Consider the following 57,671-nt stretch of genomic DNA (forward strand, 5'->3'; position numbering starts at 1 on the left):
CCGAAAGGTTGCGAAGGTCATGCGGGTAACGCACCCGGTCCAGATGCGCAAAACGGCCCAGCGTCGGGATCGAGCCCCAGGACTCCGCGTCGGGGGAGGCCGACGGGGAAGTGGCTTCGTGCGTTGGTGCTGCCTTCGGCTGGTCCATGATGGTTGCGTCCATAATTATGTTCTGTCGGGATCCGTCCCGGGAAAACGGGCCAGACCCTGAGCCGGTTTCTTGGTCGGCCGCCTCGATGCCCGGCGTCCGGGCCGCGCCCGGAACACGCTGGGGCGAAGGCCGCGGCATCGGATATCCAGCGACATGGTCATGGTCATTCATGACGACCGCAAGGTGTTCGCCCCTTGTGGTCATCATGGCAAGGGTGGATACTACTAAAACCCCGTGTGTTGTGATTTCGCCACACCCTGCACGATAGCAATTGAATACAGGATGTTTTTTGTCCTATACAGCCGCGAAAGTGTTCATGTGTCGTAACAACTCCGCAACTGCGCCATGTTCCTGATGCACGGCTGTTGAATGTCGGGGTTGTGTTCTTGCGATCGGACGTGTCCATAGTCCGGACTACATGATTTGGAATCAAGACCGGCGTTACACCGCCGGTGCAGGAGCAGAGGTTTCATGGCCGTTCCTATTATGCAGGCCGTCCGGGTGGGCGCCTACGTCGTCAAGCAGCACCTGACGCGCCGCAAACGCTATCCGCTTGTGCTGATGCTCGAACCGCTGTTCAGGTGCAACCTGGCATGCGCGGGATGCGGCAAGATCGATTACCCGGCGCAGATCCTGAACCAGCGCATGACCGTGCAGGAATGCCTCGACGCGGATACCGAGGCGGGCGCGCCCGTCATCGCCGTGGCAGGGGGCGAGCCGCTGCTGCACAAGGAAATGCCGGAAATCATCCGGCAGCTGATCGCGCGCAAGAAGTACGTCTATCTGTGCACGAACGCGCTGCTTCTTGAAAAGAAACTCGACGATTACGAGCCGAGCCCCTTCTTCTCGTGGGACGTGCATCTTGATGGCGATCCGGCGATGCACGACGCCTCCGTCTGCCAGGAAGGCGTGTACGAACGCGCCGTCGCGGCCATCAAGAAGGCAAAGGCCCGCGGTTTCCGCGTGTCCATCAACTGCACCCTGTTCGATGGCGCGGACCCCAGGCGCGTCGCCGCCTTCTTCGACGAAGTGATGGCGATGGGCGTCGATGGCATCATGACCGCGCCGGGCTATGCCTATGAACGCGCGCCGGACCAGGAACACTTCCTGAACCGCCAGAAGACGAAGCAGCTGTTCCGCGACATTTTCCGCCTGGGCAAGGGCAAGAAGTGGCGCTTTACGCAGTCGCCGCTGTTCCTGAACTTCCTTGCCGGGAACGAGCAGTATCACTGCACCCCGTGGGGCAAGCCGCTGCGCAACGTCTTTGGCTGGCAGCGTCCGTGCTACCTGCTGGGCGAAGGTTACGCCAAGAGCTTTGAAGAGCTGATGGCCGATACCGACTGGGATGCCTATGGCACCGGCAACTATGAAAAGTGCGCCGACTGCATGGTCCATTCCGGATACGAATCCACGGCGGTGATGGATGCCGTGCGCCGTCCGTGGCATATCGCCAAGGTCGCGCTGTTCGGGCCGGAAACCGAAAAGCCGATGGTGCCGGAAATCTCGCTGGCGAACCAGCGGCCCGCGGAATACGTCTTCACGCAGCATGTCGATGCGAAGATGGAAGAGCTGGCGGCCCGCAAGAAGCCGGCGACTCCGCCGCGCGTCAACAAGGTTTCGGCACAGCCCGAAACGGCGGCTGCCGCCGACTGAGGGATGCGTCCCCGACAGGAATGGCATTGAGCAGATGGCGGGGCATGTCCCCGCCATTTCCATATCTGGCGATGTGATCCGGCGATGTGATCGGAATGCCGCGAATCGGGACCTGCGGAGTCCTGATTCGCGGTGTCGTTCGCCATGTCGCAAGATTCAGGATTTCAGGTGTCCCAGCTTCGCGCGATATGCTCTACGATCGCGGAATCATGCTTGTCTCCCTGATTATCATATTCTGCCTCGTTCTCCTTAACGGCGTCTTCGCGATGGGGGAACTGGCCCTGATTTCCGCGCGCCGGGCGCGTCTGGCGGTCATGTCTAAGGCCGGGGTCAAGGGGGCCGACAGGGCCCTGAAACTGGCGAATGACCCGCAGGGATTCCTTCCGACGGTGCAGGTCGGCATGACCCTCGTCTCGATTCTGGAGGGCACGTTCGGCGGCACCAGCATCGAGGCGCGGATGACGCACTGGCTGCTGCATTTTCCCCGCCTTGCCCCCTTTGCCAGCGAGATTTCGATGACGGTCGTGGTCAGCGCCATCACGGGCATCATGCTGGTGGGCGGCGAACTGGTGCCCAAGCAGATCGCCCTGCGCCAGCCCGAACAGATCGCGGCCCGCCTTGCCCTGCCGCTGGAGGGGCTGGCCTGGGTTTCGCGTCCGGTGGTCTGGCTGCTGGGGCGGGCGTCGGAACTCGTGCTGCGCCTGATGCGGGTCAGTGCCAATGCCAGCACGGCCCTGACGGAAGAGGAGCTTCGCGCCTACATCGCCGAAGGCGCGCAGGCCGGGGTGCTGGAGCAGGAAGAGCGCGACATGATCGAACGCCTCCTGCGGCTGGCGGACCGTCCCGTGCGCGCCATCATGACGCCGCGCACGGAACTGTGCTGGATCGAACGGCATGTCCCGCGCGCGGAATTGCTGCGGATCCTGCGCTCCACCACCTATTCGCGCATTGTCGTGTGCGATGGCGGGGTAGACAACCCGGTGGGCGTCATCCTGGCGAAGGACATGCTGGACCGTTTCCTTGACGGCAAAAGCCCCTCGGTCGAGGCGGGGCTGCGCCGTCCCATCTCCGTGCCGGACACATTATCGGCATTCGACATGCTGGACCGCATGCGTGCCTCCCCGCTGGGCATGGCGCTGGTGCTGGATGAATATGGCTCGTTCGAGGGGATCGTGACCTCCTCCGACCTGTTCGGGGCCATCGTGGGCGAACAGCACGAACCCGGCAGCACCCCACCGCAGCGGCTGGCCCATGATGACGTGCTGGTGCTTGACGGTTCCATGCCGGCCGATGAGGTCAAGCACAGGCTGGACCTGTCGGACCTGCCGGCGGAAGGAAGCTACCATACCCTTGGCGGGCTGATCCTCGCGCTGTTGCGGCGCGTGCCGGCCAATGGCGACAAGGTGGTCTTTTCAGGCTGGCTGTTCGAGGTGCTGGAGATGGAGGGACGGCGCGTGGTGCGCGTGCGGGCCAGCCGTCAGGTGCTGGCGGAAAACTGACGCCTTCCCGGTCCGGGAAGCGCCCGGATAATCATGGGAAAGTTTTTGGTGAAGCTTTTTTCAAAAAGCTTCGCAAGAACGCCGCCTTTTTGAAAAAAGGCGGCACCCAAAAACTTTTATTACCTTATTATCAGTGTGTTGCCTGAAACAGCCCCGGTATCCGGGGAGGGGATCAGTGAATGGTGCGTGACGTGCGGGCCGCCAGGGTCTGTTCAGCGCCAAAGGCGGGCCATTCATTGCGGGCCAGCGTTTCCAGCGATGGCGAGGGCAGGCCCAGCCGGTCGGCATAGATCCAGAGATAGGTAAAGGCGCGACGCACGTAATCGCGTGTCTCGTTATTGGGCAGCTGCTCGATATACAGCAGTGGGTCATCGACCTCGTCCGTGCCGTTGGCGGCGCGGCGGGCGATGGCTGACGGCCCGGCGTTATAGCTGGCGAGCATGCGGATCAGGTCGCCCCCCGCCGGGGCATGCGGTCCCGGATGCTGGCTCGAAAGCTGCGCGAGGTAGAGGACATACAGCTGTCCGATTTCCAGGTTATGGCCCGGATTGTGCAGTGCCGTGGGATGCGCGGCGTAATCGCCACCATTATGGGTGACAAAGCCCGCCGTCACCGGCATCACCTGCATCAGCCCGTGCGCGCCGGAGCCGGAGACCGCGTTGGCGTCAAAATTGGATTCCAGCCGCGTCAGCGCATAGACCAGCGCCGGGTCCATGCGGAACCCGTGATCCGGGCGCAGCGGCGGCAGGGGGAAACGGGTCTGGTGGGCGGACTGCTCCCCGTCCTGCGACTGGATCAGCAACGCCATCTGCGACGCCAGCTCCTTCATGCCCATCGCGTCCGCGACCAGCTGGAGGGAGTGGCAGAGTGCTGCGTCGTTCTGCACATCGGGCCACAGGCGGCGCAGCGTCGCCTCCGCCCGCGCGTTCTCGCCCACCTGCGCCAGGGCAAAGGCCCTGCGTCCGGCAGGCGTCGCGGCGACGGCCTCCACGTCGATTTCACCCAGGACGGGCGTGCCTTCATGCAGGGGCTGGCGGTCATCGGCCAGCGACAGGGACGGCGCATCGCCGAACGTCCCGCCATGACGGGCGGGGGCGGGATGACGCAGGCCCAGCGCCTGGCTGGCGAGCATGCCGTAGAAGGTATGCGGCGCGGCGGCGGCGCGATGCAGCCACGGCTCGTACGCCGCGACGTCGCCCACCGCGCGATGCGAACGCGCGGCCCAGAAGGCGGCGCCCGCGCGGATGCTGCCGGGGGTAAGGGGGGCGCGCGACGCGGCCTCGAACAGGGGTTCGGCCTCGTCGGGGCGTCCCTGCTTCCATGCTGCAAGCCCGGCGACATAGCCCGCAAGCCCCAGCCGTCCGGAGGACGTGGTGAAGGCGTCGCGCGCGATGCTCAGCGCCAGGCGGTTCTCGCCCGCGCTGAACAGGCTCATCGCGACCTCGGTCCGCAGGTGGGCGGCATACAGGTCGTTCAGGCCCGGCGTGATCTGGATCAGGTGCAGGGCGCTGCGCGCGCCCTTGACGCCCTGTGACGCGCGTTCGCGCACCGTGTGGTCCAGCAGGCTGTTGCGCGTGAACACCCGCAGGGAGGGATCGTCCTCTTCCGGCAGGCGGACATGCGCGGGGGCATGCGTGCTGCCCAGCGCGATGTTCGGCGGCGCGGGGGGCAGCGTGGCCCCACGCGGGGTCTGCGCCACCAGCAGGCCATAGATGGCCGGGGAATCCGCCAGGGTGGAAAAGGTCCGCAGCCACATGCGCAGCTGTCCGGCGGTGGGGTGATAGGCTGGGTTCAGGTAACGCGCCGCCAGCAGATCGCCCAGCAGCACGTCATCGCGGATGCTGGCGGTCTGGCTGATGGCGGCGTCGAAGCGTCCCTCGCGCTGGAGGGCGAAGACCTTGCGGATGCGCGCGGCGTCGTCGGGGGTAAGCACCCGCGGCAGGCTTACACTGCCACCGCCCCTGGTCGGGAAGCGGGGAAGCGCGAGCGCTGTTTCCTCGTTGTGGCCGCTATGGGCTGATCCATCCGGATCAGGCCTGGGGTCCACCGATTGGGCACGAAGCGGCGCGAAGGCCGCTCCTGCCAGGAATGCGGCGCCCGCCAGAAATGCGGTCACCGCGGTGGGGGGGGTATGGTTTATCCCTCGCATGGCTCGCGGGGTTTAGGGCCTTGCGCACAAGAAAGCAACCCGATTGCGCGCAACCCTAATCAATAAGATTTCACAACAGATGTGGAAACCGAAATATATCCTTGAAAACACGTTCTGAAACACATGTTGATATGCCTTCTGTTCATAGGTTGCATTCCGTTAATATATCATGATTACGCGTCATGATTGTGCGCGTCCGCTTCAAGGGTTTTGCGTAACTCCAGCATATCTTTCCATGCATCGCGACGGGCTGTCGGGCTGGCGCGCAACTGCTGCGCGTGGCGCATGGGAAGTGCCGGGATAACGCGCGGGGCGGGCGAAGCGTTGCCTTCGTCCGCGCCGTGCGGGGGGATGGAAATGTCGCGCCATTTCCCGCGTGCCCGCGCCGCCGTGATGCGTTCGCCCGTCAGCAGCGCCACGGGGATGTTGCCCATCAGGATCAGGCGCCGTGGCCGCGCCAGCACGATCAGGCGCTGGATGAACGGCAGGCAGCATTTCAGCTCCATGGCAGAGGGGGGACGCCCCCCCGGCGGACGCCACGCAATGACGGGGGCAAGGAACAGGTCGTCGCGCGACAGCCCGATGGAGCCGAACATCCGGTCCACCAGGCGTCCCGTTTCGCCGCAGAACGCGACGCCGCCGCGGTCCTCGTCCGCGTCGGGGGCCTCGCCCACCACCATCACGGGCGCGCCGACGCGTCCCTGTGGCGCGACGGTATGGGTCGCGGTATCGCGCAGGCCGCACTGCCGGAAGGCGGCCATGGCGGCCTGAAGCTCTTCGGGCGTGGTGGCGCGCGCGGCGCAGGCCCGTGCCGCGTCCGTGGCCTGCTCGACGCCTGTCGTGACGGGCGACGGGGACGGCGGATGGCCCCGCGACGGCACTGCGGGCGATGGCGCGGCGGGCGTGGCGGGGACGGCAGGGCGGGACGGCGCGCGTGAAAAGTGATGTCCCTCGTCCCCCTCACGCTGTATGGGGGGGGATGGCTGGGCCGGTGGGGACAGCCGGTCCATGGGAAAGGGGGACAGTGCTTCGTCCGCGCCCCATTCCACATACAGTTGCAACAGGGACAGGGAATCGGTCATCGGATGGATACATCCCGGACAGGCAGGGCGCTTCTTTGCCCCGGCACCGAACGTGCCGACGCCGCAGGCGTGGACGCGGCGGGCGGGGGCGGGGTTTGGCATCGCGTCGCGCACACGCTAGATTCTGGTTTCATGCTGTCCTTCCGTTTCTGGCGCGTGGCCGTCGCCGCCGCTGTTGTACCGCTGCTTGGCGTTATTCCCAACCGGGAAACGCATGCCGCCGCCCCCGCGACCGCCGTGCGGACCCCCGCCGCCACGCGCACCGTGGCGCAGAGCCTTGCGACGAACGTGCTGGTTGCCACCGTCGCGGCGAGCGAGGGCGACAATGCGGAGGCCGCGCGCACCTTCGCCCGCGCGGCGCAGCTTGCCCCCTCCTACAAGCCGTTCGTCCTGCGGGCGTTCCTTTACGCCATCCTCGCCGGCAGTCCGGAGGCCGCCCGCCTTGCGCGCCAGCAGCCCCCCGGTGTGGTGCCCGAACTGGTGATGGGCAACGCGGCCGCCATCGCCGGGAACTGGGCCGATGCGCTGGCCCATTATGACAAGGCCCCCGACGACCCGATCATGACCATCGTCCGTCCCCTGCTGCGGGCATGGGCGCTGCAGGGGCTGGGCCGCACGGACGACGCGCTGTCCGCGCTGACGGCGGCGCAGGCGGATCGCATGCTGGGGGGATATTACACGCTCCACGCCGCCCTGATCGCGGAACTGGGGGGGCAGTCGATGCGGGCGGACACGCTGTACCGCCACGCGATGGGCATGTCGGGCGGCGACCTGTTCACCACGCGCGTGCTGGCCCACTGGCTGTACCGGCAGGGCAAGGCGCGTGAGGCGCGTGACATGGTCGCGTCCAAGATCACCGCCATGGCGGCGCTGGAACCGGCGCGTTCCGCCCTGATCGCGGCACTGGACCGCCCGGTCCTGACCACGCCCCGGCAGGGAATGGCGCAGGCGTACGGCCTGCTGGCGCTGCTGATGGATGAACAGACCAGCGCCGAGACGCCACAGCGGAAGCCGGGTGACGAACGCACCGCCCACGAACATGACATCACCACCCTGCGCAGCACGGAACAGATGATGCTGCGCCTGTCGCTGATGCTTGATCCCGACAATACGGAGGCACGGATCCTGCTGTCCTCGCTGTTCCATATGGAGGACGAGAACCAGCAGGCCATCGATGTCCTGTCGGAGGTCCCGTCCACCGATCCGATGGCCGTCGTGGTCCGCGCGGAGGAAGGCGAGCTGGACATGGCGCTGGGCCACCGGATGGAGGCGGAGCGGATCATCCGTGGCCTTCTGCATGACGTGCCTGATGACCGGACCCTGTGGTGCGACATGGGGGACATCATGCTGGGGCAGGGCAAATGGCGGCAGGCGCTGTCGGCCTATACCCGCGCGCTGGCGCTGTCCGGCACGCTGGAGGGGGACGACTGGCGCATCCTGTTCGGGCAGTCGATCGCCTATGACCGCCTTGGCGACTGGAAACATGCGAAGGCGGGGCTGCTGCAGGCGCTGCGCATGGCCCCGAACGAGGCGGAGCTGCTCAACGATCTCGGCTATTCCATGGTGGAACATGGCGATGATCCCGCGGCGGCGGAAAATTACCTGCGCCGGGCGCTGGCGCTTTCCCCCGATGATGGGCAGATCCGCGACAGCGTCGGCTGGGTGATGCTGCGCCTGGGTCATGTGGGCGAGGGGCTGCCGCTGCTGGAGCGCGCGGCGGAACAGCTGCCGCAGGATCCGGCGATCAATTACCACCTTGGCGTCGCGTACTGGGTGTCGGGCCGCCAGCTTGAGGCGGTGAATTCCTGGCAGGAAGCATCCCAGCTCCATCCCGACCCGTCGGACCAGCGCAAGATTTCGGCGGCGCTGGCCTATGCCGCGTCCCGGACGGCGGTGCATCCGCCTGTCCACGCGACGGTGCCGATGGACCTGCGGATCGTGCCCGCGGCCGATGCGCCCGCGTCCGCGTCGGCCACGCCTGATGGTGCCGGGAAAACCGGCGGCACGCCGGATGCGAATGCGGGTGCCGGCCCACAGGTGCCGGACGCGCCCGGTGCATCCGCCGCGCCCGCCGCGCCATCGCCCGCCGTGCCGGGGAACGGGGCGGCGCACGCCACGCCGGATGCGCCAGTGACCGGCAAACCAGTGACCGGCAAACCAGCAACCAACAAGAAGGACGGAGCAAGTCAGTGACGGCAACCCAGCGCGAATCGGCGCATGCGAAAATCAACCTTTACCTGCATGTGACCGGACGCCGTGCGGATGGGTACCATCTGCTCGACAGTGTGGCGGTGTTCGCCGGGGCGGCGGATGTGCTGGAGGTCGAAATCGCGGCGCGGCAGGGCGCGGCCATGGATCTGCGGATTGACGGGATGTTCGGCGCGGGGCTGGTGGGGGATGACGCCACCAACCTTGTCGTGCGCGCGGCCTCGGCGCTGCGGGCATGGGTCGGGGCGGACGCGACGGCGCTGCCGTCACTGGATGCCGTCCTGCACAAGGAACTGCCGGTGGCGTCGGGCATCGGCGGCGGATCCGCCGATGCCGCTGCCGCCCTGCGCACGGTGATGAAGGCATGGAACCTGGACGTGCCGCGCGCCGAACTGGTGGATATCGCGACCGGGCTGGGGGCGGATGTCCCGGTCTGTCTGGATCAGGTTCCCGCCCGGATGAGCGGCATTGGCGAAATCCTGCGTCCCGCGCCGGTGATGCCGCAATGCGGGATGATGCTGGTCAATTGCGGCATGAGCGTTTCCACCCCGGCCATATTCCGCGCGCGCAAGGGTGGTTTCAGCCCCGCCCCGGACCTGCCGGCGCGGTGGGATACGCTGTCGGACATGGTGGGGACCCTGTCGGGGCTGAACAACGATCTGGAGGAAGCGGCCTGCGAGGTCTGCCCCACGATTCGCGAGGTGCTGTCGGCCCTGCGCGCCGCCCCCGGCTGCCGCTTTGCCCGGATGAGCGGGTCTGGCGCGACGTGCTTTGCCCTGTTCGACACGCCGGAGGCGGCGGACCTTGCGCAGGACGCGGTGGCGCGGCCCGGATGGTGGGTGTGGTCGGGGGATCTTTACCGCAAGGGATGCACGGCCTGAAACTGCCAGCATCTGCCCGTCCGATACTGCATATCGGACAATGGATACTGTCTGGATACTTTCCGATGACATGTCTTTCAGGAATCTATGGTCCCTGAAAGACTGTCGCAAAATGACCTGCTGATGAAAATGACAGAAGTTTTTGGTGAAGCTTTTTATAAAAAGCTTCGAAAGACGTCACCTTTTTGAAAAAAGGCGACACCCAAAAACGTCTATTAATTTTATCGAGGAGCTGTTTTCAAACGGTCCCTGACCTGATGCCGCAAAGGCAGGCTTTTGAAACAGCTTTTCCGGCCCGGTCTTTTCGGCGGGGATGATACCGTCCCCGCCGGTTCCCCTGAAAAGGCGTCCTCAGCCGCGACGGCGGCAGCGGATCGCAAGCGTCAGCGCAAGGCCCGCTGCCGCGATGGCCGTGCCGACCTGCGCATGGCGGGAGGTCAGCAGCGGCGGCACCGCCTTTCGCGTGATCATGTCGAAACGGCCATGCGCGGCATAGGCCCCGGCCACCGTGCCGAACAGGTCATCAGGCTCGTTCCCCTCCACCGGCGTCTTTTCCATCTGCCGGGCATAGCCGCCTTTCGACAGCCAGCGGTCCGACAGGCCGGGCAGGAAGGTGGAAATCAGCCATGATTTGATCCCCGACGTGCCCACCCAGATGTCGCGGTATTTCCCGAACGCCGCGCGGCAGATCGCCTCCGCCGCGATTTCGGGTTCATAGACGGGGCCCATCGGCTTCAGCCGCTTGCCCGTATGGTTGCGCGTCCATGAAAAATGCGGGGTGTTGATGGATGGCAGGTGCACCAGCGCGATGTGGATGCGGTCCCCATCATGCAGCAGTTCGGGGCGCAGGCTTTCGGAAAAGGCGCGAATCGCCGCCCGCGCGCCATTTTCGATGGATTGCAGCGGCGGCGGGCGCAGCCCCGACAGCGCGACAAGGTTGACGACCGTGCCGTATGAACGCCGGCGCATGCGCAACAGGGCGGAACGCGTGCCATTGACGGTGCCCAGATATGTGACCTCCGTCGCGCGGCGGATTTCATCGGGCGTAATGGCGGCAAGCTGCCCGCGCACGCCCGCCCCGGCGCAGTTGGCCCAGATGGTGATGGGGCCGAGTTCCTTCTCGATTTCCTCGGCCGCCATGTCCAGCGCCGCCGCGTCCGCCACGTCGGCGCAGGCGACATGGGTGCGGACATTCAGCGCGCGCAGTTCCGCCGCCGCGTCGTTCAGCCGGTCCCGGTTGCGCCCGATCAGGGCGATATCGCATCCGGCCCGTGCAAGGGTGCGGGCGGTGGCGCGACCGATGCCCGCCCCTGCTCCGGTAATGACAGCAACCTGTTGCGGCATGAAGATTGGCTCCGTGTTTGACAGGGACGGCCCCCGGCGCGACGCGGGAGGGTCCATGGAAAATGATGCGTTGACGCCATGTTATCACGCGTTCGCGCCCGAAGCATACCGGCCCGGAGCATACCGGCCCAAAGCACGGCGGCACGCCGTGGCGTTTGCCGCGCGATCCGGGGCGGGGTGGCCGCGATATCGCCGTCTGCTGCGCGTCAGATATATTTCAGCGCGACGAATCCCGCCACGATCGCCGCCGCGAACGCCCCGGCCACCAGCGGCAGGCGGCGTTCGATGAAGGCCTGCACCGGCGCGCCGAAACGCCGCAGCAGGGCGGCGACCAGGAAAAACCGCACCCCGCGCGTGATGGCGCATGCCACGAGGAATGGCGCCAGCGACAGGTGCGCCGCCCCGCTGGCGATGGTCACGAATTTGAAGGGAATGGGGGTCAGGCCCTTGATGAGGATGATCCACACCCCCCATTCGCGGAATCGCGCCTGCAGCCCCGCCAGCGTCGCCTGCGCATGATAGAAGCGCACGATCGGCATGGCCGCGTATTCCAGCACGAATGCCCCGACATACCATCCCGCCACCGCGCCGCAGACGCTGGCGGCGGTGCAGATCATGGCCAGCCGCCACGCCCGGTCGCGTTGCGCCAGCACCATCGGGATCAGCAGCAGGTCGGGTGGCAGGGGAAAAAAGCTGGCCTCGGCAAAGGCGACCAGCGCCAGCCATAACGGCGCGTGGCGACTGGCGGACAGGCGCAGGGTGCGTGCGTAAAGACGGTCAAGCATGGATCAGGGGCTCATGGCTCCGGCGGGGGAAGAAGGGCAGGGCGTATCGTGGCACATGTCGGGGGACGGTCCTGCATCAATGCGACGGGCCACGTTTCCTTGTGAAAAAGCGGGGGTAATTCCCCGCGTGGTCGGAAGGGACACGGTCCTGTCGTGGCGTAGTGGGAAAGGATAACCGGACGTTCCATTTACCTGAACACATTTTGCCGCCCCGGGATCCCGGGGATGTGTCCGCACGCATGACTGAAGGGTTTTGTGGCACGGCTTTTTGCCAAAAAGCGTCGAAGAACAGCGCATCTTTGAAAGAATCCGACACCCGGAAACCTTTATTGCCTTTCATCCGTGGGCTGCTTTCAGGTTCCCTTCAGCAGACCAGGGTCACGCTGGCACGCAGGCCATGCGGCGTGCGGTTGCCCAGCTTGATGTCCCCGCCCAGTCCCCAGATGATGTTGCGCGAAATCGACAGGCCCAGCCCCGTTCCGCCGGTTTCACGATTGCGGCTGTCCTCGGCCCGGACAAAGGGATCGAACATCCGTTCCAGATCCTCCGGCGGCAGGCCGGGACCGTCATCCTCGATCCACAGGCGGGTGACCATCTCGTCCGGGTCGTTGCGGCCGCCCGGTTCGGGGGGGAACAGGGTGACGCGCGCGCCGCCGCCATATTTGACGGCGTTCATCACAAGGTTGTTGAGCGCGCGTTTCAGCGCGACCGGGCGGGCATGGATCGTGACGTCGGGCGGATCCTCGGTAAAGCCGATCGCGTCCGCAAGGTCGGGCCGCGTCTCCGTCGCCTCGTCCAGGATGGTCTGCAGCAGGATGGTCAGGTTCAGCGAACTCATCGGTTCGCGCTGTTCGGCATCGCGGCCAAAGGACAGGGTCGCGGCGACCATCGATTCCAGCTCGTCCAGGTCGGCCAGGAAACGTTGCTGCATCTCCTCGTCCTCTATGAACTCGGCACGCAGTTTCAGGCGCGTGATGGGCGTGCGCAGGTCATGGCCGATGGCCGTCAGCATCAGCGTGCGGTCCGACAGGAACCGCCGGATGCGCCGGGCCATGGTGTTGAACGCGATGGCGGCGCGCGCGACCTCCTGCGGGCCGTCCTCGGGCATCGGGGGGGCGTTGACGTCGCGGCCCAGCGCCTCCGCCGCGGCGGCAAGGGTGCCGACGGGCGCGATCAGGCGGCGCACGCCCCACAGGATCAGCACACCACCGGCCACCGTCATCAGGATGAAGGCGATGGGAAAGGTGGGGGAGCGGAAGATGCTGGGCCGGGGGACGACATAATGGATCGTCAGCCAGCGATGCTCGTCAGGCAGAAGGAAGGCGATGGCGTGCCTGCGTCCCCGGGTGGTGGGGGAAACCATGACCTGCAGCGGGCGCAGGTTGGGCGGCAGGGGCGGCATGCCCCCCATCCTTGGCGGCCGGTTTTCCCCGAACGGTCCGCCACCGAACCCGTGGGGCTGCCCGCGCGGCGGGCCGGGCGGCCTGTCATCCGGGCCGTCGGGGCGATGGTCGGCGCGCGCGCGGTCGTCGCGATCGCCATCGCGGTCGCCAATCCGGCGCCCCGGACCGCCGTTCGGGCCGCCGCCGGGACCGCCACCCCACCAGTCCATGTGTCCCCCGCCCATGCGGCCGCCGCGCGGTGCGGCCATCAGGCTGTCGATCATGTCGGGTTCGGGACCGGGCGTCAGTTCCGCGTGAAAGGTGGCGGGCATGTGCAGGGTGGTCAGTTCGGCGTCGCGATGGTCGGGGGCGGTTTCCACGATCCCGCGATACAGGGTCGCCACCTCGGTATGGTATTTTTCCTCCATCATGCGGCGGTCGAAATCCAGCCGGTCCAGCGCATGGATGGTCAGGCCGCCCGCCTGGATCACCCCCAGCCCGCAGATCAGCAGCAGGCTGGTCCGCGCGGCGAGCGAGGGCGGACGCAGCCGCAGCAGCAGCGCGCGCAGCCGCCCAAGGCGTCCCGGCGGCTCTTCGGCCACGGGCAGGATGTCGTCAGGGTGGATCAGGGGCCGGGCATCATCGTGCAACGGATCAGACCCGTTCGATTTCTGCCGCCAGGACATATCCGCCGCCCCGCACCGTCTTTATCAGCTGTGCGTTGCGGCCGTTATCCTCCAGCTTGCGGCGCAGGCGGCTGATGGCGACATCGATGGCCCGGTCGAACGGCCCGGCCTGCCGCCCGCGCAGCATGTCGAACAGCATGTCGCGCGTCAGGACCCGGTTGGCGCGTTCCAGCAGCGCCATCAGCAGGTCGTATTCCCCGCCCGTCAGCGGAACCTCCGTCCCGGCGGGGTTGAGCAGGCGGCGGCGCACGGTGTCGAGTTCCCATCCCGCGAAACGCAGCAGCCTGCGCGAAGGCACGCTGCGCGGGTCGGGATTGTCGTTGACGCGGCGCAGCACCGCGCGGATGCGCGCCAGCAGTTCACGCGGGTTGAAGGGTTTGGGCACGTAATCGTCCGCGCCCAGTTCCAGGCCGATGATCCGGTCGGTATCGTCGCCCATGGCCGTCAGCATGATGATCGGCACGTCCGCCTGCGTGCGCAGCCACCGCGCGACGTCAAGGCCGCTTTCGCCCGGCAGCATGAGGTCGAGGATCACCAGCTGGTAATGTCCGCCGGTCCATTTGCGGCGCGTGTCCTGCCCGTCGCGCGCGGTGGTGACCCGCAGTTCATTGCGTTCGAGAAAGCGGGCAAGCAGTTCCCGGATTTCACGGTCGTCATCAACGATGAGGATATGCGGCATCAGGTCCATGGCACGGCATCCTAGACGAATGGAGAAGGCTTCACACCTGCTGTTTCACTCCGTTTCAATGTCGGGGAAGGGCCGCGCCGCCATCCCCCGGGCCATTGACCGGTCCCTTGTCCCGCCCCGTTTCCGGGGCCGGGGGCCATTGCCTATTTATCCAGCCATGACGGCACCGGCAGGTGCTTCGAACGCAGGAATGTCGGGTTGAACAGCTTGGACTGGTACCGCGCGCCGCCATCGCACAGGATGGTGGCGATGCGGTGGCCCGGACCCATCGCGCGCGCCACGCGGATCGCGGCGGCGACGTTGATGCCCGCCGATCCGCCGACCGACAGCCCCTCATGGATCAGCAGTTCATAGATCTGCTCCAGCGCCTCCGCGTCGGGGATGCGTTCGGCATCGTCGAAATGCAGCCCCTCGAGGTTGCCGGTCACGCGCGACTGCCCGATGCCCTCGGTGATGGAGGAGCCGGAGATCGAAAGGTCCCCCGACTTGACCCACCCGTACAGGCCCGAACCCTCGGGATCGGCAAGGACGACGCGCGGGCGGGCGACGCCGGCGGCGCGGGCGCGGTCCTCCAGCCCCAGCGTGACGCCCGCCAGCGTGCCGCCCGTCCCGCACGAGCAGGTGAAGGCGTCGATGCGCCCGCCCATCTGGTCCCAGATTTCAGGCGCGGTGGTGCGGCGGTGTCCCTCGCGGTTGGCAAGGTTGTCGAACTGGTTGGCCCAGACCGCGCCGGTCTCTTCCGCCAGGCGGCGCGAGACATGGACATAGTTGCCCGGATCGCGGAACGGCTTGGCCGGGACAAGGCGCAGGTCCGCGCCGATCATGCGCAGGAAGTCGATCTTCTCCTGGCTCTGCGTCTCGGGCATCACGATGATGGAGCGGTAGCCGCGCGCGTTGGCCACCAGCGTCAGGCCGATGCCGGTATTGCCCGCCGTGCCCTCGACCACCGTGCCGCCGGGTTTCAGCACGCCGCGCCGCTCCGCGTCGTCAATGATCGCCAGCGCCGCGCGGTCCTTGACCGATCCGCCCGGGTTCATGAACTCGGCCTTGCCAAAGATGTCGCATCCCGTGACCTCGGACGCGCGATGCAGGCGGATCAGCGGCGTATGACCGATCGCGTCGGTCATGCCCGCGCTGGTGGTGGGCTGGAAGGGGGCAGGGCTTTCGGCCATCAGGATGGAACCTTCGGATCTGTAATTGACGTGTCATGGGGCGGCGGTCCCGCCATGTCGGCGCGGGACGGTGCTGCCTGTCATGCCCGTCCCGGACGGGACAGGGCGGCAGGGGCAATGTGCCCCAATGCCCGCGCGAAACCAAGACATCGCGCGCATGTCCGCGCCATCGGGGACGTGATCAGGCCCGCGTGCCTGCATATGGGGTGGGAAGGTCGCGAAGGAAAGCGGCCAGCTTCGACTGGCTGTTCACATCGAGCTTTTCATATACATGGCGCAGGATGGACCGGGCGTAATGGTCGGAAATCCCCAGTTCCCGCGCGGCCTCTTTCAGGGAAAGGCCATTGCCGACCTGCCGGGCCAGCCGCGCCTCGCTTTGGTTCAGTCCCAGCAGGTGCAGCGCGTCGCTTACGTCCGGGGTGGGGGCGCCGGGGCGGTGGAACATCACCAGCGCCATGCCGCGCGCGGGACGCCCGCCCGTGTCCGTGGCGTCCATTCCGGGAAAAAGCGGCATGGCGCGCGCGACGACGGGCTGGCCTGACGGGCATTGCAGCGTGATGAAGCGTTCCGGGGCCACCTGTGTTGCCGCGTCGGGATACAGGGCCCCGCGCAGCAGGTCGTCAAGCCGCCGCTGGCTTTCGCGGTGCGAACAGACGATGCGGTGATCGACGCAGGCGATCCCGTCGCCCAGCAGGCCGGACATGGCGTCGTTCATGAACACCGTCCGTCCGTCGTGATCCACCAGCGCGGCGGCGGTTGACAGGCGCATGCAGATTTCATGGAACCCGTGCGCGAGGACGCGGCTGCGGCGTTCGGCCGCCGACATCGCCACCGCGCGGCACACATGCTGTCCCAGCATCACGCGCAGCCTGCGTTCGCCCTCCGTTTCATGGGGATGTCTCCATGGGCGCTGGATCGACAGGCTGAAGGGCGGGCAGGCGGGATCGGCGAAATAGAAGCGGTTGGTCCGGCCCACGTCGAATTTGCGCAGGAAATCCTGGTAATAGGGGTGGCGGTCCAGTTCCGCGTCCGTGACAAGGGCGGTATCCGATATTTCGCCCTGCGGGTGTGGATGGGCGTGCAGATGCATCCGGTACGGGTCATGCCGCCACATGTGGTCGTAATACATCTGGTCGGATTCCATGATGCGCGACGAACTGAAGCGCAGTTCGGGGCAGTCGCGCCCGTTGGGCACGATCGCGGCCCCGATCCCGCCCACCATCCGCGACACCTCCAGCAGCGTCGGCTGCCAGTGGCTGCCATCGAACGCGCAGCGGTAGATGTCGCCTATGACGGCATTGACGGCATCGGAGAGCATCCGGGACAGACCTCGGCCCATGGAACATGAAGCGGACAGATAAAACGAATCGATGATACAGCTTTTGCCGCACATATCCAGTCCCATATGGGGACTATTGTGACGGTCCGCGTATCCCCATGATGCGCGGCGCGGGTCGGGCGCGCCAGCGGACAGCCGGCGAGGATTCCCGGCGCGGATCTGGGGAAATTCATGACAGTTACAGGACCGGAAATGGAAAACACGCCCCCGCGTGGGGGCCGGGATGTTCCGCGTCATCGTTCCGGCCGTCCCGACGCGGCGGCCGCGCGCGGCGACCGGAACGATGACGCGTCACCCGGTGGCGCAGCATCCGGCGGCGCGGCCGGGAGGGTGGCGCACGCGGTGTTTCCCGCCCCGATCATCCGCAGGGCGACGGGATTCATGCCCGGCACCATGCTGCGCACGCCCGGCGGCGACATGCCGGTCGAAACCCTTGCCCCCGGTGATTTCGTATTGACGGCGCAGGGGCGGATGCGGCGCATCTGCTGGATCGGCCCCATCCCGTCCCATGGCGCGGCGGTGGCGCGCGATGGCGCCTATCTGGTCCATATCGCCGCCCATGCCTGCGCCCCGGGACAGCCGGCGCGCGACATGCTGGTGCTGCCGGACCTGCCGATCGGGCAGTCGGGGCATGACGAGGTACTGGTCCCGGCAAAGCTGCTGACGAATGGCGCGACCCTGGCGACCCTGCCGACCACCCTGTCGGGCGGGTTCATCGAATGCTGGGGGATCGTGCTGGACCGTCCGTCCGTCCTGCTGGCCAACGCCCTGCCGGTCGGGGTGGGCGTCGCGCGGGCGGAGGTGGGCGGCCTGCCGCCGATCGTGACGCACGCCCCGGTGGTGTCGGTCCGGCGCGCCCACCTTGCCACCCGGGCGCAGACGCTGGGCTGGCGTGTCAGCACCTGCATGGACCTGCATGCGATGGTCGACGGATACCGGGTCGAGGCGACGCGACATCGCGACGGTGTCGCGCGCTTTGCCTTTCCCGCGCGGGCGCGGCATGTGCGCCTTGTCTCGCGCACGTTCGTCCCGGCCGACTGGTGCGCTTCGGCCGACAGGCGCGCGCTGGGGATCGCGGTGCGGCGCATCGCCCTGGGGGAGACGCGCCAGACGATGCGCCTCCTCGACCTGGACGACCCGTGCCTCGCCCCCTTTTTCTGGCCGGACGAGGGCACGGAAAAAGGGACATGGCGGTGGAGCAGGGGCATCCTGACCCTGCCGCGCGGGCTGTGGGGGGATGATCGCGCCGAAGCGTCCGTTACGCTGCTTGTCGAATATGACGCGACCGCCAGCCAGTGCTGGGTCATTCCCCCGGCGCCGGCGCGGATCTTCATGCCAGACCATCATGGCGTGTCCCCCCGTCCGTGCCGGCAGGACCGCGCCCCGGCGCCCGGCGCCCCCGGTCCGGCGGCGTAACGGGGTGGGTTATTCGCGTTTCGCCGGGTCGCCGGGGTCGTCGTACAGCACCTGAAGCACCACGCACCATGGATAGCGCGGGTCAACGCTGCCGCCGCGCCGTGTCGCCAGCCGCCCGTGCCGGTCCACCGGCACATGGGTCAGGCTGACCGCGTCATCCACGTTGCCGCCGATGATGCTGATCTGATGGCCAAAGGGCGGGGCGTTGTCATCCATCGCGACCACAAGGCCGCAATGCGCGGGAAAGGGCTGCGCCGTGGGCAGGTTGGCAAAGCGCACGGCCCTGCTGGCCCCGCGTCCCACGCAGATCAGGTCCCCCATGCGCGGCGCGTAGGAGACGGGATTGCGCGCCCGCACCCCCTTTTCCGTCCGCGCGGCGGCGGCGTTGATATAGGTGGCGTGGTTGGGGGAATAGGCAAAGCGGTCATTCGCCCCCGCGACCCGCATGACATAGGAAATGAACGCCGCCGACCAGGCATAGGTGCCGTCATGCACGAAATCGGTGACATGCCCGTTTTCATCATGCTTGCCGGTCCATGCGCTTTCGCGTTCGCCGGGGTCCTGGCCGATCCACCAGTACTCGCCCACCCGCTGCCACAGTCCGGCGGTCCGTTCCGGCTTGACCGCCGCGATGGTGGGTTCGGGACGCTGTTCGGGGTCGTCATCGCTGACGGGCTGTCCGAACATGCGCCATTCCCGCAGCGCGATGGCCACGGTGTTCTGGCGCGTGAAGGGTTCAAAATTCCGTGTGGCGAAATCCGGCACATGCGCATCGACCGCCAGCGGCCCCGCGCCCTGCGCATACTGCGTGACCGGCGTGCCGGCCGGGTGGGAACGTGGGGTGTGGGCGCATGCCGCAAGGCTTGCGAGAGGCAGCAGGAAAGCGATCTTGCGCAGCACGCGGGGTTTCTCCTCGGTCGGGACGGTGCGGGACAGGGCAGGCGCGGGGCATTGCCCGTCCGCCTTCATCCATACGGCGCGACGCCCGACGCGAAAAGGGGGTGGGGCAGCCATGCGGGCCGGGCCCCCGCCTTGCGATCATGGGCGAAAGGCCCAATTCTGTCATGAACGGCGCGGCCATCCCCGCCCGTGACGCCATCATGGCGCGCGGGAGGGTGGTGGCGCGCCCACTGTCAGGAAGGAGCGACGCATGACAGCCGCAACAACGGGCACATCGACAACGTCGGACACCATCACCATCGCGGGGCTGAAGCGGCCGGTGGCGCGCATCGCGCTGGGCACGTGGGCCATTGGCGGATGGATGTGGGGCGGTCCCGACGACCGGCAGGCCATCGCCACGATCCACGAGGCGCTGGAGGTTGGCATCGACCTGATCGACACGGCCCCCGTCTATGGCTTCGGCCATTCGGAGGAAGTGGTGGGCGAGGCCCTGTCGGGCGGCCGCCGCGACAAGGTGGCGATCGCAACGAAGGTCGGCCTTGACTGGCATGAGGACCACAAGCCGTTCCGCAACACGTCCGCCGCGCGGATCAACAAGGAAATCGAGGATTCGCTGCGCCGGCTGCGCACCGACCATATCGACCTGTACCAGGTCCACTGGCCCGATACGGCCGTCCCGATGGAAGAGACGGCGCGCGCGCTGGAAAAACTGGTGACGCAGGGCAAGGTACTTGCGCTGGGCGTCAGTAACTTCAGCATTCCGCAGATCGAGGAATTCCGGAAATTCGCGCCGCTTTCTGCCATCCAGCCGCCGTACAACCTGTTCGAGCGTGAAATCGAGCGCGACATCCTGCCTTATGCCATCAAGAACCGCCTGGCGGTGCTGGCCTATGGTCCGCTGTGTCGCGGGCTGCTGTCGGGACGCATGACGCCGGAGACGAAGTTCGGCAGTGACGACCTGCGTGCCAGCGACCCGAAATTCCAGCCGCCGCGCTTTGCGCAGTATCTGGCCGCCGTCGATGCGCTGCGTGATTTCGCGCGGGAACGGTACGGCAAATCCCTGCTGGCGCTGGCGATCCGCTGGGTTCTGGACCAGGGACCGACGATCGCGCTGTGGGGCGCGCGCAAGCCGCAGCAGATCGAGGGCGTGCGCGACGCGCTGGGCTGGAGCCTGACGGAACAGGACCGCAAGGATATCGACGCGATCCTGACGCGCACGGTGCGCGATCCGGTGGGGCCGGAATTCATGGCCCCTCCCGGACGGTAGGAGTTGAATGAACGGGTCCGCCAAAGACCTGAAATCATGAAAGTTTTTGGTGAAGCTTTTTGCAAAAAGCTTCACGGAACGTCGCCCTTTTAAATAAAAGGCGACACCCAAAAACTTTCATCTTTTATCAACAGTCTGTTTCCAGACAGCCACCGGACATGAGGCCCGGGGGGATCAGCGGAAGCTGTCATCCCCGCCCATGTCCCGCCCGCTGGTCTGCGAGGACGAGCGCCATGCCCCGTGCGAGACCATGCACTGGGCATAGAAACGGCTGTGGTCGTTGCGGTTCATGGACATCCGGTTGCTGTTGGCGGTGGAATACATCCCCATGGCGGAGGTCGTCTCGCACACCTGGGCGACCTTGATGTATTCCGGGCTTTTCCTGTCCATCGCCACCTGGTAGCCCGAAACGTTGCCATAGGGCGATGGCGCGTGGGACCGGCGCGGGATGTGGAAACTGTGATCCTTCGCATGGGCCGTGACCGGCGCCATGACCGGTGCCGCGACCGGCAGCAGCCCGGCGGCCAGCATCGCGGGCGCAAGGGCGCGGCGCAAGGACAGGGGCAGGAGTTTCATCGGACGGGTCTCCTTCATGGTCGGCGCGACGGGCGCATCGTGGCAGGCCCGGCGCTGTCCGCGTGCATTACGATGCGATGATGGCGCGGCGCTAGTGCGTGGCAACGGCGGGCGAATGGTTTTCGGCCTGCTGGCGTGGCAGGGAATGAGCCTCGATCTGGAGTTCCTGTTCGATGAAATCAAGCTCCTGGTTGATGGTGGCCTCCGTCTCGTCATTGATGCGGCGCTGCATCACGCGCAGGTGCAGGCGTTCGCGCATGTGGCGGATGACGTGGAAGCGCAGCGCCAGCTCGGCGCGTTTTTCGCGGATGGCCGTGGCGCGGATGCCGTTCTGCGCTGCGGCGGAATTGTCCAGCCGCTTCAGGGTGTCCTGATATTCATGCAGAAGGCGCGAAATCGCCTCCTGCTTCAGGTCGATCGTCTCCTCGTCCGCGTCGTGGTCGATTTCATGATGCGCCAGCGCCGCCTGTTCGGCATGCAGCGTCTGCACCGCCGTCTGGGCCAGTTCGATGCGCATGGCGTCGAGTTCACGCAGGCTGGGGTCGTCCTCGTCAGCCTGCATCCCCGCCATCAGCGGCGGCATCGCAAGGCTGGCGAGCACGAGGGAGCAGATGATGACCCCCGCCGCCAGCGTCACCAGCAGGTCGCGGCCGGGAAACCCCGGCGATGTCGCGGTCGCGATCGGCAGCGACAGGATCGCCGCCAGCGTGATGGCCCCGCGCGTGCCCGCCACCGTCATGATCAGTACCGTGCGGGCCGAAGGGATGACCGTCTCGCGGTGGCGGACATGCGCGAACAGACGCCGCGCGGTGATGGAAATCCAGATCCAGATAAAGCGCATCGTGCTCATCGCAAGCTGGATGGCGATGATCGCAAGGATCAGGAACCATGGCGAAACCCCGCCGGCGCGCGCGATATGCGCGCCTTCGGTCACGAGGTCGGGCAACTGCAGCCCCAGCAGGAGGAAGATGACCGCGTTGAAGGTGAAATTGACCATGTCCCATACGGTCGTGGCCTTCAGGCGGGTTTCGGTGCGTGCCTCGTTCATCACGCCGGTGAACTTCACCGTCATGCCCCCCGCCACGGCGGCAAGGATGCCCGAACAGTCCGCCGCGTCCGCGATCAGGTAGATCGCGAACGGCAGCATCATCGCCAGCGTGATGTGCGTCGGCGGGTCGTCATAGCCGCGCACCAGCAGCACATGTTCCGCCCGGCATGCCGCCCATGCGATCAGCACCCCCATGATGATGCCGCCCGCCGACATGAACATGAAGCTGCCGAGTGCCTGCTGGAAGGAGAAGATGCCCGTCATCGCGGCGGCCACCGCGAATTTGAAGCACACCAGCCCCGATGCGTCGTTGAGCAGCGCCTCCCCATGCAGGATGTGGACCACGCGGGCGGGGGCGCGCCCGCCCTCGATCATGCTGCCGACGGACACGGCGTCGGTGGGCGACATCACGGCCGCCAGCGCGAACGCGGCCGGCAGCGCGATGGGCGGGATCATCCAGTGGATGAAATACCCGCACCCCAGCGTCGTGAACACCACCAGCCCCAGCGCCAGCATGATGATGACGTTGCGCAGTTCCCCGAATTCGCGCATCGGCATGCGATAGGCGTCGGCATACAGCAACGGCGGGATGAACAGCAGCAGGAACATGTCGGGGTCGAACCCGATTTTCAGCCCCGCAAGCGCCGCGATGGCCCCGATCGCGATCTGGATCAGTGGAAGCGGGACAGGAATGCGTCCAATACGTGAAATCAGGCTGCTGATGCCACTAACCGTCAGTAACGCCAGCGTAAGGAAGACAACATGCATATCGGAGGCATATCTTTTATATTGCTATTTTTCGCCCGAAAATAAAATAATACCGGCGCGAAGTAAAACCACAAAAGATTTATTTTCATCCGGAGGTGGAATGTTATTTTCATCTACCTGATATGCACCCGTCAGTATCCTGCGCCGGTCGCGCGCGGTTTTGCCCGCGTCCTTCATTGACCGGGGGGCATGGGCTTCCCATTATCAGATAATGAATGACCGTCTGGCAGGCACGGCGGGGTCCGCCTGTCGCGCGGTCCGGAATTGCCATGTTCGGCCCGACCCGGAGGAATGACACCCAGCCGTGAGTAAAGATCCATATGACGTACTTGGCGTGGCGCGCACCGCCAGCCAGGATGAAATCCGCAAGGCCTACCGCAAGCTGGCCAAGAAGCATCACCCTGACCTCAATCCCGGCGACAAGGCCGCGGAAGAGAGTTTCAAGGCGGTGGGGGCCGCGCATGCGCTGCTGTCCGACCCGGAACAGCGCGCGCGCTTCGACCGTGGCGAAATCGACGCGGAGGGGCAGGAACGCGGCTTCCCCGGCGGCGGTGGCGGCTATCGCGGCCATGCGGAGGGCGCGCAGGGTCATTTCTATGGTGGCGGCCAGTTTTCCGAGGATGACCTTGGCGACATCTTCGGCGGCATGTTCGGGCAGCGCGGCGGTTTCCGCCGCCGTCCGCAGGGCCCGATGAAGGGGGAGGACCGCCAGTACTCCCTGACCGTCAGCTTCCTTGATTCCGTCAATGGCGGCACGTCGCGCGTGACCCTGCCGGGCGGCGGGACGCTGGATGTGAAGATCCCGCCGGGGATCGAGGACGGACAGGTGCTGCGCCTGCGTGGCAAGGGGGACGAGGGATATCAGGGCGGCCCTGCGGGCGACGCGCTGATTTCCATCTCCGTCGCGCCGGACCCGAATTACATCCGCGATGGCAACGATATCCGCTCCACCCTGCCGATTGACGTAAAGACGGCGGTGCTGGGCGGCAGCATCACGGTTCCCACCCCTGCCGGCCCGGTCAAGATGAACGTGCCCGCCCATTCCGACACCGGCAGCGTGCTGCGCCTGCGTGGTCGCGGGGTCAAGGCGCATGGCGGACAGGAAGCCGGCAACCTGTATGTCAAACTGCAGGTGACCATCGGCAAGACGGACGAGGCGTTCGAGGACTTCCTCAAATCGTGGACCCCGCCCGGGGCGAAGGATGGCAAGAGCGGGGGCGGTGCGTCATGATCACGTTCGAGACCCTGTGCGTGCGGGTCGGCAATGTCCCGCCCGACGAAATCCAGCACTGGATCGACAGCGAATGGCTGCGACCCGAAGGGGTGCGGGGACATTACCTGTTCCGCGAAATTGACGAGGCCCGTGCCATCCTGATCCGCGAGCTGCGCCATGATTTCGGCGTGAACGAGGAAGGCGTGCCGATCGTGCTGTCGCTGCTCGATCAGCTTTATGCCTCCCGCCGCCAGATGCTGCGCCTGCGCGAGGCGCTGAGCGTGCCGCGCGAAAACGAACTGCGCAGCAAGCTGCGTGGCCTGCTGGGCATGACCCCGGAATAGGCCGTCGCAAAACGCCGCCGTTCAGGCGCGGATCGCCTGACTGTTTCCTCCCGTGGCGGCCTGTCGCCGGTTTCGCGCGGGGGAGACGAAAAACCCCGGCCTGCGGATGCAGGGCCGGGGTTTTTTTCATCCATGATGCGGGCGGCGGGTCAGTCCGCGCGGCTCAGCGGCAGGTTCAGCACCTGTCCGGGCTTCTTGCCCTTCATCTTGAGGACCGCGCTGTTCTGGGAGACGAGGGTGAAGGTCGTCTGCGGATTGTCGTCGAGCGAGGTCAGCGTCGTGCCGTTTTCCTGCTTCAGCACGATGGTGCGCCCCGCCAGTCCCGTCACCTTTTCCAGCGGGGGCGACAGTTTCAGGCCCAGCCGTGCCGCCGCGCCGGTTTCCTTGTTCTGCGCCGTGATCGTCAGCGGCTCGATGCCCAGCGACGACCACGGGCCGGCGAAATCGCTGATGGCATAGGACGAGGGCGCCTCGGGGGCGGCGGCCGGTGCCGGTGCCGCCATGGCAGGCACGGACGCAAGCGCGCCCGTCAGGGTGCACAGCGTCAGGGCGGCGCTACGAAGTGATTTCATCATTGGATACTCATTCCCAACCTCAATAATGCCCCCACAATGACGGGCGCGTCGCCATCGGGCAAGGCGGCATGTCGGCACGGTTCCGGCATGCCGGATGGGACCTTTGGGGAATATTTCATGCCCGTGTATTCGCCTTGCGAGTATTTCCGCGAATATTTTGCCTTTACCGGGCACGGGATCCCGGCCCGTGTCCCGGCGCAGGCGACGATGGGGAAAGCGGGGAGGTAGGTCCATATTTTTTATATATGGAAAACGCTGTAAATATATATTGGACGATTGGATCAGGCTGCCTCACCATCTGCGCACATACGGAATTATCCGGCTCCCGACCCGCAGGCGGGACGCCGTGAACTGATGCGGGAGAGATGGTTTGAAATTCAGATGCCAATCGGTCGGTGACATCGATTCCCGGTCCGGCGCGCTGGGCGGCGCGGCGGATCTCGGGCCCCGTCGCAACAGGCTGTACCAGACCTCCACCATGGCGGCGCTGCTTGACGCCGTCTATGACGGGGAAACCACGCTCGACGAACTGCTGGTGCATGGCAATTTCGGGCTGGGGACCTTCAACGCCCTCGATGGCGAGATGATCGTCAATGACAGCGTGGTCCACCAGTTCCGCGCCGATGGACAGGCCGGACGCGTTCCGGGTTCGCTCAAGACGCCATTCGCGTGCGTGACCTTCTTCCAGCCGGAAAAGGAATGCGTGATCGACACGCCGTGCGACAAGGAAGGCTTCGAGGAGATCGTCAACCGCCTGGTGGACAATCCCAACCTGTTCGCCGCCGTGCGTTTCACCGGCATCTTCGATCGCGTGGAAACGCGCACGGTCTTCTGCCAGTGCCGCCCCTATCCCCCCATGCTCGACGTCGTCAGCCGCCAGCCGACGATGCAGCTTGGCACCGCGACGGGCACGATGCTGGGCTTCCGCACACCACCTTACATGCAGGGTGTCAATGTCGCGGGCTATCACCTGCATTTCCTGACCGAGGACGGCAGGCGCGGCGGCCATGTGACCGATTACCGCGTCCGTCAGGGCCGGCTGGAGGTCGGGGTGATTTCCGATGTGGAAATCCAGCTTCCGCGCACGGAACAGTTCGCAAAGGCGAACCTGTCGCCCGAAAACATCCATGAAGCCATTCGCGTGGCAGAAGGCGGGTAAAACGGGAATAACGGTTTCCTTTTTACTGTATTTTTTTCGAATTTCGCGCCCTGCCCATGTATGGCGGGCGCATCCGTTCCAGGAACAACGGTCATATGACAGACAAGGCAGGATCGGCCGCCACGCAGTGCGGGGCCGAGATGATTGTACGCAACCTGGTCGAACATGGCGTGACCCATGTCTTCGGCATTCCCGGCGCCAAGGTCGATCGCCTGTTTGACGCGCTGGTGGATTCGCCCATTGAAACGGTCGTGACGCGGCATGAACAGAACGCGGCCTTCATCGCCGGCGGCATCGGTCGCATGACGGGGCGGGCGGGGGTTGCCATCGCGACGTCGGGGCCGGGCGCCTCCAACTTCGTGACCGGCCTTGCCACCGCCAATTCCGAAGGCGACCCGGTGCTGGCGATCGGCGGCGCGGTAAAGCTGGCGGACCGGCTGAAGCTGACGCACCAGAGCATGGACACCGTCGCCCTGTTCCAGCCGATCACCAAATACAGCGCGGAGGTCACCTCCCCCGACGCGGTGTCCGAAGTCATCGCCAACGCCTTCCGTTTCGCGGAAAAGGGACGCCCGGGCGCTGCCTTCGTCAGCACGCCGATGGACATCCTGTCGATGCCCGCCAGCGGGCCGGTCCTGGCGGGCCGTCCCCTGCCGGAAGCCGGGGCCGCTGGCGTGGAAGCCGTGGCGGAAGCCGCGAAGCTGATTGAAAAGGCGCAGCGTCCCGTCATCCTGCTGGGCCTGCTGGCAAGCCGCCCGGACGTGGCGGAGGCCGTGCGCGGCCTGATCGCGCGCACCGGGGTTCCGGTCATCGGCACCTATCAGGCGGCGGGCGCGGTGTCGCACGAACTGGCGGACCGTTTCGGCGGTCGCGTCGGCCTGTTCCGCAACCAGCCGGGCGACCAGCTGCTGCATGAGGCCGACCTTGTCATTTCCATCGGCTACAACCCGATCGAATATGACCCGTGGCTGTGGAATGTCGATGACGCGCGCCGCATCATCCATGTCGACGTGGTGGCCGCCGAACTTGATGCCCACTATGCCCCGACCGTTGAACTGATCGGCAATATCGCCGCCAGCGTCGATGCCCTGGCGGCAAGGCTGGGCCGGCTGGCGCGCGCCACCTCGCTTGAGGAAATCCTTGGCGATTACCATGCCAAGCGCCGCAACGACCTGCTTGAGGCACGCAGCACCAGCAACACGGCGGTCCATCCGCTGCAGATCGTGCGCGAACTGGAAAAGGTCGTGACCCCCGACGTCACGATGTGCCTTGACATGGGGACGTTCCATATCTGGCTGGCGCGTTACCTGCTGTCGTTCCGCGCGCGCCAGATGCTGATCAGCAACGGCCAGCAGACGATGGGCGTCGGCCTGCCGTGGGCGATCGCCGCCAGCCTGCTCAACCCGGCGCAGAAGGTCATTTCCGTCTCTGGCGATGGCGGGTTCATGATGTCGTGCATGGAGCTGGAAACGGCGGTGCGCCTGAAATGCAACCTTGTCCACCTCGTCTGGGTCGATCAGCAGTATAACATGGTCGAAATGCAGGAGCGCAAGAAGTACGGCCGTGGTTCGGGCGTTGATTTCGGGCCGATCGACTTTGCGATGTTCGCGCGTTCGTGCGGCGCGCAGGGAATCGCCGTGCGCTCCGCCGATGAAATCGCGGGCGCGCTGCGCGCGGGCATGGAGGCCGAAGGGCCGGTCGTCATCTCCATCCCGGTCGATTATTCGCACAACCACCTGCTGATGGAACCGCTGGCGCGACTGGGCGAAACATCGGCCGCCGCGTGACGCCGCGCGCTGGCGTCATTGTCTGATGCCGATGTCGGCACATGGAACATCGGCATTTTATACCTGTCTGGACCCGCGCCGGACGTGGCACACTGCATGGCGTGTCCGGCGCGCGCATCCGGCCCCGCCGGGCCGTGGGCATGATGCAGGGATATGACAGGGAAATTTAAAAAAGAATGCTGAAGATGGCACATGATACATCCGCACCCGCAAGCCAGCTGATCGATACGTTCCGTTCGATCGTGGGCGACGGGCATGTCCTGACCGACGCGGGGGCGACGCTGCCCTATCGCCGGGGGTTCCGCTTTGGCCAGGGGCGGGCCCTTGCGGTGGTGCGTCCCGGTTCCCTCGTGGAACAGTGGCGCGTGCTTCAGGCCTGCGTAAAGGCCAACGTGATCGTCATCATGCAGGCCGCCAATACCGGCCTGACGGGTGGTTCGACCCCCGATGGCGACACGTATGACCGCGATGTCGTCATCGTCAACAGCATGCGCATGCGCACCATCCACCTGATCGGCGGGGGAAAGCAGGTCGTCTGCCTGCCCGGCGCGACCCTTGACCAGCTGGAAGGGATGCTCCAGCCGCTGGGGCGGGAACCGCATTCCGTCATCGGTTCGTCCTGTATCGGGGCATCCGTCTTTGGCGGGGTCAGCAACAATTCCGGCGGCGCGCTGGTGCGTCGTGGCCCGGCCTATACCGACATGGCCCTGTTCGCGCAGGTTGACGCGGCGGGGGAACTGCATCTGGTCAATCACCTGGGCATCGATCTCGGCACCGACCCCGAGGACATCCTTGCGCGGGCCGAACGGGGCGAATTCCCCGATGCCAGCATCAACTGGAACGCCGGGCGCGGGCATGATGACGATTACGCCCGCCATGTGCGCGACATCGACGCCGACACGCCCGCGCGGTACAATGCCGACCTGCGCCGCCTGCACGAAGGGTCGGGCTGTGCGGGGCATCTGGGCCTGTTCGCCGTGCGCCTTGACACGTTCGAGGCGGAAAAGAATCCCGTCGTCTTTTATATCGGGACGAACCAGACCGACGTGCTGGAGGACGTGCGCCGCCATGTGCTGGGCTCGTTTTCCGAACTGCCGATCGCGGGGGAATACCTGCATCGCGATGCGTTCAACATCGCGGAAAAATACGGCAAGGACACCTTCATCGTCATCCGCATGCTCGGCACGCGCCGCCTGCCCGCGCTGTTTGCGATGAAGAACAGGTTCGACCGCCTGTTTGACCGGATGGGCTTCATGCCGTCGCACTTTACCGACCGGTTCATGCAGTTCCTGAGCCACTTTTTCCCCAACCACCTGCCGCGCCGCATGCGTGAGTACCGCGACCGCTATGCCCATCACCTGATGCTCAAGGTCAGTGCGTCGGGCGCGCAGGAAGCACGGGATTTCCTGACCAGCCATTTCGCGCAGCATGAGGGCGCGTTCTTCGAATGCACCCCTGACGAGGGGGCCAAGGCGTTCCTGCACCGCTTTGCCGCGGCGGGGGCGGCGGTACGGTACCGCGCGGTCCATCCCCGCACGACCGAGGATATCGTCGCGCTCGACGTCGCGCTGCGCCGCAACGACCGCGAATGGTTCGAGGTGCTGCCTGACGACATCAACCGCGAAATCATCGTGAAGCTGTATTACGGGCATTTCCTGTGCCACGTGATGCATCAGGATTACGTGGTCCGCAAAGGCAACGACTGCATGGACCTCGAACATCGCATGCTGCCGCTGCTGGACCGTCGCGGCGCGCGCTATCCGGCGGAACATAATTTCGGTCATCTGTATGCCGCGCCCGACGACGTGCGCGCGCATTACCAGCAGCTTGACCCGTGCAACTGTTTCAATCCCGGCATCGGGCAGGCGACCAAGCGCAGGAACTGGGTCGCCGAAAGCGTCTAGCGCCCTGCCGGGCCAGAGGTTCGTCAACAGCGGTAATATTGGGGGAGTGTTTCGAAAAACCTGTCCGGGAAGGAAGCAGAAAGGAAGTTTTCGGGTGCCGCCTTTTTTCAAAAGGGCGGTGCTGTCTGAAGCTTTTTGCAAAAAGCTTCACCAAAAACTTTGATTATTTCTGGTAATGGTTTGCGCTGAAACATTTTCCCAGTTGGTCGCATGACCCATCATGTGGCCATCCGCGACAAGAAACGGAGGGACACGAACATGGCCTATACTGTCGGACATTACCTTGGCGACCGCCTTGCCCAGATCGGGCTGAAGGATCACTTCGCGGTCGCGGGGGATTACAACCTCGTCCTGCTGGACCAGCTTCTGGAAATTGACGGGCTGCGGCAGGTCTATTGCTGCAACGAACTCAACTGCGGCTTCAGCGCCGAAGGCTATGCCCGCGCGAACGGCGCGGGGGCTGCCGTCGTGACCTTCAGCGTCGGCGCGCTGTCGGCGCTCAACGCCATTGGCGGGGCCTATGCCGAAAATCTGCCGGTCATCCTGATTTCGGGCGCGCCCAATTCCAACGATATCGGCAGCGGGCATATCCTGCACCACACGATCGGCACGCCGGATTATTCCTACCAGCTGGAAATCGCGAAGCGCCTGACCTGTGCCGCCGTCTCCATCACGTCCGCGACCGAGGCCCCGGCGCTGATCGACCATGCGATCCGCACCGCGCTGCGTGAAAAGAAGCCCGCCTATATCGAAATCGCGTGCAATGTGTCTGCCGCCCCCTGCGCCCGTCCCGGCCCGGCGAGCGCCGTGCTGGCGGAGGTGCCGTCGGATGCGGCGAGCCTGGCGCAGGCGGTGGAATCCCTGACCCGCTTCATCGACAGCCGCAAGAAGCCGGTCCTGCTGATCGGCAGCCGCCTGCGCGCCGCCGGGGCGGAGGACGCAGCCATCAGGCTGGCGGACGCGCTGGGCTGCGCGGTTGCGACCATGGCGGCGGCCAAGAGCTTCTTCCCCGAGGACCATCCCGGTTATGTCGGCACCTTCTGGGGCGATGTCAGCAGCCCCGGCGTGCGGCAGATCTTCGACTGGTCGGATGGCATCATCGCGCTGGCCCCGGTTTTCAACGATTATTCCACCGTGGGCTGGACGGCGTGGCCGCGTGGCGAAAACGTCGTGGTGGCCGATGGGCGGCATCTCGCGGTCGAGGGCGTGGCCTTTGACGACATCCACCTGCGCGATGTGCTCGATGGCGTGACGAAGGCGTGGGGGACGCGTCCGAAAAAGGACACGACGATCACGGAATTCCACCGCATCCACAAGCCAGCGGCCCCGGTCGCGGCGGCCGATCCTTCCGCGCCGCTGGTGCGCGCGGAAATGGCGCGCCAGATCGGTGGCGTGCTGACGCCGCAGACCAGCCTGATCGCGGAGACGGGGGATTCCTGGTTCAACGCCATCCAGATGAAGCTGCCGCATGGCGCGCGCGTGGAGCTGGAGATGCAGTGGGGCCATATCGGATGGTCGGTGCCCGCCACCTTTGGTTATGCCGTGGCGGAACCGGAACGCCGCATTGTCCTGATGGTGGGTGACGGGTCGTTCCAGCTGACGGCGCAGGAAGTGGCGCAGATGGTGCGGCTGAAGCTGCCTGTGCTGATCTTCCTGGTCAACAACCGTGGCTACACCATCGAGGTGCAGATTCATGATGGCCCGTACAACAACATCAAGAACTGGGATTATGCCGGCCTGATGGAGGTCTTCAACGCGGAGGACGGCAAGGGCCTCGGCTTTAAGGCGACCACGGGCGGGGAACTGGAACAGGCGATCAGGAAGGGACTGGCCAACCGCGAAGGCCCGACCCTGATCGAATGTGTCATCGACCGCGACGACTGCACCAGCGACCTGATTTCGTGGGGACGCCGCGTGGCGAACGCCAATGCCCGCCCGCCCGAAAACCAGTAATTGCAGACACCATCATGACGGGAGGGGGCCTTGCGCCCCCTTCTTTTTGTCGCCCGTAAGATATCCTGTAAAAAGTGAAGAAGTTTTTGGTGAAGCTTTTTTCAAAAAGCTTCGAAAGACGCCGCCTTTTTGAAAAAAGGCGACACCCAAAAACTTTTATAACTTTTCATTCAGCGGATTGCTTGGGACATTCCCTTGCGATGCGTGAAGCGCCCGCAGGCCCGCGTCCAGGATATCCCCGCCTTCGGGCACGCAGATGTCGGGCTGCATCTTCCATCGCGGCCGCCCCGTCGTATCGTAAACCGGTTCCGCCGAATACTGGGCCTGTATCCCCGTGCGGTCGAGGCATATGGGAAACACCGCAGCCCCCAGCCCCATCATGGGGGTGCCCACCACCACTGCCCGGCCGATATCGCGCATGCCCATGGGAAAACCCTCCGCCATGCTGGCGCTCCAGTGGTTTGTCAGGACAATGATTGGGCGGCTGTAGGTGAATGGCCCCCTTGGTTCGACGGTTTCCGTCCATGACGGGCCAAGGTGGCTGCCGTCGCGGCGTCGCATCATCGCATAGGGTTTCGGCGTGTCGATGAAACGGCCCATGATCGGCCGGGCGATCGCCGTATCGCCGCCCCCGTCATATCGCACATCGATCACCAGCCCGCCGGTATCGCGCAGCGCCATCAGCGCGTCATCGAAATCCCGCACGACCTTTTCATCGCCAAAACCGCGAATGGCGATATAGCCGATATTGCCCGCAAGACGCCGCCATTCCACGTCGGGCCTTGCGGCCGTTTTCCTGACCGGCAGGCTGACCGGCCGTGGTTCCTCCCCCTGTCGTTCAAGCAGCAGCGTGCGGCCCAGACCCACCCGTCCGGCCACCGCGACATTGGCGACATATGTATCCGCGTTCCTGTCGGGGCCGCGCAGGCATCGGGGCATCAGGTCGCGCATGACCTGCCCGGCGGGGCGGCCATCGATCGCCGCGATCACGTCCCCGGCGCGCAGCCCGGCGGCGGAGGCGGCGCTGTCTTCCGCCACGGCCTCGATCCTGATCCTGTCGGCCTGCCTGCTTGCCATAAGGTCATAAAGCGGCCAGCGCGGCATTCCGTCCGATGGTTGCGACAGGTGGGTATGCGCGTCGTACAGTTCCGCCAGAACCCGCCGCACGATGTCGGCAAAGTCATCGGTGGAAGCCGCGCGCACCGCCATCGGGCGGTACAGCGCGCGCACCCGGTTCCAGTCCGTCTGCTTGTCGGAAAAGAAGCAGTAACGTTGCGCCAGCGTTGACCACAGTTCGTCGAAATCCTCGACAAAGGTGACATCGTGCGGGGGCTCGGCCGCACGAACCGCCCGGCCCGCAAGACTGGTCGCCGCCGCATACAGGCCGGCCTGCAGGAAGGTCCGCCGCTGCGGCCCGCGTTCTCCTTTGTCCAGGGGGCGCTGCGTCACGCCACGGGCCAAAAGAAGCGGAAATATGGTGTGCCCATCATCATGCCGTTCATTGTGATTTCAGCCCATCGGGCCGGGAAGGGGACAGCCGGGCCTTTCGCCAGTCGCGAAGCCTGTCCCACAGCGCCCGCGCGTCGCGACGGCGACCCGCTCCCGTGGCGGCCTGACGGGAATGCGCGCCCTTCGCATTGCGCGACGTGGCCATGACAAGGATGACGAGGACGATCGAAATCAGGGAAGCCTCCGCCCGGGAATGGCGTTCCTTCCCGGACAGGATGGGCAAGGTGGATTGGGAAACGTAATCCATGATCCCCCGACCTGATGGATGTTGGGCTGGCGTTGCGACACCGGCACTGACCACACTATGCGCCTGTTCCGCAGGGTGCCCGAAAACAGCGCATTTATGAATGGCAAAAGTTTCTGGGTGCCACCTTTATCTAAAAAGGCGGTGTCTTTCGAAGCTTTTTGCAAAAAAGCTTCACCAAAAAACTTCTTTATGATCATGGGATGTCCCCCGGCGGGGTGTCCGTCATTCTGACACCACGCTCAGGCGGCGCGCGCCCAGTCCTGCGAACTGTTCCGCCCGGCATGTCAGGATGATGATCTGCATGCGCTGCGACATTTCGGTCAGGATGTCGAACATCCGTTCCATCCGGCCGCTGTCGGAAAATGTCAGCGCGTCATCCAGGATCACCATCGCATGCTGCCCGCGCGTATGCAGCAGGTCCGCCATCCCCAGCCGCGCCAGCACCGCGATCTGTTCACGCGTGCCATCCGACAGGTCCCCGAACTGTTCCTGCGTGTTGCGCGTCACGGCGGTAATGGAAAAATCCTGACCGAGCGTGACCTGCGCCCTGGGGAACAGGCCGCGCAGGGCCGGTTCCATGGCGCGTGTCAGCGGGGCAAGATACTGTTCCGTCGCTTCGCGCGCCGTGGTGGCCAGCGTATCGGCCAGCAGTGTGAGGATTTCGACCTGCCGCGCGCATTCGGCGCGTTCGCGGGCATGTCCGTCACGCAGGCGTTCATGGCCCGCGATCCGTTCGTCAAGTCCGTCGCCCTCCGCGATTTCGATGCGGCTCGACAATGCCGCGATGCTCTGGCGCAGTTCGCCCACGCGCGTGCGCCGATCCTCCAGCGCGCGTTCCAGGCGGCTGATCTTGGCGTCCACCATGGCCTCGTCCACGTCGGGGCAGTCGGCCTCGCACGCGCGCACGGCGCGTTCGGCCGCATCCCGCGCGGCCCGCGCCGCGTCCCGCCGGGCCGACAGGGCCTCGTCCGGCTGGCTTACGCGTTCGGCCGCCAGTTCACGGGTGACCTGTTCAAGCTGCTGAGTCGCCTGCTCCATCTCCGTTTCGTGGCGCGTCAGCATGTCGCGTGCCTGCCGGTTTTCGCCATCGGGGCGCAGCAGGGCGGCACGCGCGGCCTCCACCCGTGCCTCCGCCGCGGTGACGGCGGCCTGCGCATCGGACAGGGGAGGGAGCATGGCGGCGGCATCGTCGTCTCCCGCCCCGGCAAGCTGGCGGTCCAGATCCATGATCCGCGCCTTTGCCGTCGCCAGCGCGGCCGCCGGATCGGCCATGTCGGCGGGCAGCAGGTGGGCCTGCATCTTGCGCGCGTCGCTGACGGCGCGTTCGGCCTGACGCCATGCGGCGTGCGCGTCCAGCGCCTGCGCCATGTCATCGCATCCGGCCTGCGCCAGCAGTTGCGCCAGCGCCTCGCGCGCCTGCGTCCGGGCGGTCAGGGCGCGGTCACGGTCGCTGTCGCCCGGCGGCTGGATGCGGATGTCGCCAATGCCCGCGATGTGCAGGGTCGTCGCCGCCGTGATTTCGACCGCCGCATCAGACTGGACGACATCATCCAGGGGAACGCCATTGATGCTGACCTGTCGCGCCATGTCCGGCAGCAGGCCGAATTCCAGCCGCGTGGCATAGGCCCGGCACTGCGCCGTCGCGCGGTCCGCCGTCCGTTCGGCCGCGCGAAGGCGATCGATCATCGCGTCATCGACCCGGCATGTCGCCAGATACACCTCCGCCCGCGCCACGTCGCGCGCCGCGTCTTCCAGCCGGGTGACAAGGGTGGCGGCGTCGGCGTGTTCGCGCTGCCACAGCCCCGCCTGTTCGCGCCGCCTGACCCGCGCATGTACCTCACGCGCGTCGCGCAGCTGCGCCATCGCGCGGTCAAGGTCGTGCTGGCGTTCGGCATGCGCCTGTTCCGCGCGGGCAAGGCGCTGTCGCGCCGCCTCCATCGCGTCGCGCAGTTCGGTGGCGCGGGCATGCAGCTGCTGCCGGCGTGTCTCCAGCGCGGCGCGGCGGGCAATGTCCTCTTCCACAAGGCCCAGCGCCCCCTGCGCCACGCGCACCTCCGCCTGCGCCGCGCGAAGGCGGCCGGCATGCTGGTGCAGGCGTTCGCGCTCGTGCCGGGCCTGCGCCAGGTCGGCCATCTCCTGCTCGTGGCGGGTGGCGTCGTCGGCGTGGTGCAGAAGGCGGCGCTGTTCCGCCAGCGTTTCGATATCGTCCTCCAGCACGCGGCGGCGTTCCACCAGGCGGCCGATTTGAGCGATGGCGGCCTCTTCTTCCGCAATGGCGCTTTTGTATCGTCCCCGGGGATGGCCGCGCCCGTCCAGCAGGACGGCGCGTTCCTCCCGCACGGTCGCAAGCAGCCGCGTCGCCTCCGCCCCGCCGGTGATGTTGCCCAGTTCCCCCTCAAGGCAGGCGGTCAGGCGGTCCCCGGCCCGGCCGCTCAGGTCGGGCTGGCGCAGGCTGTCGCCCTGCGTGACCCACAGTGCGCTCCAGATGCCGGTGGCCTCCCCGCGACCCTGCGCCTCCAGCCCCATGATCTTCTGCAGTTGTTCCTCTGCATCGTCATTGCGGAACGTCTCCCCGCCGGCGACCTGCAGGGTCATGGACGGGCGCGACAGGAAACGCTTTTCCATCTGGCACGACACGTCGCCGATGCTGAAATCGACGCGCACCGTCGGCCCCGCCCCGCGATCGGACAGCGGCAGAAGGTCCCGGACCGGCTGGCCGCGCGACGAATGGCGCAGCATGAACGCCGCGCGCAGTGCGGCCAGCAGGGTGGATTTCCCGAATTCGTTGCGCGCCGCCAGCACGTTCAGCCCCGGCCCCAGCCCGCACAGCCGCGTGGGGGCGATGAATTTGCGCAGCTGCGCGACCTCAAGCCCATGCAGGATCATGACGCGTCTCCCTTGCCGCCGGGGGCCGCATGCACCGCAAGCGCCAGGCGGCGCAGGGCTGCGACCGCGATGTCGCGCTGTTCCTCCGGTCCGGTGGCCGCGCGTTCCGACAGCAGGCGCGCGGCCTCGCGCACTGCGCCCGTCCCGAACAGGTCAAGGTCATCGGCACGCGGCAGGAGGGCTGGCTCCCCATCCACGCGCAGCAGCCGCAGGGCGGAGGACAGGGCGTCGAGCGTGTTCTGGTAGGTCTGGAGATCCTCCAGCGACAGCGCCCCGCGCACCGACAGCCAGACCAGCACGCGCCCCGCCTCCTGCGGGTCGATGTTGCGCAGGCGGTGTTCCAGCGCCCCGATGTCCTGCGCCCCGGTCAGGGTGGCGCTGTCGCGATGCCAGACGAAGCGGCCCACGCGATGGGACGTGACCTCCGGCCGGGCATTGGGACCGGCAAGTTCCACCACGAGGGCATTTCCCCCGCCATCGCCGCCCCGGTCGAATCCGTCGATTTCTGGGGTGCCGCTGTACCATGTGCGTTCGTCGATGCGCTGCATCCCGTGCCAGTCCCCCAGCGCGAGGTAGGACAGCCCCGCCTGCCGCGCGCGGTCGATGGCGATACGGTTGGGGTTGTGCGCCGTATCGCCGAAATCACGCACCGACCCGTGGGCGAGTCCCACGCGGATGACGCCGGGCGGCGTCTGCGCGGTGTCCATGTCCGCCGTGGGGTCGGTCGCGACATGGCGGCGTTTCAGGCCGCCGGGGATGACCCATGCCGTTCCCGCCGGGTCCATGGGCGTGGCCTGTCCGTCCAGATGGGCGGTCACGTTGTCCGGCAGCCCGATGGCGCGCAGCCGGTCCCAGATGCCGCCGGGCACGTGCGGGTCGTGGTTTCCCGCGATCAGGTGCCAGCACAGGTCGGGAAACTGCCGCATGCGTTCGATCGGCTGGCGCAGGGTGCGTTCGGCCGGGATTTCATGGTCATAGACATCGCCCGCCACGACCACGGCCGCGGCGCCCTGCGCACGCGCAAGCTGGCCCAGGCGGCCGATCACCTCCAGCCGCTGGTCCTGCAGGACGGATTGCGTGTCGTCATCGGCAAAGCGGAACACCTTGCCGATCTGCCAGTCGGATGTGTGAACAAAGCGCATGGGCGGAGTTATCACCAGCCATCAGCGCGTCACAAGCGGCATGGGAAAGCCGGGGTGTCTGTAAACAAAAATGTGATCGAGGCCGCGAAGATAAATTTGAACTATGGCCTTGCTGCCTCAATCTGGTCATATATGACGATTAAGTAATAATTAGCGATCGCCGATACCCGCCGCGTATGTAACTTTATGCTTCAGCACGATGATGGAACACGAAACGATGCCTTCAGTGACTGACACGCTTATCAAGCCATCCTCGCATCCCGGCGCGCCGGCCCTGTCGTCCGACGACACGACCGCGCGTTCGCAGAACGTGCGCTCCATCCACCTCAGCCATCGCCGCGCGCTGCTGGATTATGCCCGCACGCTTGACTGTTCCGCCGAAAACGCCTGACTTTCCCGCCCGTCAGGGACCGGCGTGGCCTGTGTGCCCCTGCCTTGAGTGGGTAACATCGCTGCCGGGATTGGTGAATGACATGGATCACCCGTGATCCGTTGCCCGATTCCCCTTCGCCGCCATCATCGCCCGATGGCCCGCGCCAGCCGTCCCGCCAGATAATCCCGACATAATGCCACGCTACGCGCGTTCCAGCATGGACCCAGTGACCTGACCTGCGCGGTTTCGGCGTGGGAGGCACCCCATGCCATCAGCTGTATCCGCCGCTGCGTGATCAGGGCGGGCAGGATGGACAGGTCGGCCTGCCCCACCCGCGCGATGCCCTCGTATCCGTCGATCCAGTGTCCGATCCAGCGGGGCATGTGGGGATGGTCCTCGAAAAAGCTGATCGCGGCGGCAAGGTCCTGCATGAACCAGCTGAATCCGCAATCGTCAAAATCGATGATGTGCGTGGCCTCCCCCTCGATCAGCAGGTTCGCCAGCCGCAGGTCCGCGTGGATCAGGCCAAAACGCTCCGCCCCCTGTCCATAATCCGCCAGTTCGCCGCCAATCCGTTCCACGGCGCGGGCGATCACGTCATGCGACGTCCTGTCCAGGCCGCGTGCCTCCTGCCAGCGTCCCCATGGGGCGTCCGGCCCGACCATCGTGGCATGCGTCCATGACCTGCGCCGGAATCCGGGCGGGCGACTCCACTGCCGGCTGTGGCGGTGCAGGCGCGCGGTGATGCGGCCCAGACGGGCAAAGCTGGCCGGGTCGATATCGGCGGTGGGCTGCGTTCCCGCGATCCAGTGGAACATGACGACATGCCGGCCCGCCACGCCGGGAGGGGCGACATGGTGCAGCCATTCCCCATCCAGCCCCCGGACCGGCACCGGCGCGCGAATCCCGTCGCGGCGCAGGCTGTCGAGCCATGCGAGTTCGCTGCGGATTTCATCGGCATCATGATATCCCGGCCGGTGCACCCGCAGCACCCGCCTGCCGCCATCGGGCAGGTCAACGCGGTAGGTGGCATTTTCCGACAGGCATAACAGGCGGGGCGTGCCCCGGCAGCTTTCGGGATACAGGGACATGGCGGCCCCGGCGATGGCGTCGGGATCGTCGATGGCGGGCATGCGGGCGGCGTCGGTCATGATGCCGCCTTATACGGGCCGGGCGCGCCGGTCACGTATTTCCATGATGGATTCGCAGGACCCGCCGTGTAATCGCGTCCGTAATCGCGCGGTTACAGGATGCAGTTGAACTGCAACGCCATGACCGCGGCGTCGTGATAGGTCGTCGTGCCGCCCGGACGGTTGATATACTGGAAGTCCGGCTGGAAGCTCATGCCGCGGGCTGCATGGATGTTGTAGAACAGTTCATAGACATCCTCATGCGTCTGGATGCCCCATGCCGCGCCCCACTGGTTCGACAGCAGGGGCTGTCCCGTCAGCATGGAGGATTCCTGCTGCAGCACGGAGGAACGGCTCATCTCGAAATAATGGAACATCGCGCCCATGGTATCGAGGGGACGGCCCCATTTCGCGCCGGTTTCGATCATGCCCGCCCAAGCATGCTGCTTCATCGCGGACACCTTGCCCGACGTGTACATGTAACCGGCCATGCCGATCAGGCCGTTCGTCGGTCCCTTGCCATTGCGCATGATCATCTGGTCCGCCTGGAACCATGCCGTGCTGACGCCGGATTCCTTGCGGAAGGGCAGGCCGGTCTTTACCGCCGAACCGCCGTTGATGTCCTGGTACAGGTCGTTGTACTGCGAATTGTCATAACCATATCCCGCCTTGTAATGACCGGCGAGGTGATGGGGACCGAATTCCGGCAGCCAGCCGATTTCCACCGGGGTGGAGAAATGTCCAAGCCCGCTCTGCGCCCAGGCCCAGCCCGAGATGCCGCCGTTGAAGGCATGGGGCGAGACGGCGAACATGGACGCCATGATATAGGTATCGACCGTCGGCATGACGCGCATCACGACGCCAAGGTTGCCCGAAGGCCAGTCACGGCCACCCGGGACATACTTGCCCGGCGCGGGATTTCCGCAGATCGACACGTTCATGAAGTTACAGAACAGCGGTGACGCGGCAAAGAAGCTGCCGACCGGAATCCAGCCCGCGCTGATGTCCAGCCGGTTATGGAACAGCGACTGTTCGGCGTACATATAGACCAGATGCGCCACGACGTTACCACGCGCGCCGTAAATCTGCTGGACCCCGCCAAGGGAATCATGGATGTATTCGGTGCTGAGGTTCGTGCCATGGCCGTTGACGATCATGGTATGGGTCCAGAAATTCTTCAGCCCCGCCAGCTTGTTCCAGTCGATGTCGATTTCCACGCCCGTCTGCCCCGCATCGGTGACGCCCTGCTTGGCGCCGCCGCGGAAGTTCCCGGCCAGTTCCTCATGCTCGTCCGCGGCGATGTGGATGCCGTGCTTGACCAGCCATGGCTGCAGGCCCAGCCAGCTTCCGAAGAAGTGCTGGTCGCCATAGGGCGCGCTGAAGAACTGTCCCGGATCCTGCGCCCAGGCGGAATCCGTGCGCCGCGCATTGGCCGCCATCATGGGCTGGGTGCCGATCCCGCCCATGCTGTCACCGGGAAGGGCCTGCGCGGACGCGGGCTGCCGGAATGCGAAAAGTGCCAGAAAAGACAGCGCGATGGGGGCAAGAAAGAATGGAATTGTTCTTATCATCCGCGCATCCGTAGCATATTTCATATCGAATATGAACCTTGGATAGTAGATTTTATGAAAATTAATTTATTCTGAAATAATATGATGCATAATCCCACGCAATATCTGAACTGTAAAAATATTTCGTTGTCACGAAAGAGACAGTTTTTTTGTGCAATGCACAAATATTGAGGAAAGTTATTTTTAAACTTCCGCTTTTGTCATGTTTATATAAAAAGAATGTGACGGACGTCATCGCATCAGATCGACGTTGACGAATGACGCGGGGCGGAGCGAAAATCGCGCCATGTCTCGACTGGATATGAAAAAACCCTTCCTGCCGGTGCGCATCGCGGTGCTGACGGTATCCGATACCCGCACGCTGGCGGATGACCGTTCGGGCGATATCCTGGCCGAACGGATCGCCACGGCCGGCCATCACCTGGCGGCGCGTGCCATCGAACGCGATGACGTGGACGCCATCGCCGTGCTGCTGTCGCAATGGATTGCCGATCCGCAGATCGACGTGGTGATCTCCACCGGCGGCACGGGCGTTACCGGCCGCGATGTCACGCCCGAAGCATTCGAACGCGTCATCGACAAGCGGATCGAGGGGTTTGGCGAACTGTTCCGCATGCTGTCGTACCAGAAGATCGGGACCTCCACCATACAGTCGCGGGCGCTTGCGGGGGTGGCGGGGGGCACGTACCTGTTCGCGCTGCCGGGATCGACGGGCGCGGTGCGCGACGGGTGGGATGACATCCTTGTCTGGCAGCTCGACAGTCGCCACGTGCCCTGCAACTTTGTCGAACTGATGCCCCGCCTGCGTGAACATCTTCCGTCCGGGCACGACTGATCCCCCCGCAGGCCCGCCGCCCGCGACGACCCTGAAACGGAGGCTTCCGAAATGGTCAAAAAACTCCTTCTGCTGGCTGGTGACTATGTCGAGGACTATGAAATCATGGTCCCGTACCAGGCGCTGGGCATGCTCGGCTATCAGGTCGATGCCGTCTGTCCGGGCAGGAAGAAGGGCGATCACGTCCTGACCGCGATCCATGATTTCGAGGGGGCGCAGACCTACAGCGAAAAGCCCGGCCATCGCTTTGCCCTGACGGCGACGTTCGATGACGTGCGGCACGAGGAATATGCCGGGCTGGTCATTCCGGGCGGTCGCGCGCCGGAATACCTGCGCCTTGACGCGCGGGTGATCGCGCTGGTGCGCGCCTTTGCCGACCGGCCCGTGGCCGCGATCTGCCACGCGGCGCAACTGCTGGCGGCGGCGCGGGTCATCGCGGGCCGCAGGGTGTCCGCCTATCCCGCCTGCCGTCCCGATGTGGAACTGGCGGACGGGATCTATGCCGATATCGCGATTGACGCGGCCGTGACCGACGGGCTGCTGGTGACGGCCCCGGCATGGCCCGCCCATCCGGCATGGCTGGCGCAGTTCATCGCCGTCCTGGGCGCGCGGGTCGAAATCTGACCCGCCCCCATCAGGGGCGTTGACAGGAAAGCAACAGAAGTTTTCGGGTGCCGCCTTTTTTCGGAAAGGCGGCGTTCTTTCGAAGCTTTTTGCAAAAAGCTTCACCAAAAACTTCTTTAATTATAACAGGTAACTAGACCCCGCCGGTGACGCCGGGACGGTTCAGGATCGACAGGAATTCGCGTCGCGTGTCCGAATTGCTGCGGAACGTGCCCAGCATGCGGCTGGTGACCATGGACACACCGGGGCGATGCACGCCGCGCGTCGTCATGCACTGGTGCGATCCCTCGATCACCACGCCCACGCCACGGGGCTGCAGCACGTCGTTGATGGTATTGGCGATCTGCGCGGTCAGGCGTTCCTGGATCTGGAAACGCTTGGAATAGGCATCGACCACGCGCGCCAGCTTTGAAATGCCCACCACGCGCTTGCGCGGCAGGTAGGCGACATGCGCGACGCCGACGATGGGCACCATGTGGTGTTCGCAATGGCTTTCAAAGCGGATATCGCGCAGCAGCACCATCTCGTCATAATCCTCCACCTCGGAAAAGGTGCGGGTCAGGAGATCGACCGGGTCCTCGGCATAGCCGCAGAAGAATTCCTCGTACGAACGGACGACGCGTGACGGCGTGTCATGCAGGCCCTCGCGTCCGGGATCTTCGCCGGCCCAGCGCAGGAGCGTGCGCACGGCATCTTCTGCCTCCTCGCGCGTGGGGCGGTGCAACGGGGCGGTATCGGTGGGGGTCATTGCGGTTCTGTCTTGTTTTCGCGGGCCGCCCCTTTCGCGCGGGCGGCGCGGGGCGGGGGTCAGTGGACGATGGCGGTGTGGTGCGGGCTGTCGAGGCTGAAGGAAGGGATGCGCACGTCGAAATGCTTGTGCGTGCCGGGCAGGATCATGTGATAGGTCCCGCCCATGAACCCCGTGGGGGTCTCCAGCGCCGCGCCGGACATATATTCGAAACAGCCATCGGCGTCGATCACCGGCTGTTCCCCCACGACCCCGTCGCCCTGCACGCGTTCCACGCGGCCCTGCCCGTCGACGATATGCCAGCTGCGCCGCAGGAGCTGTATGGCCGCGCTGCCGTGGTTTTCCACCCGGATGCGATAGGCCCAGACAAACCGCCGCTCCTCCGGTTCCGACTGGTCATCCAGCCAGAACGTCTGGACCAGCACCCGCACGTCGCCTGTCCGTGCCTCGTAACACGGGGTGTTCTCCATGGCGGCGGCCAGCGCGGAGTCCGGATCGTGTCCGGGGGGCGGGGGAAACGGCTTGTCTTGGGCCATGGGATGCTCCGGGCTGTGACTCAGCGCGCGGCGACGGCGCTCAGGCCGCGACGCAGGTCGTCAATCAGGTCCTCCGCATCTTCCAGTCCAACGGAAAAGCGGATCGTGCCATCGGTAATGCCAAGGCGCGCGCGCTCCTCCGGCCCGATTTTCATATGGGTGGTGGTTGCCGGGTGCGTCACCAGCGAACGCGCGTCACCCAGGTTGTTCGAGATGCAGATCAGCCGCAGCGCGTCCATGAAGGCAAAGGCCCCCGCCTTGCCGCCCGCGACCTCGAACGCCACCAGCGTGGAGCCCGCGCTCATCTGCTGCATGGCGAGTTCATGCTGCGGGTGGTCGGCGCGGCCGGGATAGAAGACGCGCGTGACCTGCGGGGCGGAGGCGAGGAAGTCCGCCACCCGGCCCGCATTCGCGGTCATCGCGTTCACGCGCAGCGACAGCGTCTCCAGACTCTTGAGCATCACCCACGCGTTGAACGGCGACAGCGTGTTGCCCGTGTTGCGCACGAACGGGCGCAGCACGTCGTCAAGCCATTCCTTGCGCCCCAGCACCGCCCCGCCCAGCGTGCGCCCCTGTCCGTCGATATGCTTGGTGCAGGAATAGACGACGATGTCGGCGCCCAGTTCCAGCGGCTTCTGGTACAGCGGGGTGGCGAAGACGTTGTCGACCACCACCAGCGCCCCGACCTTGTGCGCAAGGTCGCAGATCGCGCGGATGTCGAGGATGTCGAGCATCGGGTTCGACGGGCTTTCGAGCAGCACGGCGCTGGTCGGTTCCGACAGGGCGGCGGCCCATGCCGCGTGATCCGCGCCATCGACGAACACCGTCTTCACCCCATAGCGGGGCAGGAGTTCGGCCACGATCCAGTGGCACGACCCGAACAGGGCACGCGACGCCACCACGCGTTCGCCCGCCCGCACCTGCGCCAGCAGGGCGGACGACACGGCCCCCATGCCGGTGGAGGTGGTGACGCAGTCCTCCGCCCCTTCCAGATCCGCAAGGCGGCGTTCCAGCGCGGTTACGGTCGGGTTGGTGATGCGGCTGTACTGGTAATGCTGCACATCGCCCAGAAAGGTCGCTTCCGCCTGCCCGGCACTGTCATAGACAAAGCCCGATGTCAGGAACAGCGCCTCGCTCGTTTCGCCATAGGGGGTGCGTTCCTCGCCCGCGTGAAGCAGGCGCGTCGCCGGACGCCATTCGGAAGGGGTGGAGTTCTCAGTCATGATCGTCAGGATTCCCAAACCAGAAAATCGTCAGAAACACCGAAAGGACAAGCGCCTGGACCGGAATAGGGGGTGGAATGTCCGGCACCAGGTTCCTTCGGCAATGGATCGTCCGGCCGTGGAAACCATGACACCAGCGCCCTGTGGCGGCATCAGGCCTCTTTAGCGCGTCTGTTTAACCTCGCCGCAAGCCGGCCGAATCAAATCACGAGGGCACCGCCCCCGTCTTTGCGGGCCTGCGGGACAGGGATGGTTATTGCGGATTGCACCCGTCTTCGTCAACCACCGGGGGACAGGGGCACCGGGGATGGAGACGGCCCATGCGCCGGCGGGCATGTCACGACGATTGCATCGCGCGCGGGCGTCGGTTATAGGAAGGCGGCACGCGGGTGTAGTTCAATGGTAGAACGGCAGCTTCCCAAGCTGCATACGAGGGTTCGATTCCCTTCACCCGCTCCAGCATCCTTCATCGATATCTGGCTACCCTGTCCTATCGCCCCGTCGCGGGCGGGGAGGGCGTGGCCTGCGTATCGGCATAGGTGGCGCCGTTCCAGATCCAGCGGTCGCCGTCATCGACCAGCAGGTCATGCATGTCGCCGTGGGTCTGTGCCATGATGCGCACGGGGCCGCTCAGCGAATCAAGGACGCAGCTCCACCTGTCGCCACGGCGCAGGAAAACCGACGTCGAACATCCTGCCGACCCGCACAGGCTGGGGGATTGCAGCTGCACGAACAGCGCCATGTCCCCCGCATGGTCCGATAATGGCCCCGATGCCGTCAGCACGACCGGATGTTCGCCCCGCGCATGCGCGTCGCGCAGGTCCTGCGCCTGCAGCTGCCGCGCCTGCCGGTCCAGTTCGGTGCCGGGATGCTGCGCCAGCACCACCGTCGCGCCACGGTCCGCCCGCGCATGGGCCGGGAGACATGCCCCCAGCAGCAGCGCCACGCCCATGGCCGCCACCCCGCCCGGCGCGGCCCACCATGCGGCGGGGCGGGGCGGGCATGGCGGCAGGTGACGCGGGCGGCAGGACATGCGACGGATATCTCCCTATTTTTCAGGTCATCGGGCGGCGGACATGAAAAGGCCCCCGTTCCATGATGCAATGAAGGAGACACGATGCAAATGGTTGCACCCGCACAACCCGCCCCGGGCCTGTACCGTCATTACAAGGGGGGACTTTACACTGTCATCTGCGTCGGCCGTCATAGCGAGACGGAAGAGTGGCTGGTGACCTATCGCAGCGAGGCGCGCGGCGATTACTGGGTCCGCCCGCTGGAGATGTGGATGCAGGAAGTAAATGGCGTGCCGCGTTTCGCACCCGTCACCCCTGACTGAAGGGGGCGCTGTCTGAAAACAGCCTGCTGATAGAGGATAATAAAAGTTTTTGGGTGTCACCTTTTTTCAAGAAGGCGACGTCTTTCAAAGCTTTTTGGAAAAAGCTTCACCAAAAACTTTTATGAATCCAAGGGATTGTCGGGCCGGTATTTTCAACCTTACACGGGCGGGTTGGCGCTGCCCGCGCGATGGTGGGTGGCATGCGTCGTGGGCAGCGTGGCGTGCGGCCAGCTTGCCGCGATCTTGTCACTCAGCTGATCCAGCAGGGATTCCGTCGTCTCGGCAACATGATTGTTGCTGCCCGCCCCGCTGCCGGTGGTTTCGATATGGGTGCGGTTGCGCTGGATGGGCTGGTGCAGGTCCTGCGGGATGATGGACCAGTCGGCATTCAGCGCGGCGGCCCCGTTACGGCTGACATCAAGGCGGCTGATGTTGATGGCCAGGCGCCATGTCGGGGGCTGCGGCTGCGGCTGGTCCGTGACAAAGCGGTCGGGCCATTTCTGTGCCAGGCGCGCGGTGACCAGGTCCGTGGCGCCCACCGACAGGCGGCTTGCCCACCGGCCAAGGGAGCTGCGTTCGATTTCATGCCCGTCGCGCACCAGAATGTCCTGCCCGTCGAGGTAATCGGGGATGCGCGCGTGCTCCACCTCGATCACGGTGGTGGACTCGGTGACCGGGGACACGCTGCCGCTGGCCGATGTCGCGCCGGTGGCGATGGCGGATGCGCCCAGCGTATAGAACTTCACCGGCGCGGAAGAACACGCCGCCAGCAGCGAGGCCGATACGATCAGTCCCCCCATGGCGCGGCAGGTGGCCATGTGGCGGGAAAGGAAAACAGGCAGGCACGAGATCATTGGCTGCGTCCCATCAGCAGGAGTTGCGGGTTACTTTCGACTTCATTGGCGAACCCGCGCAACCCGTAGGCGGCGTCGGTCACGTCACGCATCGTTTCGGCCAGGTGGATCTGCTCCGCCGACTGGGGCGACATCAGCTGCCGCACCCCCACCATGGTTTCATGCGCCTGCACCAGCGTCTGGTGCGTGTTGGAAATCAGTTCGCGCAGTTCGGCGCGCCGGGCATCCATCTGCTGCGACCCGGTGGTCAGCATCCGGTCCATGGCCGTCAGGGTGGCGGCCCCGCGCGTCCTGGCATCGGCCAGCGCCGCGCGGATGGTGACCACCGCGACATGGCTGCGTTGCGAGGTCTCGCGGATGCTGGCGATCATGGGCGGCAGGTCGGTATGCAGGTCCCCGGCAAGCTGGCGGATGCTGGCCACCGCCGTGCGGATGTCATGCTTCAGCTTTTCCATCGTCGGCGCGCCCAGCTCCCCCTTGAGCTGCTGCAATGTCGTCTGTCCCACCGGGATTTCCGGCAGGGACGACAGGCCCGGATGCATGCGCGCGGGCGTGTTGGGGGAGAAGTCGAGGTCGATTTCCGACTGCCCCGTCACAAAGCTGTGCAGCACCATGTCCGCGCGCATCCCGTCGGCCACCAGAACGGGAATGTCCGGCAGGTCCGCTCCGCCGGGGATCTGCCGCGCCGAAAACACGATATTGACGGAGGTATAGGTGCGATGGATCGCCGGGTCGACGCTGATCCTGATGCTTTCGACCGCGCCGACCGGAATGCCCCGGAAATTGACGGGGGAGCCGACATCAAGGCCCGCCGTCGAATCCTCGAACACGACCACGGCCTCGCGCATGGGGTGAAGGAACGGGATCTCCCCGCGCACCAGCAGGACCGCCACCCCCACGAAGGCCGCGCCCAGCACCAGTGCGCCGATGACTGTCTGTCTGGCGGGCATGGCCCCTACCTGTCCCCGTCGCTGGTGGGTGCCGTGCGTTCGCGGTGCATGAAGGCATGGACCATCGGATTGTCGCAGTGATCGCGCATCCATGTGGGGGACCCGTGGGCGATCGCCGTCTTGGAATCCGGGTCGAGGAAGATGCCGTCATCGGCGATGGCGAACAGGCTGGACAGTTCATGGCTGACCAGCACGATCGTCGCCCCCAGCCCGTCACGCAGGTTGAGGATCAGTTCATCCAGCCGGGCCGACGTAATGGGGTCCAGCCCGGCGGACGGTTCGTCAAAGAACAGGATGTCCGGGTCCAGCGACATGGCGCGCGCAAGGCCCGCGCGCTTTTTCATGCCACCGCTGAGTTCGGAGGGGAACTGGTCGATGGCATGCAGCATGCCCACCAGCCCGAGCTTGAGTTCGACCAGCTGGCGGATGGTATGTGGCTTGAGGGTCGTGAACATCTGCATCGGCAGGGCCACGTTCTCGCCCACCGTCATCGAACTCCACAACGCGCCGCTCTGGAACAGGACGCCAAAGCGGCGGCCGATGCGCACCCGGTCCTGTTCGCTGCCCGCCCAGTAATTTTCCGTCCCGACCAGGTATTCGCCCTTTGCCGGGCGCAGCAGGCCGATCATGCTCTTGAGCAGGGTGCTCTTGCCGCAGCCCGACCCGCCCATGACGGCAAAGATGCTGCCACGCTTCACGTCAAAGGAAATGTCGTGCTGGATCACCTTCGGCCCGAAGGCCAGCGTGACGTCGCGCACCGACAGCATCGTTTCGGCGGATGCGTTCTGCGACGGATCGGCAGGCTGTGCCATCGGGGACGCCGTGTTCGGGGACGTGTCTGCATTCATCGGGTCAGATATCCATCACGTTGGCGATGACGGCGAATATGGCGTCGATGGCGATCACGCCCACGATGCCCACGACCACCGCGCGCGTCGCCGCGATGCCCACGTCCGCCGCACTGCGCCCGGCCTTCAGCCCGATGCGGCAGCTGGTCAGTCCGATGAAGCCGCCGAACACGATGCTCTTGATGAAACCGAACACGAACTGCGACAGCGCCACGGCATAGAGCGTTTCGTGGAAATAGCCCAGTGGCGTCACGTTCAGCATGATGTACGACACGCAGAACCCGCCGAACATGCCGATCAGGCAACCGTAAAGATACAGCAGCGGCATCGTCAGCACGAGGGCAAGGACGGATGGCAGGATAAGGTAGCTGGAGACGGGAATGCCAAAGACATTCAGCGCGTCGATTTCCTCGTTCCCCTGCATGGTCGAAATCCGCGCGGCATAGGCGCCGCCCGTCCGGCCCGCCATGATGATGGCGGTCATGACGGCGGACATTTCGCGCACCATGGCGATTCCCACCAGGCTTGCGACATAGATGTCGGCCGCGAATTTATGCAGCTGCACCGCGCCGACAAAGGCAAGGATCGCGCCGACAAGGAAATTGACCACGCCCACGATCAGCAGCGCCGACGGACCCGCCGCGCGCACGTCCGACAGCAGGTCGATGGTGCGCATCATCCCCTTGCCCATCAGCGCGCGCAGGCCGCCCCGGCCCGTGGCGACCCCCATTTCGGTGACGCAGCCGATTTCGTTGAGGGTATCGAGCGTGAATTGTCCCACCGCTGCGACCGGCGCGAAATGGCGCGGCGGCGGCGCATGCGCGTCGGGCGGGATTTCCGGCAGCAGGTCAAGCAGCTTGCGCGCTGAATCCGGCAGGGTGTCCGCCTTGACCGTTACATCGGCCAGCCGCGCGTCGCGCTTGAGCTCCCACAGGAAACTGATGAGCGAGGTATCCCATCGCCCCAGATCGCTGGTGGAGAATTCAAGGGGTTTTCCCCTGGTGGCGCCATCAAGGCCGTGGCCGGGAAAGTCGGGGGTGGTGCCCGTCTGCGCGATCCAGTCGCCAGACAATGTGATCAGGGTCCGGTTCGCCTCGGCCTGCAGATGCCATTGCGGCGCACCATTGACGGACGTGTTCACCAGCCTCTCCAACCTCAGGACCGCGCCTGCCACGGCAATCGGGCAGGACACGCAGGGAACCCGCGCGGACAGGCAGCAAAACCGCCATGCACCGGATGCCGTGTCCCGGAATTGGGGGGACCTGGCCCGATGCGCCGGACGGATGTTCGCGGGGGCGTCCTCTTCCCATACCAGATGACCCGCCACGCACAAGGCCCGCTGCCGCGACGGAATGGTGAGCGTAGCGCATGGCTTGCGTCTTTTCCCCGTGCCGCGCCGCCCCAGGGGTATGTGTCAAGGGTATGTATCAAGGGCCTGTGTCAGGGTGCGCGCCATCCGTTGCGCACCAGTACGTGCGCGTCCGTCCCGCCATCGCCGCCACGGGCGATGCGGCCCAGATCGTCCATGATCCGGCGCGCCACCGACAGGCGGTAATGCAGGGGGTCCCAGAAATTGTTGCGATCATCGACGATGGGGCCGGGAATGTCGAAATCCACCACCAGCGTGTCGGCCATGCCCGCCGCCATGGCGCTTATCGCCCTGCGGCACGCCAGCGCGCGCGTCATGCTGCGGCTGCCCGCCGGGCCGTGAAGCCAGGCGGAGGCCGGGGGAAACCACAGCAGGCGGCGCGTCCCGCGCGGCAGGCCCGACAGCATGGTGCGCAGCAGCCCGATGCTGTCGGGCGCGACCAGATCGGCCCCGGCGGGCGCGGGCGTCGGGTCGGGGGGCGTCCACGTGGCGAACGCCCGGTCCACGCGCGCGCGGTCATAACGGTCGTCGGGAGGGACGAAGCTGGTATATCCATCCGTCCCGAAACGCTGCGGCTTTGCCCCGATCAGCCACAGGAACTGGTTCGCCGCCTCCTGCAGGGCATAAAGGTCCGCCATGTGCAGGTATCCCGCCCAGCCGGAACCGCCATACATCCATTCCGGCCACGGCCGGTTGGGGGAGGTCAGGTTCCCCGGCCGGTTGCGGCACCATGCGGCGTCGATGTCGATCATCACCACGCGCGGATGTGGATGGTGGCGCATGAACAGGCCCAGCATGCGCGCCTGTTCCCACGCGCTGGCGCTGTTCATGCCCAGTTGCGCGAAACGCGCGTCCAGCGCCCCGTCCAGCACGGCGGGCTGCATCAGGCGGGAGGTGGAGGTGCCCAGCATGACCGAATCGAATTCCGCCCGGCGCGCCAGCGCGGGCATGCTGTAACGGGCGTTGGTGGTGATGGGAATGCGCGGCAGCGGCGGCGACAGCGGCAGCACGTCCCACGGGTCGACCGTGACGATGAAACCGTACAGCGCCCCGCCCGTCAGCAGGACCGAGGCCAGCAGCGTCAGCGCGAAGCGGCGCCATGTCCCGCCCGATGCCCCCGGACGACCGGGCGGCAGGGTCATTGGTGTCGGAAGGTGACGACCAGGACGTCGCGATAGGCCGGGCGCGACGGGTCGATGGGGCGCACCGCCGTAACACCGTGATAGACGCGGTTGTCATCGACGATGGCCGCGTCCATCGGCCGGTCCAGCATGAAGGTCCCCACCATGCGGCGTTGCAGGTCATGGATGGTGGTTTCGCCGGACATGACATTTTCACGCCGGATCATCAGCACCAGGACCCAGTCCACCCCATCGCGGTGCAGTCCTTCGGGCGTGGGATGGCCGGGCTGTTCCGGCAGGGCCTCGATACGGAACTGGTGGATTTCCGCGTGCCATGCCTCCGGCCGGCGTTCGGGCGGGGTTAGGTCGGTGACGATGCGATACATCAGCCGCATGATCGCCTGCATCGCGGGATGGGCGCCGATTTCCGGCTCCACCGCGCGGAACCAGCGTTCGATCCCGCCATTGAGCTCGTTGTAATCGCGGCTCTGGTAATGGGGCTGGTGCTTCTTGCGTCGCAGCCCGTCCCCGCCCACCGCGAACGTGGCATGGCGGCGGCGGCGATAACGGCCGCCATCGGCCATGTAACGGTCGATCCCCAGCCGGTTCCAGCTTGCCGCGAAACTGTTCCAGTCACGCAGTCCGTAACGGGCCAGTTCCGCGTGCATCCCCTCCGCCCCGACAAAGACGAACCCCTTCGCGCGCAGGGGCGCCTCCATCGTGGGCAGGATCAGGTCGGGACCGGCGGCAGGGGTCATTCGTGGGCCTTTGGACTCGGGCTGGCGGCAGGGCCGCCGGGGGTGGATGCAGCCCCATCATGCGACACGTCGGCCGCCTGTGTCACCTGTGCCGTGGCGGCGGGGTGGGACTGCGCCGCGGGGTTGCCCTGTTGCGCCGCCTGCTGCTGGGCGGGGCTGGGGGGAAAGACCATCTTCATGTCGCTGTGGACCTTCAGCCCGTCGGTGCCCGGCATGTTGCCCAGCATGCTGACCGCGGTCGGGATCGGGAACTTCACCCCTTCCTTGACCATCCGCGCGGTCAGGCGGCGGTAATATTCGCGATACACCTTCCACTTGGAACCCGGCGTGGTGCGGATGGAGCCAAGGAATTTCGCCCCGTTGCCATCCGCCTGCTCCACCCCGAGGAAGGAGAAGTCGGACTTGATCAGCGGCGCGAACTTCGGGTCCTTGCGCATCTGCGCCAGTTCGTCATGCAGGATGGCCGCCACGCGGGAGGGATCCTCGCTCAGGTCCAGCATGAAATCCACGACCACGAGGTTGTAATCGCGCGAGGTGTTCGCGATCGACGTGACGGAGGAGAACGGGATGATGTGCAGGTCGCCGTTGACCGAACGCAGGCGCAGGGTGCGGATCGACAGATGCTCCACCGTGCCGGACACGCTGCCCGCGGTGACCCAGTCGCCAACCTGCATCGCATTTTCCACCAGCATGAAAAAGCCGGTGATGAAGTCCTTGACCAGGCTCTGCGCGCCGAAGGCCACGGCGGCACCCATGATGCCCGCACCCGTCAGCAGCGGGGCCACGTTGATGCCGATCTGCGACAGGGTGGTGACCGTCACGATCACGATGATGAAGGTCAGCAGCACCGTGCGGATGATCGGCAGCACCGTGCGCAGCCGACTGGCGCGGGAGGCCTGTTCCGAGGTCTCGAACCGGTTGATCTGGCTCTGCAGGGCGGCGTTCGCCGCCTCCCACACCACGATGGCGACGGTATAGGCGACCATCACCGTCAGGATCGCGCCGATGATCTTGGTCCCGAGCGAGCCATGGAGGAAGAAGGCGAAGGCGGGCAGGCCCCACGACTGCAGCAGGCACACGACCGTGGCGAAGGACAGCAGGAACGACAGCGCCCGCCGCGCATAGGGGTAGTAGTAATCCATCCGCGCCTGGAGGCCGGGATAGCGTTTTTCCGTCTGGGGCGAAATCTGGAACAGCTTGTTCTGCACGCCAAAGGCAAGGATCGCGAACAGGCGCGCCAGCAGGATCACGATGATCGTCAGCGACAGCGTGCGCAGGATCCAGGCATAGCCACCGCGGACCTGCGTCGCCCACACCAGCCACAGGGCGAAGTCGAAGAACATCGCCAGCACCCACCAGAAATGCACCATCCGGCCGACGAAGACCCAGAACGGCTTGTCCTGGAAGCGCGCGGGCGGCTGAAGGGCCTCGGCCACATGCTTGCGGATGCGCCAGATGAAGATGGCGACCAGGATATGCTCGACCAGCACGACGGCGCGGATGATCGCCTCGGTCCCGCGCGCGGGCATGTCGAACACCCCGCCCAGCGTGGACAGGCAGATCACCAGCGAGGGCGCGGCGACAAGGAAGTTCCACCACCGCGTGACCATGCGCGCCGTGGCGTCGCTGGCGGTGCACAGGCGGATGGTGGGCGAACGCGGCACGAACACCATTTCCAGCAGCAGGTACAGCGCGCGCGCGATGGCATAGGCATTGGTCAGCGTCAGCGTCACCATCGCCGCCTGGTGGGTGGAGGTCAGCAGCGCCGACCCGCCATAGGCGATGCCAAGGAACAGCGCCACCGGCAGCAGCTTGATCAGCAGGTGCAGCAGCGAGAAGGGGATGCGCGCGATGATGCGCAGCGTTTCGTGCTGCTGCTTGTCATCCTGCTGGCGGGCCTGTTCGGTCGCGCGTTCGTCGGCCGTTTCCTTCGACCCGTCGGCGGACAGGGTGGCGGTGGCCTGCGCGTCCTGCTGCGTGTCCTCGGCCCGGACATGCTGGTTCAGGCGGGCTTCCGTCGCGACGGCGCGCGCCGTCACCCCCGCCAGCGGCTTGCGCAGCAGCAGCGAAAAGCCATGTTCCGCCGCCATCGCGAACAGCACGATGAGCGTGGCGCGACCGGTCGCGTCAAGCAGGATCTGCCGCGAATCTGCGTTGCTCAACGTGGAATGGACCCAGTGCCCGACAAAGGCCAGGTCCTTGAACAGCGCCATGAAATTCTGCGCCTGATGCAGGGCGATGTCGCGCGCATGCGTCAGTTCGTCAAGGAATTCGCTGCTGATGCTGTCGGGTTCCACCGAAACGTCGCTCGGCGCGGCCTTGGCCGCGGCCGGAGGGGGCGTGGGCGTGGGCGCCGGGGTGGCCGGCGCGGGCAGTCCCTTGGAGATCGCCTCCAGCGTCTTGGTGAATTCGGCGCGTTTCTGCGGGTCGTTCATGACCGACAGGACCTGCTGCGCCTGGTCGGCGGTCATCTGGCCCTGTGCATGCCCCTGCGCGGCGTCGGCGTCGGCGTCGGCGGCGCGGGCGGAGCCCATGACGGAAAACAGCGTGAGGATGGAAAAGAGAAGCGCGAGGCACGCTCCCGCCCGGGACCGGCGCGGGGATGGGGGAACAGTCACGAAATCGGCGGGCATGCCTTTGGTCACCTCCTGCATCACGTCGTCATGTCGTCCCCGCGCCCGTCCCGTCCCCCGTCACGACCGGCGCAGGAAACCGGCGCGTGAACAGGGGGTGGGTGAACGGACATGGGAACGCAACCCGGAATGACCGGGTCAAAAACTTACGCTATTTCAATATATAAACAATTATAACGAAAATCGGCCATCACAGTTGCCTTCACCGTGGCGTTTTCACGATTTGTCATCATTCCGCCCGGTTGCGGAAACATGCGGGCAATGCGGGCAATGATGTCACACGGCGGTGTCGGGGCATGGCGGCACGACCTCTGCTCGGGACTGGGGGCGGTCCCTGCGTGCGATCGCGCGTTACTGCCACGCGGGCGGGACGGGCGGGGGCGGGGCCTCAAGCTGGCGGCGGATGACATAGGTGCCTGCCAGGATATCATGCAGTCCCTGCTTGCGACGGGTCCACGCGACCATCAGGAAACCGATTCCCAGTATCATGAAAGACAGGTATTTCCCAAGATAACGACCTGTCGCCCGCAGAAAGTCGATCCTGTTTCCGTTCAGGTCCGTTACCCGCATCCGGCATAGCAGCTTGCCTGGCGTGGCCTGCAGGCGGGAACTTTCGAAAATGATGTAGTACAGGGCCGGCAGCACCAGCCATGCCATTTCCAGCAGCCCGTGGCCGTGCCAGTGGACGTGCGGCGTGTTCGACATGATCATGTAATCGACGGGCTGGATGTAGGACACGCTGTAATCCCCGCCGCCGCCGGCGGGCTGGGGATCGAATATCGTGATCGACACGCTGGGGCCGATGATCGCGCCCAGCAGGCCAAGCCCGACCCACACGATCAGGGAATCCACCAGGTGCGCCACGACCCTGATCCAGAAACCGCCATAAACCCAGACTTCGGGATAGGGACTGGGCTGGCTGGCTTGGGAAAACTGATCGGACATCGCGTGCCTCGTTCCTGCTCAATGGACCGTGGATGGCCCGCCAAAGGCGGCTGTAACAGGCATGCCACCAAGGCGGGTGGAACGGAAACGGAAAAAACGGACCATGTCCGACCGGTCATGTCTTTCGCCCGTGCGCGGCCCCCGCACGGGCGTCAGGCCGTCCCCGCCATGGTCGCGCGAAAAGGGGGGCTAGCTGCGGTAGGAGCCGTTGATGTCGATATAGCCGTGCGTCAGGTCGCACGTCCACGCCTGCCCGATGCCGTTGGCCAGGCCGAGATCGACCTCGATTTCGATTTCCTGCCCCTTCATGTGCGCGACGACCGGCGCTTCGTCGTAATCGGGGATGACCGTGCCGTTGCGCGCGATCCATGTCCCGCCGATCCCGACCGACAGGGTGTCGCGGTTGGCGGGTTCGCCGCTTTTGCCCACGGCCATGACCACGCGGCCCCAGTTCGCGTCCTCGCCCGCGATCGCGGTCTTGACCAGCGGGGAATTGGCGATGGCCATCGCCACGCGCTTTGCCGATTCGTCGGATGTGGCGCCCGTGACGCGGATATGCATCATCTTGGTCGCGCCTTCGCCGTCGCGCACCACCAGCAGCGCGAGTTCCAGCAGCACGGCATCCAGCGCCGCCGCGAAATCCGCCAGCGCCGGGTCGTCCGCCGACGTGATGGCGGGACAGGCGACCTGCCCCGTCGCGAACAGCAGCGCCATGTCCGAGGTCGAGGTATCGGAATCAACGGTGGTGCAGTTGAAGCTTTTTTCCGTCCCGCGCGACAGCAGCGCCTGCAGCACCGGCGCGGGCAGGGTGGCGTCGGTTACGACAAAGGCCAGCATGGTCGCCATGTCGGGCGCGATCATGCCGCTGCCCTTGGCGATGCCCTGGATGCGCACCTTCGCGTCGCCGATCGTGGCCTCGCGCACCGCCCCCTTGGGGAAGGTATCGGTGGTCATGATGCCGCGCGCCGCGTCGGCCCAGCCATTTTCCGACAGACGGCCATACAGCCCCGGCAGCGCGTCGCTGATCTTGCGATAGGGAAGGACCTCGCCAATCACCCCGGTCGAGGCGAGGAAGACCTCGCTTGCCGCGCATTCCACAAGGCGCGCGGCATCGGCGGCGTTGGCCTGCGTCGCCTCATATCCCGCGCGGCCGGTAAAGACGTTGGCGTTGCCCGCGTTCACCACCAGCGCGCGCGCCACCCCGCCGGCCAGCGCCGCGCGGCACCAGTCCACCGGCGCGCCGGGGCACCGGCTGCGGGTAAAGACGCCCGCGACCCGCGTGCCTGGCGCGAATTCCGCCATGACGAGGTCCGTGCGCCCGGCATAGCGGATGCCGGCAGCCGTCGCGCCAAATCGCACGCCAGCCAGCGGCGTCAGATCGGGAAACGGCCGTGCGAGCGGGGAAGTGGGAAGGGCGTCAGCCATGGCGCATCGGGTCCTTTGGCCTGGCGTGGGTGCGATGCCACGCGGGGATATCTCTTATGGTTGATGGGTGCCCGCCCCGGCCGCCATGACGCGCATGGCGGCCGGGGGAGGGGCACCGGCCGGCGCGCCCGTCATATGGCGGTCGCGCCGGGCCTTGCCTTGCGTCGCGTCAGTGCGCGGCGGGCGGCGTGTTGGGCGCGTTTTCCGGCAGCGGCTTGCCGTCGGGTCCGTAACGGACGATCTTGACCTGCGCCACGGCGGAGCTGACGGCTTTCTGCACGCCTTCCTGGATCAGCTTCTGGCGGATCTGGTCGCGCACGGAATCAAGCGTCGGCGTCGCGGCCGTGCGCTTGCCCAGGACCTGGATCACATGCCAGCCGTACTGGGTGTGCACCGGGGTCTGGCTGAAGCTGTTGGGCTGCAGGGCGGATGCCGCGTCCCAGAAGCTCGGCAGCATGTCGCCCTTCTTGAACCAGCCGAGGTCGCCGCCATTCTGCTTGGCCGAGCCGGGATCCTTGGACAGCTTCGTCGCGAGGTCGGCGAAGTTGCCGCCGGCCTTCAGCTGCTTGATGATGTCGTTGGCCTGTGCCTCGGTCGGGACAAGGATGTGGCGGGCGTGGATTTCCTCCGCCCCCGGCTTGTTGGCGTAATTCTTGTCGTAATACGACTTGATCGCGTC

49 protein-coding genes, 1 tRNA gene and 1 riboswitch (1 of these 51 running past the window's edge) are annotated in these 57,671 nt (G+C 65.8%); of the genes, 18 read left to right on the top strand and 32 right to left on the bottom strand.

Going from position 1 to position 57,671, the window contains the following annotated elements; all coding sequences use genetic code 11:
* Positions 1-622 precede the first annotated feature (622 nt).
* Positions 623-1,804 (top strand): adenosyl-hopene transferase HpnH, encoded by a 1,182-nt coding sequence (hpnH, locus tag CFR71_RS06010; protein ID WP_110528626.1) that lies wholly within the window; start codon positions 623-625, stop codon positions 1,802-1,804.
* A 209-nt stretch (positions 1,805-2,013) separates the two neighbouring features.
* Entirely contained in the window at positions 2,014-3,303 is a 1,290-nt protein-coding gene (locus CFR71_RS06015) for a hemolysin family protein (protein WP_110529032.1), read from the top strand.
* A gap of 172 nt (positions 3,304-3,475) precedes the next feature.
* Here CFR71_RS06015 and CFR71_RS06020 read toward each other — a convergent pair whose 3' ends face one another.
* Both CFR71_RS06020 and CFR71_RS06025 read right to left on the bottom strand, forming a co-directional pair.
* A complete protein-coding gene (locus tag CFR71_RS06020) occupies positions 3,476-5,452 on the bottom strand; it encodes a lytic transglycosylase domain-containing protein (protein WP_110528629.1) in 1,977 nt (658 codons plus the stop codon).
* Between the two features lie 173 nt (positions 5,453-5,625).
* On the bottom strand, positions 5,626-6,534 hold the full coding sequence (locus CFR71_RS06025; protein ID WP_110528632.1) for a uracil-DNA glycosylase: 909 nt from the start codon (positions 6,532-6,534) through the stop codon (positions 5,626-5,628).
* Positions 6,535-6,537: 3 nt separating this feature from the next.
* Between CFR71_RS06025 and CFR71_RS06030 the strand changes: the two genes are divergently transcribed.
* Together CFR71_RS06030 and CFR71_RS06035 are read left to right on the top strand one after the other, a co-directional pair.
* On the top strand, positions 6,538-8,727 hold the full coding sequence (locus CFR71_RS06030; protein ID WP_110528634.1) for a tetratricopeptide repeat protein: 2,190 nt from the start codon (positions 6,538-6,540) through the stop codon (positions 8,725-8,727).
* Positions 8,724-9,623, top strand: coding sequence for a 4-(cytidine 5'-diphospho)-2-C-methyl-D-erythritol kinase (locus tag CFR71_RS06035; RefSeq protein WP_110528637.1), 900 nt, complete (start codon positions 8,724-8,726; stop codon positions 9,621-9,623). Before CFR71_RS06030 ends, CFR71_RS06035 begins: the two co-directional genes overlap by 4 nt.
* Before the next feature lie 351 nt (positions 9,624-9,974).
* On the opposite strand, the gene CFR71_RS06040 is transcribed toward CFR71_RS06035, so the two are convergent.
* The 6 genes from CFR71_RS06040 to CFR71_RS06065 form a co-directional block, all read right to left on the bottom strand.
* Positions 9,975-10,967: an SDR family oxidoreductase gene (locus tag CFR71_RS06040; protein WP_110529036.1), complete on the bottom strand. Its 993-nt coding sequence runs from the start codon at positions 10,965-10,967 to the stop codon at positions 9,975-9,977.
* Between the two features lie 206 nt (positions 10,968-11,173).
* Entirely contained in the window at positions 11,174-11,752 is a 579-nt protein-coding gene (locus CFR71_RS06045) for a YqaA family protein (protein WP_110528640.1), read from the bottom strand.
* A 364-nt stretch (positions 11,753-12,116) separates the two neighbouring features.
* Positions 12,117-13,820 carry an ATP-binding protein gene (locus CFR71_RS06050; RefSeq protein ID WP_110528643.1) on the bottom strand — a complete coding sequence of 568 codons (1,704 nt, stop codon included), beginning with the start codon at positions 13,818-13,820 and terminating at the stop codon, positions 12,117-12,119.
* Complete coding sequence (locus CFR71_RS06055) at positions 13,789-14,508, bottom strand: response regulator (RefSeq protein ID WP_110528646.1); 720 nt, start codon at positions 14,506-14,508, stop codon at positions 13,789-13,791. The genes CFR71_RS06050 and CFR71_RS06055 overlap by 32 nt, the downstream gene beginning before the upstream one ends.
* A gap of 143 nt (positions 14,509-14,651) precedes the next feature.
* The gene (locus CFR71_RS06060; protein WP_110528649.1) at positions 14,652-15,680 is read right to left on the bottom strand and encodes a cysteine synthase A; all 1,029 of its coding nucleotides are present in this window, start codon (positions 15,678-15,680) and stop codon (positions 14,652-14,654) included.
* Between the two features lie 181 nt (positions 15,681-15,861).
* Positions 15,862-16,998 carry a helix-turn-helix transcriptional regulator gene (locus tag CFR71_RS06065; protein ID WP_133251094.1) on the bottom strand — a complete coding sequence of 379 codons (1,137 nt, stop codon included), beginning with the start codon at positions 16,996-16,998 and terminating at the stop codon, positions 15,862-15,864.
* 192 nt (positions 16,999-17,190) lie between these two features.
* Here CFR71_RS06065 and CFR71_RS06070 point away from each other — a divergent pair, with 192 nt between their 5' ends.
* A complete protein-coding gene (locus CFR71_RS06070; RefSeq protein WP_110528655.1) occupies positions 17,191-18,435 on the top strand; it encodes a Hint domain-containing protein in 1,245 nt (414 codons plus the stop codon).
* Positions 18,436-18,444: 9 nt separating this feature from the next.
* Here the strand turns inward: CFR71_RS06070 and CFR71_RS06075 are convergent, their stop codons facing one another.
* Complete coding sequence (locus CFR71_RS06075) at positions 18,445-19,332, bottom strand: DUF2272 domain-containing protein (protein WP_206057936.1); 888 nt, start codon at positions 19,330-19,332, stop codon at positions 18,445-18,447.
* A gap of 253 nt (positions 19,333-19,585) precedes the next feature.
* Here CFR71_RS06075 and CFR71_RS06080 point away from each other — a divergent pair, with 253 nt between their 5' ends.
* Entirely contained in the window at positions 19,586-20,602 is a 1,017-nt protein-coding gene (locus tag CFR71_RS06080) for an aldo/keto reductase (protein WP_110528658.1), read from the top strand.
* Between the two features lie 174 nt (positions 20,603-20,776).
* Here CFR71_RS06080 and CFR71_RS06085 read toward each other — a convergent pair whose 3' ends face one another.
* Both CFR71_RS06085 and CFR71_RS06090 read right to left on the bottom strand, forming a co-directional pair.
* Positions 20,777-21,178, bottom strand: a complete 402-nt coding sequence (locus CFR71_RS06085) for a hypothetical protein (protein ID WP_110528662.1) — start codon at positions 21,176-21,178, stop codon at positions 20,777-20,779.
* A 91-nt stretch (positions 21,179-21,269) separates the two neighbouring features.
* Entirely contained in the window at positions 21,270-22,994 is a 1,725-nt protein-coding gene (locus CFR71_RS06090) for a Na+/H+ antiporter (protein ID WP_110528665.1), read from the bottom strand.
* Positions 22,995-23,298: 304 nt separating this feature from the next.
* Here CFR71_RS06090 and CFR71_RS06095 point away from each other — a divergent pair, with 304 nt between their 5' ends.
* On the top strand, positions 23,299-24,225 hold the full coding sequence (locus CFR71_RS06095; RefSeq protein ID WP_110528668.1) for a DnaJ C-terminal domain-containing protein: 927 nt from the start codon (positions 23,299-23,301) through the stop codon (positions 24,223-24,225).
* Entirely contained in the window at positions 24,222-24,551 is a 330-nt protein-coding gene (locus CFR71_RS06100; RefSeq protein ID WP_110528671.1) for a chaperone modulator CbpM, read from the top strand. Before CFR71_RS06095 ends, CFR71_RS06100 begins: the two co-directional genes overlap by 4 nt.
* Positions 24,552-24,700: 149 nt before the next feature.
* Here the strand turns inward: CFR71_RS06100 and CFR71_RS06105 are convergent, their stop codons facing one another.
* Positions 24,701-25,126 (bottom strand): hypothetical protein, encoded by a 426-nt coding sequence (locus CFR71_RS06105; RefSeq protein ID WP_110528674.1) that lies wholly within the window; start codon positions 25,124-25,126, stop codon positions 24,701-24,703.
* Between the two features lie 370 nt (positions 25,127-25,496).
* On the opposite strand from CFR71_RS06105, the gene budA reads away from it, so the two are divergent.
* The 4 genes from budA (at position 25,497) to CFR71_RS06135 (ending at position 31,929) form a co-directional block, all read left to right on the top strand.
* Complete coding sequence (gene budA / locus CFR71_RS06115; protein ID WP_110528680.1) at positions 25,497-26,285, top strand: acetolactate decarboxylase; 789 nt, start codon at positions 25,497-25,499, stop codon at positions 26,283-26,285.
* Positions 26,286-26,380: 95 nt separating this feature from the next.
* Entirely contained in the window at positions 26,381-28,072 is a 1,692-nt protein-coding gene (gene alsS, locus CFR71_RS06120) for an acetolactate synthase AlsS (protein WP_110529042.1), read from the top strand.
* A gap of 176 nt (positions 28,073-28,248) precedes the next feature.
* Positions 28,249-29,976, top strand: a complete 1,728-nt coding sequence (gene dld, locus CFR71_RS06125) for a D-lactate dehydrogenase (RefSeq protein ID WP_110528683.1) — start codon at positions 28,249-28,251, stop codon at positions 29,974-29,976.
* A gap of 258 nt (positions 29,977-30,234) precedes the next feature.
* The gene (locus CFR71_RS06135; protein ID WP_110529044.1) at positions 30,235-31,929 is read left to right on the top strand and encodes an alpha-keto acid decarboxylase family protein; all 1,695 of its coding nucleotides are present in this window, start codon (positions 30,235-30,237) and stop codon (positions 31,927-31,929) included.
* A 156-nt stretch (positions 31,930-32,085) separates the two neighbouring features.
* Here CFR71_RS06135 and CFR71_RS06140 read toward each other — a convergent pair whose 3' ends face one another.
* The 4 genes from CFR71_RS06140 to CFR71_RS06160 form a co-directional block, all read right to left on the bottom strand.
* Entirely contained in the window at positions 32,086-33,378 is a 1,293-nt protein-coding gene (locus CFR71_RS06140; protein ID WP_239020287.1) for a S41 family peptidase, read from the bottom strand.
* A 49-nt stretch (positions 33,379-33,427) separates the two neighbouring features.
* Positions 33,428-33,685 carry a hypothetical protein gene (locus tag CFR71_RS06145; RefSeq protein WP_133250293.1) on the bottom strand — a complete coding sequence of 86 codons (258 nt, stop codon included), beginning with the start codon at positions 33,683-33,685 and terminating at the stop codon, positions 33,428-33,430.
* Positions 33,686-33,907: 222 nt separating this feature from the next.
* Positions 33,908-36,571 (bottom strand): AAA family ATPase, encoded by a 2,664-nt coding sequence (locus CFR71_RS06155; RefSeq protein WP_110528695.1) that lies wholly within the window; start codon positions 36,569-36,571, stop codon positions 33,908-33,910.
* On the bottom strand, positions 36,568-37,713 hold the full coding sequence (locus CFR71_RS06160; protein ID WP_110528698.1) for a metallophosphoesterase family protein: 1,146 nt from the start codon (positions 37,711-37,713) through the stop codon (positions 36,568-36,570). Before CFR71_RS06160 ends, CFR71_RS06155 begins: the two co-directional genes overlap by 4 nt.
* A 217-nt stretch (positions 37,714-37,930) precedes the next feature.
* Here CFR71_RS06160 and CFR71_RS16430 point away from each other — a divergent pair, with 217 nt between their 5' ends.
* Positions 37,931-38,104: a hypothetical protein gene (locus tag CFR71_RS16430; RefSeq protein ID WP_165829344.1), complete on the top strand. Its 174-nt coding sequence runs from the start codon at positions 37,931-37,933 to the stop codon at positions 38,102-38,104.
* A gap of 125 nt (positions 38,105-38,229) precedes the next feature.
* Here CFR71_RS16430 and CFR71_RS06170 read toward each other — a convergent pair whose 3' ends face one another.
* Entirely contained in the window at positions 38,230-39,237 is a 1,008-nt protein-coding gene (locus CFR71_RS06170; RefSeq protein WP_110528705.1) for a phosphotransferase enzyme family protein, read from the bottom strand.
* Positions 39,238-39,329: 92 nt separating this feature from the next.
* Complete coding sequence (locus CFR71_RS06175; protein ID WP_110528708.1) at positions 39,330-40,811, bottom strand: carbohydrate porin; 1,482 nt, start codon at positions 40,809-40,811, stop codon at positions 39,330-39,332.
* Between the two features lie 262 nt (positions 40,812-41,073).
* Here CFR71_RS06175 and moaB point away from each other — a divergent pair, with 262 nt between their 5' ends.
* Positions 41,074-41,622: a molybdenum cofactor biosynthesis protein B gene (moaB, locus tag CFR71_RS06180; RefSeq protein ID WP_110528710.1), complete on the top strand. Its 549-nt coding sequence runs from the start codon at positions 41,074-41,076 to the stop codon at positions 41,620-41,622.
* A gap of 51 nt (positions 41,623-41,673) precedes the next feature.
* Complete coding sequence (locus CFR71_RS06185) at positions 41,674-42,246, top strand: DJ-1/PfpI family protein (protein WP_110528713.1); 573 nt, start codon at positions 41,674-41,676, stop codon at positions 42,244-42,246.
* A gap of 133 nt (positions 42,247-42,379) precedes the next feature.
* On the opposite strand, the gene folE is transcribed toward CFR71_RS06185, so the two are convergent.
* From folE to metZ, 3 genes are all read right to left on the bottom strand, one after another.
* The gene (folE, locus tag CFR71_RS06190; protein ID WP_110528716.1) at positions 42,380-42,994 is read right to left on the bottom strand and encodes a GTP cyclohydrolase I FolE; all 615 of its coding nucleotides are present in this window, start codon (positions 42,992-42,994) and stop codon (positions 42,380-42,382) included.
* Positions 42,995-43,053: 59 nt separating this feature from the next.
* Positions 43,054-43,464, bottom strand: coding sequence for a Co2+/Mg2+ efflux protein ApaG (gene apaG, locus CFR71_RS06195; protein ID WP_110529050.1), 411 nt, complete (start codon positions 43,462-43,464; stop codon positions 43,054-43,056).
* Between the two features lie 86 nt (positions 43,465-43,550).
* Complete coding sequence (metZ, locus tag CFR71_RS06200; RefSeq protein WP_110528729.1) at positions 43,551-44,753, bottom strand: O-succinylhomoserine sulfhydrylase; 1,203 nt, start codon at positions 44,751-44,753, stop codon at positions 43,551-43,553.
* 141 nt (positions 44,754-44,894) lie between these two features.
* Positions 44,895-44,975: riboswitch (SAM riboswitch) on the bottom strand.
* A 163-nt stretch (positions 44,976-45,138) separates the two neighbouring features.
* Here metZ and CFR71_RS06205 point away from each other — a divergent pair.
* Positions 45,139-45,212 (top strand) — tRNA-Gly (locus CFR71_RS06205).
* A 31-nt stretch (positions 45,213-45,243) separates the two neighbouring features.
* On the opposite strand, the gene CFR71_RS06210 is transcribed toward CFR71_RS06205, so the two are convergent.
* Positions 45,244-45,786, bottom strand: coding sequence for a hypothetical protein (locus tag CFR71_RS06210; RefSeq protein WP_338065922.1), 543 nt, complete (start codon positions 45,784-45,786; stop codon positions 45,244-45,246).
* Between the two features lie 84 nt (positions 45,787-45,870).
* On the opposite strand from CFR71_RS06210, the gene CFR71_RS06215 reads away from it, so the two are divergent.
* Complete coding sequence (locus CFR71_RS06215; RefSeq protein WP_207781332.1) at positions 45,871-46,089, top strand: DUF1653 domain-containing protein; 219 nt, start codon at positions 45,871-45,873, stop codon at positions 46,087-46,089.
* A gap of 158 nt (positions 46,090-46,247) precedes the next feature.
* Here CFR71_RS06215 and CFR71_RS06220 read toward each other — a convergent pair whose 3' ends face one another.
* From CFR71_RS06220 to CFR71_RS06250, 7 genes are all read right to left on the bottom strand, one after another.
* Complete coding sequence (locus CFR71_RS06220; protein ID WP_110528735.1) at positions 46,248-46,943, bottom strand: PqiC family protein; 696 nt, start codon at positions 46,941-46,943, stop codon at positions 46,248-46,250.
* On the bottom strand, positions 46,940-47,893 hold the full coding sequence (locus tag CFR71_RS06225) for an MlaD family protein (protein ID WP_110528738.1): 954 nt from the start codon (positions 47,891-47,893) through the stop codon (positions 46,940-46,942). Before CFR71_RS06225 ends, CFR71_RS06220 begins: the two co-directional genes overlap by 4 nt.
* Positions 47,894-47,898: 5 nt before the next feature.
* Entirely contained in the window at positions 47,899-48,705 is an 807-nt protein-coding gene (locus CFR71_RS06230; protein WP_110529056.1) for an ABC transporter ATP-binding protein, read from the bottom strand.
* A gap of 40 nt (positions 48,706-48,745) precedes the next feature.
* Complete coding sequence (locus tag CFR71_RS06235) at positions 48,746-49,882, bottom strand: ABC transporter permease (protein WP_206057932.1); 1,137 nt, start codon at positions 49,880-49,882, stop codon at positions 48,746-48,748.
* Positions 49,883-50,181: 299 nt separating this feature from the next.
* Positions 50,182-51,252 carry a hypothetical protein gene (locus CFR71_RS06240; RefSeq protein WP_110528744.1) on the bottom strand — a complete coding sequence of 357 codons (1,071 nt, stop codon included), beginning with the start codon at positions 51,250-51,252 and terminating at the stop codon, positions 50,182-50,184.
* Positions 51,249-51,989 (bottom strand): 2OG-Fe dioxygenase family protein, encoded by a 741-nt coding sequence (locus CFR71_RS06245; RefSeq protein ID WP_110528746.1) that lies wholly within the window; start codon positions 51,987-51,989, stop codon positions 51,249-51,251. Before CFR71_RS06245 ends, CFR71_RS06240 begins: the two co-directional genes overlap by 4 nt.
* Positions 51,986-54,622 carry a mechanosensitive ion channel family protein gene (locus CFR71_RS06250; RefSeq protein WP_110529060.1) on the bottom strand — a complete coding sequence of 879 codons (2,637 nt, stop codon included), beginning with the start codon at positions 54,620-54,622 and terminating at the stop codon, positions 51,986-51,988. Before CFR71_RS06250 ends, CFR71_RS06245 begins: the two co-directional genes overlap by 4 nt.
* Here CFR71_RS06250 and CFR71_RS17125 point away from each other — a divergent pair.
* A complete protein-coding gene (locus tag CFR71_RS17125) occupies positions 54,621-54,755 on the top strand; it encodes a hypothetical protein (protein ID WP_275405104.1) in 135 nt (44 codons plus the stop codon). The genes CFR71_RS06250 and CFR71_RS17125 overlap by 2 nt on opposite strands.
* Before the next feature lie 218 nt (positions 54,756-54,973).
* Here the strand turns inward: CFR71_RS17125 and CFR71_RS06255 are convergent, their stop codons facing one another.
* The 3 genes from CFR71_RS06255 to CFR71_RS06265 all read right to left on the bottom strand — a co-directional run.
* On the bottom strand, positions 54,974-55,567 hold the full coding sequence (locus CFR71_RS06255) for an RDD family protein (protein ID WP_110528749.1): 594 nt from the start codon (positions 55,565-55,567) through the stop codon (positions 54,974-54,976).
* 189 nt (positions 55,568-55,756) lie between these two features.
* On the bottom strand, positions 55,757-56,992 hold the full coding sequence (argJ, locus tag CFR71_RS06260) for a bifunctional glutamate N-acetyltransferase/amino-acid acetyltransferase ArgJ (RefSeq protein ID WP_110528752.1): 1,236 nt from the start codon (positions 56,990-56,992) through the stop codon (positions 55,757-55,759).
* Positions 56,993-57,161: 169 nt separating this feature from the next.
* Positions 57,162-57,671 carry the 3' portion of a peptidylprolyl isomerase gene (locus CFR71_RS06265; RefSeq protein ID WP_408889638.1) on the bottom strand. 411 nt of this gene lie beyond the right edge of the window, so only the last 510 of its 921 coding nucleotides appear in the window; the start codon falls outside the window, past its right edge; the stop codon is at positions 57,162-57,164.

This window comes from Novacetimonas pomaceti (genome assembly GCF_003207955.1).
In the GTDB taxonomy this organism is placed as follows: domain Bacteria; phylum Pseudomonadota; class Alphaproteobacteria; order Acetobacterales; family Acetobacteraceae; genus Novacetimonas; species Novacetimonas pomaceti.

Excerpts from the sequence above, each read along its gene's own strand:
- hpnH (WP_110528626.1), top strand. The coding sequence starts at position 623 with ATGGCCGTTCCTATTATGCAGGCCGTCCGGGTGGGCGCCTACGTCGTC.
- CFR71_RS06015 (WP_110529032.1), top strand. The coding sequence starts at position 2,014 with ATGCTTGTCTCCCTGATTATCATATTCTGCCTCGTTCTCCTTAACGGC.
- CFR71_RS06020 (WP_110528629.1), bottom strand. The coding sequence starts at position 5,452 with ATGCGAGGGATAAACCATACCCCCCCCACCGCGGTGACCGCATTTCTG.
- CFR71_RS06025 (WP_110528632.1), bottom strand. The coding sequence starts at position 6,534 with ATGACCGATTCCCTGTCCCTGTTGCAACTGTATGTGGAATGGGGCGCG.
- CFR71_RS06030 (WP_110528634.1), top strand. The coding sequence starts at position 6,538 with ATGGATACATCCCGGACAGGCAGGGCGCTTCTTTGCCCCGGCACCGAA.
- CFR71_RS06040 (WP_110529036.1), bottom strand. The coding sequence starts at position 10,967 with ATGCCGCAACAGGTTGCTGTCATTACCGGAGCAGGGGCGGGCATCGGT.
- CFR71_RS06045 (WP_110528640.1), bottom strand. The coding sequence starts at position 11,752 with ATGCTTGACCGTCTTTACGCACGCACCCTGCGCCTGTCCGCCAGTCGC.
- CFR71_RS06050 (WP_110528643.1), bottom strand. The coding sequence starts at position 13,820 with ATGTCCTGGCGGCAGAAATCGAACGGGTCTGATCCGTTGCACGATGAT.
- CFR71_RS06055 (WP_110528646.1), bottom strand. The coding sequence starts at position 14,508 with ATGGACCTGATGCCGCATATCCTCATCGTTGATGACGACCGTGAAATC.
- CFR71_RS06060 (WP_110528649.1), bottom strand. The coding sequence starts at position 15,680 with ATGGCCGAAAGCCCTGCCCCCTTCCAGCCCACCACCAGCGCGGGCATG.
- CFR71_RS06065 (WP_133251094.1), bottom strand. The coding sequence starts at position 16,998 with ATGCTCTCCGATGCCGTCAATGCCGTCATAGGCGACATCTACCGCTGC.
- CFR71_RS06070 (WP_110528655.1), top strand. The coding sequence starts at position 17,191 with ATGACAGTTACAGGACCGGAAATGGAAAACACGCCCCCGCGTGGGGGC.
- CFR71_RS06080 (WP_110528658.1), top strand. The coding sequence starts at position 19,586 with ATGACAGCCGCAACAACGGGCACATCGACAACGTCGGACACCATCACC.
- CFR71_RS06085 (WP_110528662.1), bottom strand. The coding sequence starts at position 21,178 with ATGAAACTCCTGCCCCTGTCCTTGCGCCGCGCCCTTGCGCCCGCGATG.
- CFR71_RS06090 (WP_110528665.1), bottom strand. The coding sequence starts at position 22,994 with ATGCATGTTGTCTTCCTTACGCTGGCGTTACTGACGGTTAGTGGCATC.
- CFR71_RS06100 (WP_110528671.1), top strand. The coding sequence starts at position 24,222 with ATGATCACGTTCGAGACCCTGTGCGTGCGGGTCGGCAATGTCCCGCCC.
- CFR71_RS06105 (WP_110528674.1), bottom strand. The coding sequence starts at position 25,126 with ATGATGAAATCACTTCGTAGCGCCGCCCTGACGCTGTGCACCCTGACG.
- alsS (WP_110529042.1), top strand. The coding sequence starts at position 26,381 with ATGACAGACAAGGCAGGATCGGCCGCCACGCAGTGCGGGGCCGAGATG.
- dld (WP_110528683.1), top strand. The coding sequence starts at position 28,249 with ATGCTGAAGATGGCACATGATACATCCGCACCCGCAAGCCAGCTGATC.
- CFR71_RS06135 (WP_110529044.1), top strand. The coding sequence starts at position 30,235 with ATGGCCTATACTGTCGGACATTACCTTGGCGACCGCCTTGCCCAGATC.
- CFR71_RS06145 (WP_133250293.1), bottom strand. The coding sequence starts at position 33,685 with ATGGATTACGTTTCCCAATCCACCTTGCCCATCCTGTCCGGGAAGGAA.
- CFR71_RS06155 (WP_110528695.1), bottom strand. The coding sequence starts at position 36,571 with ATGATCCTGCATGGGCTTGAGGTCGCGCAGCTGCGCAAATTCATCGCC.
- CFR71_RS06160 (WP_110528698.1), bottom strand. The coding sequence starts at position 37,713 with ATGCGCTTTGTTCACACATCCGACTGGCAGATCGGCAAGGTGTTCCGC.
- CFR71_RS16430 (WP_165829344.1), top strand. The coding sequence starts at position 37,931 with ATGCCTTCAGTGACTGACACGCTTATCAAGCCATCCTCGCATCCCGGC.
- CFR71_RS06170 (WP_110528705.1), bottom strand. The coding sequence starts at position 39,237 with ATGACCGACGCCGCCCGCATGCCCGCCATCGACGATCCCGACGCCATC.
- CFR71_RS06175 (WP_110528708.1), bottom strand. The coding sequence starts at position 40,811 with ATGAAATATGCTACGGATGCGCGGATGATAAGAACAATTCCATTCTTT.
- moaB (WP_110528710.1), top strand. The coding sequence starts at position 41,074 with ATGTCTCGACTGGATATGAAAAAACCCTTCCTGCCGGTGCGCATCGCG.
- CFR71_RS06185 (WP_110528713.1), top strand. The coding sequence starts at position 41,674 with ATGGTCAAAAAACTCCTTCTGCTGGCTGGTGACTATGTCGAGGACTAT.
- folE (WP_110528716.1), bottom strand. The coding sequence starts at position 42,994 with ATGACCCCCACCGATACCGCCCCGTTGCACCGCCCCACGCGCGAGGAG.
- apaG (WP_110529050.1), bottom strand. The coding sequence starts at position 43,464 with ATGGAGAACACCCCGTGTTACGAGGCACGGACAGGCGACGTGCGGGTG.
- metZ (WP_110528729.1), bottom strand. The coding sequence starts at position 44,753 with ATGACTGAGAACTCCACCCCTTCCGAATGGCGTCCGGCGACGCGCCTG.
- CFR71_RS06210 (WP_338065922.1), bottom strand. The coding sequence starts at position 45,786 with ATGTCCTGCCGCCCGCGTCACCTGCCGCCATGCCCGCCCCGCCCCGCC.
- CFR71_RS06215 (WP_207781332.1), top strand. The coding sequence starts at position 45,871 with ATGCAAATGGTTGCACCCGCACAACCCGCCCCGGGCCTGTACCGTCAT.
- CFR71_RS06220 (WP_110528735.1), bottom strand. The coding sequence starts at position 46,943 with ATGATCTCGTGCCTGCCTGTTTTCCTTTCCCGCCACATGGCCACCTGC.
- CFR71_RS06225 (WP_110528738.1), bottom strand. The coding sequence starts at position 47,893 with ATGCCCGCCAGACAGACAGTCATCGGCGCACTGGTGCTGGGCGCGGCC.
- CFR71_RS06230 (WP_110529056.1), bottom strand. The coding sequence starts at position 48,705 with ATGGCACAGCCTGCCGATCCGTCGCAGAACGCATCCGCCGAAACGATG.
- CFR71_RS06240 (WP_110528744.1), bottom strand. The coding sequence starts at position 51,252 with ATGACCCTGCCGCCCGGTCGTCCGGGGGCATCGGGCGGGACATGGCGC.
- CFR71_RS06245 (WP_110528746.1), bottom strand. The coding sequence starts at position 51,989 with ATGACCCCTGCCGCCGGTCCCGACCTGATCCTGCCCACGATGGAGGCG.
- CFR71_RS17125 (WP_275405104.1), top strand. The coding sequence starts at position 54,621 with ATGCCTTTGGTCACCTCCTGCATCACGTCGTCATGTCGTCCCCGCGCC.
- CFR71_RS06250 (WP_110529060.1), bottom strand. The coding sequence starts at position 54,622 with ATGCCCGCCGATTTCGTGACTGTTCCCCCATCCCCGCGCCGGTCCCGG.
- CFR71_RS06255 (WP_110528749.1), bottom strand. The coding sequence starts at position 55,567 with ATGTCCGATCAGTTTTCCCAAGCCAGCCAGCCCAGTCCCTATCCCGAA.
- argJ (WP_110528752.1), bottom strand. The coding sequence starts at position 56,992 with ATGGCTGACGCCCTTCCCACTTCCCCGCTCGCACGGCCGTTTCCCGAT.